At 56.1% G+C, this 57,671-nt stretch carries 45 protein-coding genes and 1 tRNA gene (2 of these 46 running past the window's edge); 29 read left to right on the top strand and 17 right to left on the bottom strand.

Annotation, left to right across the window (positions count from 1 at the left end):
* On the top strand, positions 1-235 hold the 3' end of the coding sequence (locus J2I48_RS00680) for a lycopene cyclase family protein (protein ID WP_207333453.1). It extends 908 nt beyond the left edge of the window; the window shows 235 of its 1,143 coding nt (coding positions 909-1,143); its start codon lies beyond the left edge, outside the window; the stop codon is at positions 233-235.
* Positions 223-1,185 carry a Brp/Blh family beta-carotene 15,15'-dioxygenase gene (locus tag J2I48_RS00685; RefSeq protein WP_207333454.1) on the top strand — a complete coding sequence of 321 codons (963 nt, stop codon included), beginning with the start codon at positions 223-225 and terminating at the stop codon, positions 1,183-1,185. Before J2I48_RS00680 ends, J2I48_RS00685 begins: the two co-directional genes overlap by 13 nt.
* A gap of 24 nt (positions 1,186-1,209) precedes the next feature.
* Here the strand turns inward: J2I48_RS00685 and J2I48_RS00690 are convergent, their stop codons facing one another.
* From J2I48_RS00690 to J2I48_RS00730, 9 genes are all read right to left on the bottom strand, one after another.
* Positions 1,210-1,680 (bottom strand): DUF1772 domain-containing protein, encoded by a 471-nt coding sequence (locus J2I48_RS00690; protein ID WP_207333455.1) that lies wholly within the window; start codon positions 1,678-1,680, stop codon positions 1,210-1,212.
* A gap of 6 nt (positions 1,681-1,686) precedes the next feature.
* On the bottom strand, positions 1,687-2,511 hold the full coding sequence (locus J2I48_RS00695; RefSeq protein WP_229375693.1) for a sterol desaturase family protein: 825 nt from the start codon (positions 2,509-2,511) through the stop codon (positions 1,687-1,689).
* A gap of 159 nt (positions 2,512-2,670) precedes the next feature.
* Positions 2,671-5,751: a WD40/YVTN/BNR-like repeat-containing protein gene (locus tag J2I48_RS00700; RefSeq protein WP_207333456.1), complete on the bottom strand. Its 3,081-nt coding sequence runs from the start codon at positions 5,749-5,751 to the stop codon at positions 2,671-2,673.
* Positions 5,752-5,794: 43 nt separating this feature from the next.
* Positions 5,795-7,315, bottom strand: coding sequence for a reverse transcriptase family protein (locus J2I48_RS00705; RefSeq protein WP_207333457.1), 1,521 nt, complete (start codon positions 7,313-7,315; stop codon positions 5,795-5,797).
* Positions 7,312-7,449, bottom strand: coding sequence for a hypothetical protein (locus J2I48_RS00710; protein WP_207333458.1), 138 nt, complete (start codon positions 7,447-7,449; stop codon positions 7,312-7,314). Before J2I48_RS00710 ends, J2I48_RS00705 begins: the two co-directional genes overlap by 4 nt.
* A gap of 291 nt (positions 7,450-7,740) precedes the next feature.
* Positions 7,741-9,381, bottom strand: coding sequence for an SWIM zinc finger family protein (locus J2I48_RS00715; RefSeq protein WP_207333459.1), 1,641 nt, complete (start codon positions 9,379-9,381; stop codon positions 7,741-7,743).
* A gap of 12 nt (positions 9,382-9,393) precedes the next feature.
* Complete coding sequence (locus J2I48_RS00720) at positions 9,394-12,624, bottom strand: hypothetical protein (RefSeq protein ID WP_207333460.1); 3,231 nt, start codon at positions 12,622-12,624, stop codon at positions 9,394-9,396.
* Positions 12,625-12,945: 321 nt separating this feature from the next.
* Positions 12,946-14,256: a low temperature requirement protein A gene (locus tag J2I48_RS00725; protein WP_207333461.1), complete on the bottom strand. Its 1,311-nt coding sequence runs from the start codon at positions 14,254-14,256 to the stop codon at positions 12,946-12,948.
* Between the two features lie 269 nt (positions 14,257-14,525).
* A tRNA-Glu gene (locus J2I48_RS00730) sits at positions 14,526-14,597 on the bottom strand.
* A gap of 200 nt (positions 14,598-14,797) precedes the next feature.
* On the opposite strand from J2I48_RS00730, the gene J2I48_RS00735 reads away from it, so the two are divergent.
* From J2I48_RS00735 to J2I48_RS00810, 16 genes are all read left to right on the top strand, one after another.
* The gene (locus tag J2I48_RS00735; RefSeq protein WP_207333462.1) at positions 14,798-17,413 is read left to right on the top strand and encodes a M14 family zinc carboxypeptidase; all 2,616 of its coding nucleotides are present in this window, start codon (positions 14,798-14,800) and stop codon (positions 17,411-17,413) included.
* A gap of 209 nt (positions 17,414-17,622) precedes the next feature.
* The gene (locus J2I48_RS00740) at positions 17,623-19,374 is read left to right on the top strand and encodes a GMC oxidoreductase (RefSeq protein ID WP_207333463.1); all 1,752 of its coding nucleotides are present in this window, start codon (positions 17,623-17,625) and stop codon (positions 19,372-19,374) included.
* Complete coding sequence (locus tag J2I48_RS00745; RefSeq protein WP_207333464.1) at positions 19,371-19,994, top strand: gluconate 2-dehydrogenase subunit 3 family protein; 624 nt, start codon at positions 19,371-19,373, stop codon at positions 19,992-19,994. Before J2I48_RS00740 ends, J2I48_RS00745 begins: the two co-directional genes overlap by 4 nt.
* 208 nt (positions 19,995-20,202) lie before the next feature.
* The gene (locus J2I48_RS00750; protein WP_229375694.1) at positions 20,203-22,776 is read left to right on the top strand and encodes a YfhO family protein; all 2,574 of its coding nucleotides are present in this window, start codon (positions 20,203-20,205) and stop codon (positions 22,774-22,776) included.
* An 18-nt stretch (positions 22,777-22,794) separates the two neighbouring features.
* Entirely contained in the window at positions 22,795-23,664 is an 870-nt protein-coding gene (locus J2I48_RS00755) for a glutamate--tRNA ligase family protein (protein ID WP_207333466.1), read from the top strand.
* Between the two features lie 119 nt (positions 23,665-23,783).
* Entirely contained in the window at positions 23,784-25,361 is a 1,578-nt protein-coding gene (gene porX / locus J2I48_RS00760) for a T9SS response regulator signal transducer PorX (RefSeq protein ID WP_207333467.1), read from the top strand.
* Positions 25,362-25,617: 256 nt separating this feature from the next.
* The gene (locus tag J2I48_RS00765) at positions 25,618-26,397 is read left to right on the top strand and encodes a DUF2490 domain-containing protein (protein ID WP_207333468.1); all 780 of its coding nucleotides are present in this window, start codon (positions 25,618-25,620) and stop codon (positions 26,395-26,397) included.
* Positions 26,398-26,641: 244 nt separating this feature from the next.
* Complete coding sequence (locus J2I48_RS00770) at positions 26,642-27,187, top strand: hypothetical protein (protein ID WP_207333469.1); 546 nt, start codon at positions 26,642-26,644, stop codon at positions 27,185-27,187.
* Between the two features lie 235 nt (positions 27,188-27,422).
* Positions 27,423-28,532 (top strand): transporter family protein, encoded by a 1,110-nt coding sequence (locus J2I48_RS00775; protein WP_310587247.1) that lies wholly within the window; start codon positions 27,423-27,425, stop codon positions 28,530-28,532.
* Between the two features lie 50 nt (positions 28,533-28,582).
* Positions 28,583-29,470 carry a hypothetical protein gene (locus J2I48_RS00780; RefSeq protein WP_207333471.1) on the top strand — a complete coding sequence of 296 codons (888 nt, stop codon included), beginning with the start codon at positions 28,583-28,585 and terminating at the stop codon, positions 29,468-29,470.
* A 54-nt stretch (positions 29,471-29,524) separates the two neighbouring features.
* The gene (locus tag J2I48_RS00785; protein ID WP_207333472.1) at positions 29,525-31,060 is read left to right on the top strand and encodes a vanadium-dependent haloperoxidase; all 1,536 of its coding nucleotides are present in this window, start codon (positions 29,525-29,527) and stop codon (positions 31,058-31,060) included.
* Positions 31,061-31,179: 119 nt separating this feature from the next.
* Entirely contained in the window at positions 31,180-31,770 is a 591-nt protein-coding gene (locus J2I48_RS00790) for a carboxymuconolactone decarboxylase family protein (RefSeq protein ID WP_207333473.1), read from the top strand.
* A 209-nt stretch (positions 31,771-31,979) separates the two neighbouring features.
* Complete coding sequence (locus J2I48_RS00795) at positions 31,980-33,209, top strand: MFS transporter (RefSeq protein ID WP_229375696.1); 1,230 nt, start codon at positions 31,980-31,982, stop codon at positions 33,207-33,209.
* 50 nt (positions 33,210-33,259) lie between these two features.
* Positions 33,260-33,808, top strand: a complete 549-nt coding sequence (locus J2I48_RS00800; RefSeq protein ID WP_207333475.1) for a carboxymuconolactone decarboxylase family protein — start codon at positions 33,260-33,262, stop codon at positions 33,806-33,808.
* A gap of 62 nt (positions 33,809-33,870) precedes the next feature.
* Positions 33,871-34,410, top strand: coding sequence for an ester cyclase (locus J2I48_RS00805; RefSeq protein WP_207333476.1), 540 nt, complete (start codon positions 33,871-33,873; stop codon positions 34,408-34,410).
* A 106-nt stretch (positions 34,411-34,516) separates the two neighbouring features.
* A complete protein-coding gene (locus tag J2I48_RS00810; RefSeq protein WP_207333477.1) occupies positions 34,517-35,707 on the top strand; it encodes a DUF3179 domain-containing (seleno)protein in 1,191 nt (396 codons plus the stop codon).
* 99 nt (positions 35,708-35,806) lie between these two features.
* On the opposite strand, the gene J2I48_RS00815 is transcribed toward J2I48_RS00810, so the two are convergent.
* The 3 genes from J2I48_RS00815 to J2I48_RS00825 form a co-directional block, all read right to left on the bottom strand.
* The gene (locus tag J2I48_RS00815; protein WP_207333478.1) at positions 35,807-36,310 is read right to left on the bottom strand and encodes a hypothetical protein; all 504 of its coding nucleotides are present in this window, start codon (positions 36,308-36,310) and stop codon (positions 35,807-35,809) included.
* A 61-nt stretch (positions 36,311-36,371) separates the two neighbouring features.
* Entirely contained in the window at positions 36,372-37,883 is a 1,512-nt protein-coding gene (locus J2I48_RS00820; RefSeq protein ID WP_207333479.1) for a RagB/SusD family nutrient uptake outer membrane protein, read from the bottom strand.
* 24 nt (positions 37,884-37,907) lie between these two features.
* Positions 37,908-41,045, bottom strand: coding sequence for a SusC/RagA family TonB-linked outer membrane protein (locus J2I48_RS00825; RefSeq protein ID WP_207333480.1), 3,138 nt, complete (start codon positions 41,043-41,045; stop codon positions 37,908-37,910).
* Between the two features lie 143 nt (positions 41,046-41,188).
* Here J2I48_RS00825 and J2I48_RS00830 point away from each other — a divergent pair, with 143 nt between their 5' ends.
* Positions 41,189-42,514, top strand: coding sequence for an amidohydrolase (locus J2I48_RS00830; protein ID WP_207333481.1), 1,326 nt, complete (start codon positions 41,189-41,191; stop codon positions 42,512-42,514).
* Between the two features lie 34 nt (positions 42,515-42,548).
* Here the strand turns inward: J2I48_RS00830 and J2I48_RS00835 are convergent, their stop codons facing one another.
* The 3 genes from J2I48_RS00835 to J2I48_RS00845 all read right to left on the bottom strand — a co-directional run bounded on the left by J2I48_RS00835 (position 42,549) and on the right by J2I48_RS00845 (position 45,118).
* Positions 42,549-43,472, bottom strand: coding sequence for a TatD family hydrolase (locus J2I48_RS00835; protein ID WP_229375737.1), 924 nt, complete (start codon positions 43,470-43,472; stop codon positions 42,549-42,551).
* A gap of 121 nt (positions 43,473-43,593) precedes the next feature.
* Complete coding sequence (locus J2I48_RS00840; RefSeq protein ID WP_207333483.1) at positions 43,594-44,319, bottom strand: EboA domain-containing protein; 726 nt, start codon at positions 44,317-44,319, stop codon at positions 43,594-43,596.
* A 25-nt stretch (positions 44,320-44,344) separates the two neighbouring features.
* Positions 44,345-45,118, bottom strand: a complete 774-nt coding sequence (locus J2I48_RS00845; RefSeq protein ID WP_207333484.1) for a DUF4197 domain-containing protein — start codon at positions 45,116-45,118, stop codon at positions 44,345-44,347.
* Between the two features lie 200 nt (positions 45,119-45,318).
* Between J2I48_RS00845 and J2I48_RS00850 the strand changes: the two genes are divergently transcribed.
* The 10 genes from J2I48_RS00850 to argB all read left to right on the top strand — a co-directional run bounded on the left by J2I48_RS00850 (position 45,319) and on the right by argB (position 54,817).
* Positions 45,319-46,566 (top strand): competence/damage-inducible protein A, encoded by a 1,248-nt coding sequence (locus J2I48_RS00850; protein WP_207333485.1) that lies wholly within the window; start codon positions 45,319-45,321, stop codon positions 46,564-46,566.
* Positions 46,567-46,687: 121 nt separating this feature from the next.
* The gene (locus J2I48_RS00855) at positions 46,688-48,112 is read left to right on the top strand and encodes a dihydrolipoamide acetyltransferase family protein (protein ID WP_207333486.1); all 1,425 of its coding nucleotides are present in this window, start codon (positions 46,688-46,690) and stop codon (positions 48,110-48,112) included.
* Between the two features lie 88 nt (positions 48,113-48,200).
* Complete coding sequence (locus J2I48_RS00860; RefSeq protein WP_207333487.1) at positions 48,201-48,731, top strand: 5' nucleotidase, NT5C type; 531 nt, start codon at positions 48,201-48,203, stop codon at positions 48,729-48,731.
* A gap of 103 nt (positions 48,732-48,834) precedes the next feature.
* Entirely contained in the window at positions 48,835-50,070 is a 1,236-nt protein-coding gene (gene clpX / locus J2I48_RS00865; RefSeq protein WP_207333488.1) for an ATP-dependent Clp protease ATP-binding subunit ClpX, read from the top strand.
* A 109-nt stretch (positions 50,071-50,179) separates the two neighbouring features.
* The gene (locus tag J2I48_RS00870; protein ID WP_207333489.1) at positions 50,180-50,776 is read left to right on the top strand and encodes a hypothetical protein; all 597 of its coding nucleotides are present in this window, start codon (positions 50,180-50,182) and stop codon (positions 50,774-50,776) included.
* 103 nt (positions 50,777-50,879) lie between these two features.
* Entirely contained in the window at positions 50,880-51,458 is a 579-nt protein-coding gene (locus tag J2I48_RS00875) for a hypothetical protein (protein WP_207333490.1), read from the top strand.
* Between the two features lie 136 nt (positions 51,459-51,594).
* Positions 51,595-52,728, top strand: coding sequence for an aspartate aminotransferase family protein (locus tag J2I48_RS00880; protein WP_207333491.1), 1,134 nt, complete (start codon positions 51,595-51,597; stop codon positions 52,726-52,728).
* 38 nt (positions 52,729-52,766) lie between these two features.
* Positions 52,767-53,003 (top strand): GxxExxY protein, encoded by a 237-nt coding sequence (locus tag J2I48_RS28600; RefSeq protein WP_207333492.1) that lies wholly within the window; start codon positions 52,767-52,769, stop codon positions 53,001-53,003.
* A gap of 47 nt (positions 53,004-53,050) precedes the next feature.
* Positions 53,051-54,028 (top strand): Rossmann-fold NAD(P)-binding domain-containing protein, encoded by a 978-nt coding sequence (locus J2I48_RS00890; protein ID WP_207333493.1) that lies wholly within the window; start codon positions 53,051-53,053, stop codon positions 54,026-54,028.
* Positions 54,029-54,034: 6 nt separating this feature from the next.
* Positions 54,035-54,817 carry an acetylglutamate kinase gene (gene argB / locus J2I48_RS00895; protein ID WP_207333494.1) on the top strand — a complete coding sequence of 261 codons (783 nt, stop codon included), beginning with the start codon at positions 54,035-54,037 and terminating at the stop codon, positions 54,815-54,817.
* Between the two features lie 19 nt (positions 54,818-54,836).
* Here argB and J2I48_RS00900 read toward each other — a convergent pair whose 3' ends face one another.
* The gene (locus tag J2I48_RS00900) at positions 54,837-57,251 is read right to left on the bottom strand and encodes a glycoside hydrolase family 95 protein (RefSeq protein WP_229375697.1); all 2,415 of its coding nucleotides are present in this window, start codon (positions 57,249-57,251) and stop codon (positions 54,837-54,839) included.
* A 20-nt stretch (positions 57,252-57,271) separates the two neighbouring features.
* Positions 57,272-57,671 carry the 3' portion of a 5-dehydro-4-deoxy-D-glucuronate isomerase gene (gene kduI / locus J2I48_RS00905; protein ID WP_207333495.1) on the bottom strand. 431 nt of this gene lie beyond the right edge of the window, so the window shows 400 of its 831 coding nt (coding positions 432-831); its start codon lies off the right edge, out of view — the gene reads right to left on this strand; it ends in the stop codon at positions 57,272-57,274.

Raw genomic sequence — 57,671 nt, forward strand, 5'->3', positions numbered from 1 at the left:
CTGGCCTACCACCACCGGGCGGTTCCGGTTCTATGACCGCCTTTTGCTGGGTATCCTCACCGAGCAGCCCGAAATGGGAGTGGACATCTTCACCCACTTATATCGGCATACGTCATTCACCAACATTCTGCGTTTTCTGGACGAAGATTCATCCTTATTCGACGAGGCCCGCCTGATATCCCGCCTGCCATATACCCCATTTCTTACGCAGCTAATCCGGCAATGGAAGCATTGAACAGTACTGCCCGCCGTCTGCAAAAAACACCCGCGTTGGTAAGCGTCGGGCTGGGTGTGGTGTTGGTTGGCTGTCAGTGGCAAACAGGCGCGGTGCCGCTGTGGGCGCAGTGGACGGTGGTGGCTCTGTTGCTTTTTGGTATTGGTATTCCCCACGGCGCTATCGACCACCTGATTGACGAAGAAACGGCCCGGCGCACCAATCGGGGATATTCTATCGGGGCCTTTCTAGCCAAATACCTACTTACAATGGCCGTTTATGGCGTGTTTTGGGCCTTTTTTCCTACGGTGAGCCTGCTGGTCTTCCTGCTGATCTCGGCCTGGCACTTTGGCGAAACAGACGTTGAACACGTGCCGTTTACCCTGCCCTGGATCGTCGTTCGGTTTGGGTGGGGCTGTTGGGTGCTGGCGTTTCTACTGCTCACCCACCCGGCGGAGGTTACGCCTATTCTGGACCGCCTCACGCGGGGTAATCCCCTGCCCATGCAGGTCTGGCAGTGGTGCGTGGCGCACCGGGGCCTGCTGTTGGGGGGTGGTTTAGTTGGATTGTTGGGGTTGTTTGGCGTGGCCCACCGCCTGGCGCCGGGACCTATCGACGGTGGCCGATTTACGCTGCTGGGGCTGGTATTGCTACTGACCTGGCCACTGCCGTTGCTGGTGGCTTTTGCGCTGTATTTTGGCGGCTGGCACGCGCTGAGTTCCTTTCAGACAATCTACCACTACCTCCGCAATCGGCCCCAAAACCCGCTTTCGGCGCAACAGGTGTGGTATCGGTCATTACCATTCACGGCGCTGGCGCTGGTAGGCCTGGTCTTGCTGGGTGGACTGTGGTACCGCTACGCGCAAGCCTGGGACCCCCTGCCGCTGTTGTTTTTATTCCTCTCGCTCATCACGCTCCCGCACCTCAACGTCATGCACGGTATGAATCGCCGTGCCAGCCCCCTTTCCTAGGCTGCCCTGTTTTTGCCGCCTGGCTTAGCCGTGTTTGGCAATAGCCGATAGCAATAGGACAGACCCGGTCAGGGTTAGCAGTTGCCGAAAATAATCCCAGTACAATCGCGTTTTTCGAGACCGCTGCATCATGGCAACGGCCTCATCGACAGGGGCTTCGCGCAAGATTTTGTTGCCCGGAAAAAAATAGATAACCGTGATAGCCTGCGTCAGCGCAAAGCAGCCAATGGCACCCAGCACCAGCCACTGCCGCCCGGCGGGGTCCGACCAATACCAGACCGTGGCAGCCAGGGCCGACAGCCCAAAAAGCGGTGAAAGTACTTTGTAGAAATCGCCAGGGTTACGGTATTTCCAGTAGTTGCGTACATGGGTAATACTGTCGGGAAAGCCGCGGACCAGGTTTTCTTCGTTCACGAGCACGTCAAACAACCCCCCACCAAACGAGGCCATTAGCGTGAGGGTAGCGACGAAGAGGGTGAACAGTCCGAAATCCATTGGCCGTTAGTGGACAGGTTGCAGCGTTACCGGTGATTCGGTTGATTCTGGCTGCGAAACCGGCTGAGCCGTAGCGCGGTCAAAAGCGGCATCATAGTCGGGGCGGGTGGTGCCCATCCATTCATCCCACCACCGGAAGTAGAGGCCGTAGTTTCCCCGAAAATACTGGTGGTGCTGGTTGTGGTTCACCGACGTATTTAGCCACCGAGCGGCCCAGTGCGTGTTCCAGCGGGCGGGAAACAGTTCCCAGCCTAGGTGGCCGTAAACATTGTAGACCATCATAAATACCAGAAACGCCATGATCGTGTAGCCGTGGAGGGGGAGAATAAACGACGCAATTGGTACAATAAGCGCTTCTACAATGGCCTCCAGCGGATGAAACGAGTAGGCTGCCCAAGGCGACGGATTAGTCGATTTATGATGCACCAGGTGCACCGTTTTAAACAGCCTGGGGTGGTGCATGGCCCGGTGCGTCCAGTAGAAATAGGCATCGTGCAACACCACCAGCGCCACAAACGAAAACAGCCCGTAGGCCGTGCCGTAGTCGCTCCAGTGGGCATACATCAGGTTATGGTTGCGGATGCCGGACATGAAAATGGCCAGCGACACCAGGGCAAAGATGACCGTTGTGGCAATGGAATAGCCTATTTCGCGCCGCAGGTCGTCGTTTTTTGGGAAACGTGGCTGTATTTTTCGGGACGACAGACGGCTCTGACGCCAGCTATAATAAATGGCGTAGAAGATGCCCGCCACCAGCAGATAGCGCAGCAGGTGGATTATCCAGATAACCAGCACGCCCCAAACGGGGTATGTTTTCAGTAGTGGTTGCATCGGAGGATTTGTGAGTTTATGCTAAGGTTTCTTGACAAAATTATTTTTTGACAGGATTAGCAGGATTTCAAGATTGACAGGATTTTTTCTTTTACTCCAGCTATCTGCTGTATTGCAAAGAAAAAATCCTGTCAATCTTGAAATCCTGCCCAAAACACTTTACTTCCCTTCTTCTTCCTGCTCCTCGCGCCACTGTTCAAACTCATCCGGCGAGGCGAAAGTAACGGGGCGACGGGGACGTTTTTCAGGGGTCTTCACCTCCAGTTCGTGGCTAACCGATTGCCCGTTCTGGGTCAGCGTGAGCTTGTACTTGCCGGGTTGGATATATAGTTTTTTGTCGTCGGCCAGGGCCAGGTTAATGGTTTTATCGTCCTTCTTTTTGGCTTCGTTCAATTGGGTCTGGTAGGCGGCCCGCTGCGTGCTGTCTACGGCGTAGTCGAAGGTGAGGTAGTTCAGTCCCGCTTCGGTGGTGTCGGTCAGGATGCGCAGCAGTAAGCCTTTCTCTGTCTGGATCGTGACGGTTGTTTTTCCGGCCGCTTTCGCTACATAGGGGATTGATGATGAGTACGTTGGTACATCGTCGTAGGGACTATCTTTCTTTCCCCAACGGCTGCTGACGGTGATTGGTTTGGGCGCAAACAGGTGCAGTGGCTTGGCCAAAATAGAGTCAGTCAGCTGTTGCAACTGCTCCACGTTGGCCGTGTAGAGCGACCGTCCGTGGGTGCCAATCAGCAGGTCATTGTCGCGCGGGTGTACCACCACGTCATGCACGGCTACAGCGGGTAAATCGGCACCAAACGGCATGAACGTCAGGCCTTTGTCTACCGACACGTACAGGCCGTGGTCGGTGCCTACGTAGAGCAGGTTCGGGTTTTTGGGGTCTTCGCGCACCACGTTCACCGGCTCGGCGGGTAGGGGAGAGGTGCCTGTATTGCCTAGTCGGTTCCAGGTCTGCCCGTAGTCGGTCGAGATGTAGACGTAGGCATTGAAGTGATCGTTCCGGTAGCCGTTGAGCGAGGCGTAGACCGTGCCCTCCTGATGCGCCGACGCCGACACCCGGCTCACCCACAGGTCGGCGGGGAGGCCGTTGGTGATGCGCGTCCAGGTGTTGCCGCCATCTTTCGAGACGTGAATCAGCCCATCGTCCGACCCCGCATACAGCAGCCCAAACCGCATCGGCGACTCATCGATGGTGGTCAGCGTGCCGTACGTAACGTCGCTTTCGCGGTCGTCTTTACGCCCTGCCGCTGCGGTCAGATCGCCCGACAGCGTTTTAAAGTCGTCGCCTTTGTTCAGGCTGCGGTGAAACCGGTTCGACCCGAAATAGATCACGTCCTGGTTGTGCCGCGAAATCAGGATGGGTGCCTGCCAGTTCCAGCGCAGGCGCGGTTCGCCCACTTCCGTTGGCACCACCAGACGTTTCATATCGCCCGTGTTCTTATTGATCCTGAAGTAGTTACCAAACTGAAAGCCGGTGTAGACCGTGTTGTTGTCGCGCCAGTCTACCTGCACCTGCATCCCGTCGCCACCCATGATCGACTTGTACGGATTCTTGCCCGAGGCCTGCCAGTCATAGTCGTCCTTTTGGCCGATGCGGGTGGTGCTGGGGCCGGTCCAAACGCCATTGTCCTGCAAGCCGCCATACACGTTATACGGCTTGGCCATATCCACGGCCACGGCGTAAAACTGCCCTACAGCGGGTGTACTGGCCTTGAACCAGCTTTTGCCGCTGTCGTAGGTGATGTTAATGCCCCCATCGTTGCCCAGAATCTGATGCTTACTGTTGGCCGGATTAATCCAGAGCGCGTGGTGATCGGAATGCACGTTACCACCGTCCATGCTACGGTAGGTTTTGCCACCATCCGTCGAGCCAATCACGGGCACCCCTGCAATCACGATTTTGTCAGCATTATCTGGTGCTACCCACACATTACCAAAATAATAGCCGTAGGTATTAAACAGGCCATCCAGAAAATCAGCATTGACCTTACGCCACTTGCCCCCGCCATCGTCCGACCGGTACACCTCGGCCCCAATCACTTCGGCGTTGATGAGCCGCGAATTGGCATCGTCGGTATATTCCAGAATGGTTACGGGCTTGATCTTGTCGGCCTGCACCATCTCCTTCAGGGTTTTCGGGGTGTATTTTTCGGGGAAATTTTGCTCTTCCAGATAATCGGCAATAAACGAGTCTTCGGCCTTCAGGAATTCCTCCTTCGAGATCACCCGCAGCCGGTCTTTGGTCAGTTTGCGGGCATCAACTACGTCATCTTTTTTGGTTTTCTTCTCAGGCCGGGCGCTTTGGTTATCCAGAATCACGTACATCGTCTGGGTGTTGCCGGGGAAGATGCTCAGGCCCATCCGCCCCGTTTTGGCGTCCTGCGGCAGACCTGACGTACCCCCCGAAATTAGCTTCCAGGTGTTGCCGCCGTCGGTGCTTTTGTAGAGGCCGGAGGTAGCGCCGCTTTCCACGAAATTCCAGGCTTTGCGCTCTTTATGCCACATGGCTGCGTAGACCACCTGCGGGTTGGCGGAGTCCACGTCTACGTCGATGGCGCCGGTCTGCGTGTCAATGTAAAGCGTTCGCTTCCAGCTAGTTCCGCCGTCGGTGGTTTTGTAGAGGCCGCGTTCGGAGTTGTCGGTGTAGAGGTGCCCCACGGTGGCCACCCAGGCTACGTCGGGGTTGGTGGGGTGCAGCGCAATTTTGCCGATGTGGTGGGTTTCGTCCAGCCCCGGCAGGTGCTGCCAGGTTTTGCCGCCGTTGGTGCTTTTGTAACAGCCCACGCCCGCGTAGCTCGACCGGCTGGCGTTGGCCTCACCCGTACCCAGCCAAATCGTGTGGGCGTCGGTGTTGACCCCTTTCCAGTCTACGGCCAGGGCACCGAGCGTCATGACGGCTTCATGCTGAAACAGGGGCGTAAACGAGATGCCGTTATTGTCGGTCCGCCACAGCCCACCACTGGCATAGGCTACATAAAACTGGTTGACATTCAAGGGGTTAACCGCCAAGTCGACCACGCGTCCGCTCATTACCGTTGGCCCGATAGACGTAACGGGCAGGTTCTGTACCAGCGACGTTTTTGCCTGCTGCATCCGTTGCATGGCCCCCGCCAACCGGTCAGCTGCCGACGTGGCAGCCACTTCAATAGGGATAGTCGGGATGTTTTTTTTTGCCTTCTTTTGGGCGAAAACAGGACTGAGTAGCAGCAAAAAGCCGCAGGATAATAGCAGTCTATTCATGAAGATCGGGGTACTTATCTGATTGCCTCGCTAAAGTACGAAGCTACAGCACGTCCCACCAATCTTTACTGGCCGGAGGAGCCGTTGGAGGTACCAACGGGGTTGTTATGGGCGCAGAAACGGGCGATAGATCGTCGGCAATAGTTGGCATTGATGACGCTGACGAACTGGTTGGTGGCTTGCTGATTAAACCGGCAATGGTGGCGCGGAGCTGACGGCCCAAATCGGGTTTGACCATCATCACGAAATTGGCGTAACCGATAACCACGTTCTGTATGTCGGCGGTGGGGTTGGGGTTGCCCCAGGTTTTGCTCTCCCAGCCCGATTGACCGATCTGGTGCAGCAATGCCCGGAATTGGCGAAGCGTAGCCCGGTCGATAGATGGCTTCTGGTTGACCACAATACCGGTTACGCGCTGCTGATCCCCTTTTCGCATCACCGTCACCTTGTCGGGGTGGACCGTGAAGCCTTCGCTTTGCACGATCTGCTCCACCGCCCACAGCACCTGATTGGCCTTGCCCGCCGCCGCGCCAGTGGCTGAAAACGTGAGGTCGTCGGCGTAGCGGGTGTACGCATAGCCAAAGCGGGCGGCCATACCCTGCAACCGCCGGTCGAGGCGGTAGGCGAGCAGGTTGGTGATAGCCGGGCTGGTGGGTGCTCCCTGTGGCAGGGTTCGTTCGCCGTTGCCCACATGGTACGTTTTTCCGTCCATCTGTACGGCCTCGGTGTCGGGTTCGGTGCAGAGCAGAGCCAGGATCGTGGCAATGGCTTCGCTGTAGCCGAGTTTGGTGAGCAGCCCCTTCACGCGGGGGTAGCCGATGGTGGGGAAGAAGTTTTTCAGGTCCACGTTGATCACCACGTCCTGCCCCACGTGCGGTGTAGCGTTGGTCAAAATGGAGCGGTCCGTGACAAAGCCGTGGGCGAATTCAGTGGGCTGCACTTTGTGCAAAATGTGTTCCAGCACCCATAACTGCGCCTTTTTCAGCCGGGGCATGGGTGCAGAAATAAGCCGCTTTCCGCCCGATTTTTTAGCCAGATAAAACCGCTTATAGTGCGACACCGTAGACACCGCCCGGTTGTAGGCCAAAAACCGCAACTCGCTTAACGGCAACGACATAGCCTGCGCCAACGCCAGCGGGCTATCGAAGTGGGGCAGGCCGAAGTAGGCTAGTCGGGCTGGGTCTGACGTTGTGTTTTTTAGCCCCGCCGATACCTCATCGCCCAGATACGGCACGGTGGTGGCCAGTTTGTTTTTCCAGGTTTCGGCGCGGGCCAGGCGGGCGGCTTCGCGGCGGACTTTGGTCTCTAGCCGACGTTGCTTGGCCGCGGCCATGCGGGCCTGCCGCATCTCCTGCAACATCGCCTGCCGGCTCTGGTAGCGCCGCTGCCGTTCCATCAACTGGTTTAGCTCCGTTTGCAGGGCGGTGGCCTGTTGGGTCAGTTCGGCGGGAATGGTGGGTTCGCCGCCCTGGTTCCAGAAGCCCAGCCGCGTCATTTCGGCGGCGATGTACGACTGCTTGGAGCCAAGCTCCTGTATGCGATTGTAGATTTCCTGGCGCGTCATTCGGCAATAAAACAGGCCGACAAGCAGGGGAGGGGCGTGGGCAACCGGCAGCGAAACCGGGCCAAAAGAATCAGGCGGGCGTGTGGTCGGCGGGCGGGAAGGCCTTCGAACAAACTCAGGACTATGTCAATCAACTCCAGGGGGAGGGGGTACTAGTGCACCTTCAACTCCCCAGGAGCCGCACTGTGAAGGTGCACTAGTACCCCCTCCCCCACAGTAACGATTGACGTAGTGAGGCGTGTGTAGTCTTGGTACCAGAATGACGAAACATCATTCATTTCCCGAAGGAAAGGCAAGGTCTTGCAACCCCAACCCGACGCCCACACGCCCGCTCTTGATACGGCTAAAATACGCCCCAGCGCGTTGCCGGGCAAGGTTTTTGGGTTTAAATAGTCGTGATTAATGGAAATAGTTTGGTTCTAAACTTACCCGCCGCCATGCTTTAAGCGTAGCGCCAGCATGTGTTCGCAGGGGCCGGTCATGAGCTTGTGTTGGGCGTAATAGGCACAGTCGCAGGTGGCGCGGGTGAGGCGTTCGTCGGCGTCGATGAGCAGGTTGGGGTGTTGGTCCTGTCCGCTCAGCGTGCGCACAGTGCCCGTCAGGCGCAGTCCCTCCGGCGTGTTTTGGGCATACACCCGCACCCCGCCATTGGCCAGTAGCTTATTGGCGGCGGCTTCGCGGGGGTTGGCAAACCGCAGTTGGTCCATCGGCAGAGGGTCCTGCGTCAGTTCGCGCACCCGGTACACGCCCAGGTGGAGGTCGTATATGGCGCGGCCCGCCTGAGTATAGGTGCCCAGGGCGGCCAGCACCGTTTTGGTGTCGAGGCCGGTTTTTTTGGCCAGGTCTTCGGGACGGGCAAACCAGGTTTGTTTCAGGGTATCAAACACCTGTTTAGCGGTGGTGGGTAGCACGTCGCCACGAGGAGCCATCAGATCGAAGTTGCCCAACCGCGACCAGTCGTTGGCCGACCAGCCCGACAGCCCCAGCGTAAACGTCATGTCGCCCAGATCAGCCACCCAGAACGAGGGCAAGCCACTGCCTAACAGACTGACCGTGAAACTTTTGGCTACGGGTACGAGTCGTTCCAGCGTGAGTAGTCGCCGCCGTCCCCAGATGCGGATTTCCTGCGCGTCGTGGCCGTCGTAGCGCGACCGGGCGCAGACCAACTCTTTGCCCCAGGGGTCGAAAACAAGTTTCACCGGTTCGCCGGGCGTGAGTTTGAACCGGATGGAGCGCGGACCTACTTTTTCCTTGAACCGCCGCAACATCGAGCAAATGTCATAGACATCCATGGGGTGCAGGTGCAACGTGGTGGCGGGCAGCGTCATGGCCGAAGACACCTGCAAAAAGCCCCTTACCCAACTGTCGGGCAGGTCGATTTTTACTTCCTTGTAGTCTTCCTCGCCCGTGGTCTGCACCGAAAAACCGCTGGGGTCAATACTAAAATCGGTCTCTTTGTAGTCGCGGATTTTCTGGAACTCGTTGTACAAATCGGCCGAATAATCGACGTTGGTGGTACCACAGGCAAACTCGTTGATTTCCTTGAAGACGTTGTAATTGGCCGATAGCTTACCGTAGGACGATTCGTCCTGCGAAAAGCATTCAAAAAACACTTCGTCGGGGTGCACTGTAATGACCGGGTCGAGCACAAACCAGGCATCCATGTCCTTCTCATAGAGGTACTTGAAGTACTTGGTCCGGGCGTCGTAGAACGGGCCGGTATGCTTGCCCATCTCCTTATAAATGTCAGAAAGTTGCCCCTGCACGGCTTTTATCTGCGTCGAAACATCGCCCACGTCCTGCCCGGCCATGTAGTCGGCCAGCCATAGTTCTTCCTGTTGCGCGGCCCAGGCCAGGTACGTCGATTTATCGCGGGGCTGAAACCGCATGTCCGACACTACTACGTCGTGCAGGGCCGAAATGGCTTCGCGGAACGCGAGTTTGCGATTGAGTTTGCCCACAAAAAAGGTGGGTGTTCGATTGGTATCGGGCGCAAACGACATGCCCGTGGCGTTGGCGTTGCTCACCACCGAGGTACTCCCGCCGAATTTATAGTTAAAGAGCATATGCTGGTTGGTTTACACTCGTTCGGGGATGGCTTCGCGGACGAAGGGCACATCGAGGGTGGGGTACTTGAGGTTCAGGTCGCGGAGGGTACGCAGGCAGGTGGCTTTGTCAGTCAGGGCCGAAGTGGCTGACACTTCGGTAAGTAGTCGACTCACAAACAGGGCGTTATCTTCGCTGGCGAGGCCTTCCTGCCGCAGAAAAGCCAATACCCGGTCTTTGGCCACGCGTCCCTGATGCGCCCGCATGAGCACCGTGCGGAAGTAGAACGACAACGAGCGCAGGCGTTCGGGCTGGTTGGCGGCGTAGCGTTGCAGGTAGTTGGTGGTGAACAGCTGCACGGCGGCGGTGGGGTGCTGACTCAGCTTCATGAGGTAATCGGGGCCGTGCTCGTCGGTGAAGAAACGGCTAATCAGCTCACGGCCAAAGGCTTGGATATCTGGACGAACGGAATCGGTAATGCCCACCAGCGTTTCTGCCGACCAGTCATCAGCCGTGAACTGATCGCGAAAAAACTGCATGGCGGCGGCGCGGCTATCGTCCCAGTGGGCATCGAGCAGGCGGATGGCCTCGTCGCGTTCGTAGCGGATGCGGGCGGGGTTCTGCGCAAAATACTGCCACGCAAACTGCCGGAGGGCCAGCGTTTCGTGGTTGCCAAGGGCTACAATCTGCCGTATGGTCAGGGTGTCGGCGGGGAGTTGCTTCAGCGCAAAAGCACCCAGTTCCTGCGCCGGACCAAACGTTGAGTACACTAGGCGGAGTACCGTTTCGCGGGCCAGCTGACCAATTTCGGTTTGCATATGAGCCAATACAAACCCTACCAGCCTATGTTGCTGCCCGTCGGTTTGTTCCTTTTTCAGTAAGGTTGGAATCAGTTCGGCCAGCACTGTCAGGCCATAAGTTTGTTGGTCGTTGCGGGCGGCTGAGGCCACCTGTTGCCATACCTGCTGCCCCACCTGCGCCACCGATTCAACCGGGTCGGCCAGGAGCCGGGCCAGCAAGGCGGGCTGCGGCAGACCGGTACGGCGAAGGAGTAATGTCCCCACTACGCGCCGACAGCCCGCCACCAAACTCTGTTGCAACTGCACCAGCGATGCTTCGGGCAACACCTCGAATTGGGTATTGGACAGTGTGTTCAGAAACAGAGCAACATTGGCCAGAATGGCGTCGGCTACCTCGTCGTTGGCCAGCAGATAGAGCCGGTCCAGCAAGAGGGGTAGAAGCGCTCTTTGCTCATTATCAGCTAGCTGATGGCTGTTTAATTGATCCAGCAGCCAGGTGCGGTTATCAGCGTGGACAGATAACAGGATGTCGACCACAAAGGCGGCGTCGGCCAGGTAGTCGGCGGGGTTAGCCATAATCGACTCCTGCCCCAACTGCCGGACTTCGGCCACGGGGCTGTGCAGGAGCAGGGCCACCAGCGCGGGGTCAGCCTGAGTGGTCATCCGTTTCCGCACAATATCTACGGCCCAGCGAGCTGGAATATCGAAGCTCGAGGTTAGGAGTTGCCGCAGCAGGGGCAGCTCAATTTTGGCTTCAATGGTCCCGTAATCGGGGTGGTTCGTGAGGTTGCGGTAGGCAAAGGCGTGAACTTCATCGACGCGGGCCTGCACCAGCAGCTGCACGTAGGCCTGCGGCAGCTTGTCCCACAGTTCGGGATACGGCTCTTCCCGTCCGGGTGCGGTAGGGGATGCTCCGTCAACCGGTTGTTCATCGGGCCGTTTGCCACTTAGCAAGTCGGCCACCCGGTCGAAGAGGGAGCCGAGTACCCCGCGCGATTCGGCTGGGCGACTTGTGGTTTGCTGCTGCCGGAGCCGGACGGTTTTGCTTCGCCAAAATGACCCACCGTATAGTTCTAGCCGGGTGCCCGCGCCAAACAAAATCTGGTTCAGCAGCACGCTATCGTTATAGGCCGGTATCTCCCGTTCCAGGTAGTCGTACTGGCGGTTGGCAGCGTTCCACTGGTATTCGGTCTGCGTATAGGGCGGTTTATAGTCGGTTTGCTTGTTGTAGCTGAGCAAAATAGCCGTACCCAGCCGCACGTAATGAAGGTCATTAGCAGTGCCCGATGCGCTCAGTCGCATCCGCATCCGCCGACGCAAGTACACCTGCGTGGCGTAGGAATAGGCAATACGGCTGTCGGGTTTTTTTAGCTCGGCTTTTGGTTTAAGCCTGATGTTCAGCGCACTGATAAAAATGGCCGGGTCTTTGGCAGCGCTGTCTTCGTCGTAGCTGTAGTAACTGTGTTTGGGTTTTTTGAAAAAGGCCCGCGTCTTCTCGAAGCGGTAGGCCAGTACACCCAGTGTTTCGGCATCGTCGCGCAGTTCGGCTAGTTTCAACAGGTGCCTGACGTGCTTGAAGTAGCTGGGCTTAAAGGGAATCTCGTGCAGTAACAGCGTGAGCGGCCGTCGCAGAACGGGGTAATCGGGTAGCAGGGCGTAGAGCACCTCCAGCACCTGGTACTCGGGCTGGGTGCTGTTGAGCACATGGGCCGTGAGCCAGGCCGTAATCTGGTTAGCGTCGCCAGTTAGAACGACCGTTCTAAGATCATCGGTCAGGCCGTTAAGCTTCGTGGCAAGGTAAGCCTGACGATCTTCTCCAGTAAAGAGGTATAGCAGTGCTTCATTGGCAATGCGACGTACTTTATCGCTATAGTTAGGGTTGGTGGCGTAGGTCTCTACGGTCTTCACCAGCGCCGCATCGAAGGTGGTGCCAGGCGGCACGGCGGCAGCGCACCGGCCAATGGCCCATAGTGCCGAATAGCGGTGCAGGTCATCCGCTTTTATGCCGCCCGCCCGCTCAATCAGACGCACCAGTAGGGGTAGGGTGTCAGTAAGCCGCCGTTCCCCCGCCTGCCAGATCACCCGCGACGGTTTCCATTCGGTTTTGGCGGTGTCATTACCCGATGCCAGTGCCTGAATTCGCCGCTGAACGGCTTCGTCGGGTGTGGCTGGCTTGTCGGTCGGGGTGGGGGCGGTGGGCAGGGCGGGCACGTCGACCAGACCCACGTCGGTGAGGTAGCCTTTTTTGCGTTTCTCCATTTCCAGACCGTTGAAAAGTCCTTCGGCTTGGGCCAGCGGCACCGGAGCCGTGGTTTTGGAACCTTCTTTCAGGGCCGCCCCCCGCCGCCCGTACCGAAAGTTGACTACATAAAGGTTAGACCCCACATCGGCTAGGTCAACCTCATATACTTTATCTGAATTGCCCTCTCTGAAATAAAGTTTTGTCTGCTTTACAAGCTTCATACCGACCTGCTGTTCTGAAAAGCAATATAACGAAAACAGGACAGTATACGAAGTGAAATGGTCATTAGACTTCGTCGTCATTGGTCATTCGCTGCGCCGTCATTAGTCGTATTCAGCTACTAATGACAGGCACCTTGGCCCGTGGAGACACGGGCCTACTCGTGCGTAAGCAACAGCGCACCTCCGGCAGAGTGGGCCCGTGGAGACACGGGCCAGGATACCGCCGCTGGATACAACGAATGACCAATGACAGTGCAACGAATGACGCCCGCAGGAACAATGACCGGTCCGCCGGTGCGGGCGCAGCGAAATGACCAATGACTAAAATCCATGCGTAGGTTCCTGTGTATCCTCACTCGTTCGCTCGGCGCTATCGGGGGCATCGGGCGAGAACTGATCGCTGATGATTAGGGTCATGACAATACCGGTAACAGCACTGAGCAACAGCAGCAAATCCAGGTGGGTAAGCCAGCCCAGCAAGAGCACCGCCAGCCCGGTACCCAACCGAACAATCACGCCCCGTTTAAAGCTCACATGCGATGGCCCGGCGTGTAGCGTGGTCAAACTAATCACCGCCTCGGCCAGTAAATACATACCGACCGATCCCGTCAGCAGCCAGCGAAGCAGGTCAGGCGGTAACTGATCGATGCTCTTGATGGTGTAAGTCAAGGCCACGCCCAATACGGTCAGGGCCACCGTCAGCGGCAGGTGAATGTAGAGCCAGACCGTGTAGCGACGCACCGTGGGTTTACCCTGCTTATCGCGGTCGGCCTCAGGTTGGGCTGCGTTGGTCCGATTCTGCTTATTGGTCTGTTCGTGTTCCAGGTGTTCCAGTGCCAGTTTACGCACGGCATCATCGTCGAGCCGGTCGAAGTAGGCCCACCATAGTCCAAAAATCAGTACGCCACCCAGGCAAGCCGCTGCTATGTTTTTGGCATGGAATGGACTGGCCACCAGGCCCTGCACAATGCCTGTTACGGCTTGTCCCAATACCAGCAGCGTAAACAGGCCGTAGCGTTCGGGTAGGTGCCGCACGTCGGGCGGAAAATCGCGCAGCTTCCCACCTGAGGTGATTGGCGTGGCTAGTTCAATAATCAGTGCCACCGCCCACAGTATATAGCGGTAGGGGGCCGACAAGCCAATAGAAGTAATCCAGATCAAAACAGAAATAGAAAACCCGATCAGGATCACGTTGATGTAGGGACGGGCTTCGGGTACGTAATGCCAAGCCCGAATGTATTCCAGCAACAATACCCCCCGCACTAGGGCATAGGTAAGGGCATAGATCGTGGCATTTGTTTCAATAGCCGTTGGAATAGCCCCCGCCAGCACCAGTAGCCCTACTAATTGTAAACAGCCCAGTAGCCGATGCACCACGTCCTGCTCACTGTCGAAACGGGTGGCGTAGTGGGTTTGTCCGTTCCAGAGCCACCAAACGGGTACGTAGAGCAGAAAAAACTGTCCCATAGCCAGCCCGTCGAGCTGATGCAGTAGCCGGTTGGCCAGCTGCGCAATGATGGCGGTGTACACCAGGTCGTTGAGCAGTTCGGCCCAGGTGGTACGTCGTTGGCCTTTTAATTCGCCGGAGCGAAGGCGGGGTATGTGCGAATCTTTCCTCGTCTCGTTGGCCATGGTGGCTCATGTAGTGATAACGTATGAACCAAAAAAACGGGGGAAGGGGTACTAATCGATGCCATCACTTGGAGTAATGGCATCGATTTAAGGAACAAAAAAAGCCCCCAACTGGAAAAGTTGGGGGCTACGTTAGTGACCGATACGGGAATCGAATCGCAGCGGCGAACCGCCGTGTTTCCGCCATGAAAGAGCGATGTCCTAACCACTTGTGCAGTTTGAATGCACAAAAAAAGGCCCTCAGTCGAAAAACTGAGGGCCATGTTAGGTGACCGATACGGGAATCGAACCCGTGTTACCGCCGTGAAAGGGCGATGTCCTAACCGCTAGACGAATCGGCCGTCTTGTAAAAGACCTGACGGGTTGTTGATGACTTAACTACCGCGTCAGCGAATCGTGATGCAAAAGTACGGTTAAGCCTGTAAAATGCAATACATACCCCCAAAAAAATCTCTGAGAAAGCAGTTCAGCCCCTTTTACTGCTATTTTTGACGCACAGCAATTTGCTCAACATCAACTTGTTTTACTCCCGTTTGTCGGCATGAAAAAATTTCTAGGCGCCTGCCTGTTTGCCTCATTATTTGTACTGCTCGCCTCATCCGTTTTTGCCCAAATCACCATTTCCAGTCCCGCCCAGTTTCTGGGTTATGCCCTCGGCGAACGCTTCACCCCTCACCACCGCGTGCTCGACTATGCCCGTCAGGTGGCGCAGCAGGCTCCTACCCGCATTCGGTTCATCAACTACGGCACCACCTACGAAGGTCGCCCGCTGGCGGTGGTGGTCATTGCCAGCGAAGCCAACCTGGCCCGCCTGGATGAAATCAGGACCGATAACCTGCGCCGCATCGGTATGCTGGAAGGCAAGCCCTCCGGCAAGGCCATGCCCGCCATTCAGTGGCTGAGCTACAACGTTCACGGCAACGAAGCCGTTAGCTCAGAGGCATTTATGGAGGTGCTTCACGGGCTGCTGGTACCCACGCAGGCCAGAACGCCCTTTCCGGTTTCGGCTAAAATTATGGAAACGAGCGTGGTCATCCTCGACCCTGGCCTGAATCCCGATGGCCACGACCGCTACGTGAACTGGTACAACCAGATGCACGGCCGCGTGGGCGACCCCAACCTGTTTGCCCGTGAACACAACGAACCCTGGCCCGGCGGTCGCTACACCCACTACTACTTCGACCCCAACCGCGACTGGGCCTGGCAAACGCAGGAAACAACCCAGCAGCGCATGGCGCTTTATCAGCAGTGGATGCCCCATCTGCACGGCGATTTTCACGAAATGGGCCTGGAGAGTCCGTATTATTTTGCGCCTTCGGCCAAGCCCTACCACGAAGACATCACGCCCTTTCAACGGAATTTTCAGGGCATCATCGGCCAGTATTGCAGCCGGTATTTCGACAAAAACAACTGGCTCTACTACACCCGCGAACGCTTCGACCTGCTTTACCCAAGCTACGGCGACACCTATCCCACCTACAACGGGGCCATTGGCATGACCTACGAACAGGGCGGCAGTGGCCGGGCGGGGGTGGCCGCCCGCAAAGCCGACGGCGACACGCTCACGCTCCGGCAGCGCATCGACCACCACGTGGCCTCGTCATTCGCCACGCTTGAATCGGTAGCCGACCGGTCGGCGGAGGTGGTGACCGAATTTGGTAATTTCTTCGACCGGGCGCAGCGCACGCCGGTGGGTGCTTACAAGACGTATGTGGTGAAAAGCGGTGGCGACGAAGGCAAGCTGAACGCCCTGCGCCAACTCCTCGACCGCAACAACATTCGCTACGGCATGGCTGGTAAGGCCGTTACCGTGGGCGGCAATACAACCGCACGGGGCAAGGGTTCGGCAGCCGATGGGGTATACAATTACTTCATCCAGCAGCCGGTAAAAAACGTGTCTGTAGCGCCGGAAGATCTGGTAATCAGCGCCTTTCAACCAAAATCGACGTTGGTGAAGATCCTGTTTGAGCCTACTACGGCCCTGGAAGATTCGATTACCTACGACATCACAGCCTGGTCGTTACCCTACGCGTATGGCCTGCAAACCTACGGCCTCACCACCCGCCTCGATCCGGTTGCCATGCCGGCTGGCAGCACCACCACACCTATTCTGAGCGCAGACCGTCCCTATGCTTACCTGGCCCGCTGGCAGTCAATGCCGTCGGTGCAGTTGCTGGCGCAACTGCTGGCCAACAAGCTGAAAGTGAGGGCCGCCGAGAAGCCATTCGATACCAACGGGCAAACCTACGGAGCGGGCACGTTGCTGATCACGCGGGCGGGCAACGAACGCCTCGGCAACCGGTTCGATGAGATTGTGCAGCAGGAAGCGGCCAAACTCAACGTGAAGCTGACACCTATCAAATCGGGCTTTGTAACGAAAGGCTCCGACTTTGGCTCCGACTTTGTACTGGCGCTCAAAGCTCCCCGCGTGGGCGTAGTGTCGGGCGAGGGGCTGACGGCCACGGCCGTGGGTGAGGTGTGGCACTATTTCGACCAGGAACTGAAATACCCCGTCAGCCTGATCAACGGCTCGGACCTGGCCAACGTAGACTGGCGGCAACTCGACGTGCTGGTGATGCCAACGGGTTTCGGCTACAGCCGAATTTTGAACGAACGCGTGCTCACGGCTCTCCGCGAATGGATTCGGGGTGGCGGCAAGCTCATTGCCATGGAACGGGCCATTGGCTCACTGGTGGGCAAAGAAGGCTTCGACATCAAGGAAAAAGACGACAAGAAAGACGAGGTGCGGAAGGGCAACAAAGAAAAAGCCCCGACCGATTCGCTGAAGATCTATGCTAACCGCGAACGCGAAGCCGTTTCCGACGACACGCCCGGCAGCATCTACCGCCTCCACCTCGACGATACCCACCCGCTGGGATTTGGCTTGACCACCAACTATTATTCGCTCGTGCAGGAGGCTCACAGTTATGAGATCCTGAAAGACGGCTGGAACGTGGGCTACCTGAAAGACAGCGACTTAGTGGCAGGCTTTGCCGGTAAAAATGCCAAAGAGAAGCTGAAACAGACCCTGGCCGTGGGCGTTCAGGACCTGGGCAGAGGGCAGGTAATCTACCTCGCCGACAACCCCCTCTTCCGGGGTTTCTGGTACAACGGCAAGCTCCTCTTCGGCAATGCAGTGTTTATGAGTGGAAACTAAAACGGAGTGGTAAGTGGTAAGTGATAAGTGGTGAGTATGCTTCCGCCAGCGTACTTGCTCCTGCGGAAGCATACTCAACACTTACCCGCACCGGCGGACCGGCTCAGCACTTACCACTTAGTTTAATAGTGATATTCCTCCCCCTGATGCCTTTCCTATGTTAGTTGCCCCATTGCTTTCCAGTTGAGGTACATCAAAACGAACGGTTTATGAATCCATTTCAGATTAAAGAAGCCCCTGTGGTCTACGACGTGGCCATTGTCGGTTCTGGTGCGGGCGGGGGTATGGCCGCCTATATGCTGGCCAAAGCCGGTGCCAAAGTGGTGTTGCTGGAGGCGGGAGGTTATTTTGACCCCGCCGACCCGAAATATATCACGCAGCTGAAATGGCCGTACGAATCGCCCCGGCGTGGAGCCAATACCACCCGCCCGTTTGGTGATTTTGATGCGGCCTGGGGTGGCTGGCAGATCGATGGCGAACCGTATACGGCCAAGACCGGCACGGAATTTCACTGGTTCCGGTCCAGGATGCTGGGCGGACGAACCAACCACTGGGGACGTATTTCGCTCCGGTTTGGCCCCGACGATTTCCGGCGTGGGTCGCTCACTGGCGTGGGCGACGACTGGCCCATCACCTACGACGACGTGGCTCCTTACTATGATCGAGTTGATAAATTGATCGGCGTGTTTGGGTCGAAAGAAGGATTACGAAACGAACCGGATGGCCAGTTTCTGCCCCCGCCAAAACCACGGCTGCATGAGCTGATGATTCAGAAAGCGGCAAAGGGCATTGGTATTCCGGTGATCCCATCGCGGCTAGCGATCCTAACAAAAGCGATCAACAATGAACGTGGGCAGTGTTTTTATTGCAATCAGTGTGGTCGGGGTTGTCAAGCCTACGCCGACTTCTCGGCCTCGTCGGTATTGTGTATTCCGGCCATTAAAACGGGTAACGTGACCCTCATCAACGGGGCCATGTGCCGCGAAGTGACCACCGACTCTAAAACAGGCCTGGCCACGGGCGTGAGCTTTGTGCATACCGGCACCATGCAGGAGCATTCCGTACGGGCCAAGACCGTGATGCTGGGCGCAAGCGCCTGCGAGTCGGCTCGGATTCTGCTCAACTCGAAGTCGGCGCTGCACCCCAACGGACTGGCCAACAGTAGCGGCGTGGTGGGAAAATACCTCAACGACTCCACGGGGGCCTCACGCGGCGCCTTTGTGCCTGCACTCATGGACCGCGACCGCTATAACGAAGACGGCGTGGGTGGTATGCACGTGTTTACGCCCTGGTGGCTCGATAACAAAAAACTCGATTTCCCCCGTGGCTACCACATTGAATATGGCGGCGGTATGGGCATGCCGGGCTTTGGCTTTGGCTTCGGCACCGAAAACATGAACGGGAAATATCCCACCGCCAACGGGACCATGAAACCGGCCGGTGGCTACGGGTCGGGCCTGAAAGAAGACGTACGCCGGTTCTACGGGGCCTATGTACACATGGCCGGACGTGGGGAGCCGGTGCCGCTGGAAAGCAACTACTGCGAAATTGACCCCGACAAGGTGGATAAATACGGCATTCCGACCCTGCGATTCAACTACAAATGGTCGGACTATGAGGTGAAGCAGGCCAAGCACATGCAGGATACATTCGAGGAGATCTTCCACGCGATGGGTGCCATTCCGATGGGTAATAAACCCGGTCCCGATACCAACCACGGCTATGGACTGGAGGCACCCGGTAAGATCATCCACGAAGTAGGTACGGTACGGATGGGTAAAGACCCCAACAATTCCGCCCTGAACGCCTACCAGCAGGCCCACGACTGCAAAAACCTGTTTGTCGTTGACGCCGCCCCCTTCGTCTCGCAGGGTGATAAGAACGTAACGTTGACCATCCTGGCCAATTCCATGCGCACGTCGGAGTTTGTGATTGATCAGGTAAAGAAGAAGAATATATGAAACGCAGAGACACACTAAAAGCCCTTGGATTTTCGGGTATCACTTTCGGGTTGGCTGTCGGACCCGCCGAGGCAGGCGTACCATTACCCCCCGATAAAAAGGTGCCCCTGAAAGTGCCGGGTGGGCGGCAGCCGTTCGAGGCGGAGCGCGATGCCAAGCTCCACGCCGACAAATTTTTTACGCCCCAGGAGTTGAAAACCGTCACTATCCTGTCGGACATTATTATTCCGGCTGATGCCAAGTCGGGGAGTGCCACGCAGGCGGGCGTACCGGCGTTCATCGAGTTTATGATGAAAGATATTCCTGCCAATCAGACACCTATGCGCGGCGGTTTGGCCTGGCTCGATAACACCTGCCGCAAGCGCTACGGCAAGCCCTTCGCCGACTGTACTCGTGCGCAGCAGATCGAGATGGTGGACCAGATTGCGTATCCGCAGAAAGCGAAAAAGGACATGTCACAGGGGGTAGCGTTTTTCAATATGATGCGCAACTTCGTGGTCTGCGGTTTTTACACCAGCAAAATCGGCATCGAAGACCTGGGCTATAAGGGTAACACCCCCAACCAATGGGAAGGCGTGCCCGAACCCGTGCTGAAAAAGTTTGGGTTGAGTTATTCGTAGGAAGAGGGAGTAAAGGGAAGAGGGGGACTAAAGGGAGGAAGGGGATTGCTTACGCCAGCGTAGTTGCTTTCGCGTAAGCAATCCCCTTCCTCCCTTTAGTCCCCCTCTTCCCTTTACTCCCTCTTCCTTCTATCTTTGCCCCCGTATGGAACAACGAACCTTATTTCAGCGCCTGAGGCCCCATTTGCTTTTTATTTTTGGGCTTTTCATGCTCACATCCATTTACTTTTTTCCCGCCTGGGAGGGCAAGGAACTCTCGTTGCAGGACGTGCGGACGGGTAATGCCGCCACGATGGAGTTGCGCCACTACAAAGCCGAAACGGGCAAATACCCCAACTGGACCAACGCGCTCTTCGGCGGAATGCCCGGCTACCTGATCGCTTCCGAATACCCCAACACCTTTATCGGCACCGCCGCTGCGGCCGTGCTGCGCATTTTTCCCCGCCCTGTCGATGTAGTTTTTTTGCAGATGGTGGGCATGTATATGTTGCTCGTTGTGCTGCTCGGAAATGGCACAGTTAGTCGAGTGGTTAACAGTGTTAGGGTCGCTGACAGTAAGGTTGTTGATGAATTGGTGCCGCTGTCGGGTACAACGCGGGGATGGCTGGCTGCCATGGGTGCCGTGGCCTATGCGTTTGGCTCCTGGAACATCCTGAGCATCGAGGCGGGCCACATCTCCAAGGCATTGTCGCTGGCCTACGCGCCGGGTATTCTGGCGGGGCTGGTATTGTGCCTGCGGGGCCGGTATTGGTCGGGCGCAGCCGTGACGGGTTTGTTTGCCTGTTTGAACATCAGCGCCAACCACGTGCAGATCACGTTCTACCTGTTCCTCTGCGTGGGGTTATACGTGCTCATCGAAGGTATCCGGCTGCTGCGGGCGGGGCTGGCCAAACAGTTGGTGATGGGCCTCGTTATTTTTGGCGTGACCACCGGCCTGGGTATGGCCACATACAGCAAGCGACTACTGATTCTAAATGAATTTTCGAAAGAAACCATCCGGGGAAAATCGGAGCTGACGGCCAAGACAACGGCTGTGGCAGCCTCGCCGGGGCAGCCTGCCGTGGCCGAAACGTCGGGCCGCGCCAAAGCCACCGATGGGCTGGATGAAGACTACGCCTTTCAGTACAGCTACGGCATCGGCGACGCGCTGACCCTGTTTATTCCCAACCTGTTTGGCGGTGGTTCGGGTGGGCTAACCGAAAAGTCGGAGTTGTACAACGCGCTGACGAGCCGGGGCTACCCTGCCGAGGATGCGCTGGTGGCGGTGTCGCAGCAAATACCCGCTTACTGGGGCGACGAATACGGCATTGGCGGACCGGCCTATGCGGGGGCTATCGTGGTGTTTTTGTTTGTGCTGAGCCTGTTTATCAGCAAGGGGAACCTGCGTTGGTACCTGCTGGCGTCGGCGGCGTTTATGCTGATTCTGGCGCTGGGCAAAAACATGATGGTCATTAACGGCTTGTTGTTCAACTACTTCCCGTTCTTCAACAAGTTCCGGGCCGTCACCATGGCGCTCACGCTCATGCAGCTGTTCCTGGCGGCGGGCGCCGCGCTGGCGGTGTACTCGGTGGTGGCGCGGAAACTGACGGTTGCCGATATCAAACGACCTTTGCTTATTAGCTTCGGTCTCACGGGCGGGCTGGCCCTGTTGCTGGCCCTGGTGGGTGGGAGCCTGCTGAGCTTCCGTGGGCCTAACGACTCGCAACTGTTTGGCCCACAGGGTGGTGACCTGGTGCAGGCGCTGGTCAACGACCGCATTGGCCTGATGCGGGCCGACGCCTTCCGCACGTTTTTCTTTATCACGGTAGCCGCCGCGCTCATCTGGGCCTACGTATCGGGTCGGTTGAAGGCCGCGTTTTTCCTGCCGCTGCTGTTCCTGTTTTTGACCGTCGATATCTATTCGGTGGCCAAGCGGTACATCAACAATCAAAGCTTCCGGTCGAAATCGCTGGTGGATGCGGCGTTTGACGAAACCCCCGCCGATGCGCAGATCTTGCAGGATAAAGCTTTGAGCTACCGGGTGTTCGACAATACAGGTGATTTCATGAGCGACAACCGCCCGTCATATTTTCACAAGTCGATTGGGGGGTATAATGCGGCCAAGCTACGGCGGTATCAGGAGTTGATTCAGTATGGTTTCCGGGCTGGTAATCCAGAGAACATCCTGAACATGTTGAACGTGAAATACATCATTGCAGCCCAGACAGATAGCACCGGCCGGCCCGTGGGTGCCCCGCAGGCGCAGCAAAACCCCAGTGCGCTGGGCAATGCTTGGTTTGTGCAACAGGTGCAGCAGGTACCCAACGCCGACGCCGAAATGGCCGCATTAAAAACCGCCGACCCGCGCACTACGGCCCTCGTTGACCAACGCTATGCCGACCAGCTGAAAGGCCTGCCCGCCACGCTGACCCCCACCGGCACGATTGCCCTGACGGCCTACTCGCCCGACAAGATGACCTACCAAAGCGACAGCCCAACGGAGCAGGTAGCGGTGTTTTCGGAGATATTCTACCGCGGCAACGACGACTGGAAAGCCTACATCGATGGTAAAGAAACGCCCCACTTCCGCACCGATTATGTGCTGCGAGGGCTGCGCATTCCCGCTGGGAAACACATTATCGAGTTCCGCTTCGACCCCAAAACTGCTGCTTTAGGCAACACGCTGGACTTGATTGCCAACGTGGGTTTAGTGTTGCTGCTCATCGCCGGTCTGTATTTCAGCCTTCGGGGAAATACTGGCAACGTTGCTGCCGAAAAGGACAAAGTAGGGGTGAAGGCGTAGGGCGAAGAAGTCTGATCTATGCTGTTTCGGCTGGCACCAACGCCTTCGGGGTTTTTGCACATCGGCAATGCCGTCAATTTTGTGTTGACCTGGCTGGCCGCCCGGCAACTTGGCGGACAACTCCTGCTCCGCATCGATGATCTTGACACCACCCGCAAACGACCCGATTATGTGGCCGATATTTTCCAGACAATCCACTGGCTGGGCCTCGATTGTGACCTCGGCCCCACCGATCCCGATGATTTGGAACAACGCTGGTCGCAGTGGTTGCGGCTGGAGCAATATGCCGCTACGCTGACGCAGCTACGGGAGGCTAACGCCTTGTATACGTGCACGTTATCGCGGCAGGAATGGCTGGCGCTGGAGGCGTCGGGTAACTGGCAACAGCTTGATCGTCAGGCAGCCGCTTTTGCCCAACCCGATCAAGCCTGGCGATTTCGGGCGCTGGGGTCTGGCCATGCTGATTTTGTGGTGCGCCGCCGCGATGGGTTGCCAGCTTATCAGATTGCCTCGCTTACCGACGATCACCTGTATGGTGTCACGCACATCATCCGGGGGCAGGACCTCGACGAATCGACCGACCGGCAGGCGCAACTGGCTGAGGCACTCGGCTGGACTGATTTTCTGGATACGTCCGTCTGGCACCACCCGCTATTGCTGGATCAAGCTGACCAGAAAATAAGCAAATCGGCGGGGCACGGGCATAATGGACCCACGTCGGTGCGGGTCATGCGTGAGGCGGGCGAGCCACCCACCCGCATCTATGAAGCCGTGGCCAGCCTACTGCAGTTACCCGCCGGGGTAGGTGCCACGCTGCCCGACTTATTGGCGTATCCGGTTGGCTGGGAAACCCGATTTCGGCCCGTAGGCTTTGTTAATAAACCTTAACCCACGAACCAGATAAACAGACTGGGTCGTTTGAGGTTAAAAGAGAGTCGATAGTCAAGAGTCGTTAGTCGATAGTCGGCGGGCAATTCTTGACTATTGACTTACGACTATCGACTACTATGCAGAACTACACCATACTTTGGGCCGACGATGAGATCGACCTGTTGAAGCCCCACCTGTTGTTTTTGAAGAATAAAGGCTACGACGTTACCCCAGTCAACTCTGGTGCCGATGCGCTGGAAAAAGTAGACCAGGAAAAATATGATCTGGTCCTGCTCGACGAGATGATGCCCGGTATGACTGGCCTCGAAACGCTGGCCCAGATCAAGCAGATGCGGCCCAACCTGCCCGTGGTGATGGTGACCAAGAGTGAGGAGGAACACATCATGGAAGAGGCCATCGGCGGTAAAATTGCCGATTACCTCATCAAGCCCATCAACCCGAACCAACTGCTGCTGTCGCTGAAAAAGAACCTCGACAATAAGCGGCTGGTGACCGAACGTACCAACATCGGCTATCAGCAGGACTTCCGAAACCTGGCCATGCAGTTTAACGACCGGATGGATTTCAACGAGTGGGCCGACGTCTATAAAAAGCTCATTTACTGGGAGTTAGAGCTGGACAGTGCGCAGGACAATAGCATGTCGGAGGTGCTGAACATGCAGAAAAGTGAGGCCAACGCCAACTTCTGCAAGTTCATTATGGAGAACTACGAAGACTGGCTCAACGACCCCAAGGGCGATAAACCCCTGATGTCGAACCAGTTGATGCGCAAAAAAGTGTTTCCGCTACTGAACACCACCGAGACCGGAACGCCCTCGGCACCGTTGTTTTTTATCCTGGTCGACAACCTGCGTTATGATCAGTGGAAAGTGATCGAGCCACTCATTACCGACTTCTATACGCTGGAAGAAGAGTCGTCGTACTACTCGATTCTGCCCACCACCACGAGCTTTGCCCGTAACTCGATTTTTTCGGGACTGATGCCCAGCGAGATGGAGAAGCAACACCCCGACATTTGGGTGAATGACGACAACGAAGAGGCAGGTCTGAACAACCACGAAGACGAATTCCTGAAACGGCAGCTCGACCGGGCGCGACTGAATATCAAGTCGTCGTACCACAAAATCCTGAACGTAAACCAGGGAAAGGCGCTGGTCGATAACGTTAACAACTTGATGCAGAATCAGTTGAACGTGGTAGTGTACAACTTTGTGGACATGCTGAGTCACGCCCGCACCGACATGGCGATGATTAAGGAACTGGCCCCCGACGAGTCGGGCTACCGGAGCCTGACGCGCTCTTGGTTCCTGCACTCGCCCCTGTTCGAGCTGATCAAAAAGATTGCCGACAAGGGTGGCCGCCTCATTATCACCACCGACCACGGCATGATTCGGGTGCAGAAACCCGCCAAGATTGTGGGCTACCGTGAGACCAATACGAACCTCCGCTACAAGCAGGGTAAGAATCTTGGTTTCGACGAAGCGCACCTGTTTGTGGCCCGCAAGCCGGAGCGGTTCTTCCTGCCCAAGCCCAACGTTTCGACGGCCTACGTGTTCACGACGGAATACTATTTCTTCGCATACCCCAACAATTACAACTACTACGTCAACTACTACCGCGACACCTTCCAGCACGGCGGCGTATCACTGGAAGAAATCATCATCCCCTTCGCGTATTTGACACCGAAGAAATAAGGAAGGGAAGTCTGGGAAGTCGTTCTAGTGTGGCTTCGCGCTCTAGGCCCCTCGACTGCGCTCGGGGTGACAACGATGTTGAAGCAAGCTAGGATGCTCTCTTATTGGCCTGTCACCCCGAGCGCAGTCGAGGGGCCTAAAGCGCGAAGCCACACTAGAACGACTTCCCAGACTTACGACTATCGACTTACGACTCTTCTTCGGCACCATTCTTGTTTTGGGTCAATTCGTTGGTATCCCATCGCCAGCGAAACCCATGCACAAACGGCTACTTATCCTCTTGCTTTGCCTGCCACTGCTGAGCAGCGCACAAACACTCAACTTCTTCGGGCTTTACCCGCAATACAGCCAAACCGGACCGATCACCAAGCGGCTCAACTACCAGGTTTTCCTATCATCAACGATAGATGCGCTGCCGCAAAAGGTTGATAATCAGTATTACCCGGCCACTAATTTGCAGATCTACGCACAGCCGAGTCTGTTGTATAATCTATCGTCGAGCGTACAGTTTGGGTTGGGTTACGCCTACGTCTCGCACAATTTGTTTGGTATCCGCGTCAACGAAAACCGGGTTTGGGCGCAGACGGTGCTGACGCATGGCATCACCGACACGAAGCTGAAACTTAACCACCGGCTGCGTTACGAAGAGCGGTATCCCTTCCGCGAGTCGATGCAAAAATGGTCGCTGGCACAGTTGGCCCGCTACTACGTGGGTATAACCCTGCCGCTGTTCGACCCGAAAAAAACGAAGACCGGGTTCTACGCGGCTGTTTCCAATGAGGCTTTTCTCTGTTTCTCGGGTGCCAAAAATGGCCCTATCAGCGCCAAAAATGCGTTTTATGGCGAAGACTGGGTCTATGGCGGCATTGGCTATAACACCGGCAAGTGGGGGAAGGTAGAAATCGGCTATCAGTTTCAGGACCTAGTGCGTAACCCCGCACAGGATCACCGGCATTTACACCTGGTGCAGGTGCAGTGGGCTACCAATTTCAGTCTCACCGGCATTGCCGATTGGTTGCTGACACCACCTTTCTGAGTAATTGCACCGCTTTTGGCCTGTTATTTGTCCTGTATTTAATGTCGAGCAGTTAACTGGATTATGCTATATTTGTTCTATCCATTCTGCAAAAAAGTAAGAAGTAGCTGAAGTGACGTGCGTAAGCAAAGCTGTTGGCCTTATTTTTGACTACTGTTTTCGTACTAAAGCGTACCACTCCTATATACTGGTCTCCTGGTTCTTGTTTCTTACCCCTCGTCTCTTCCTTCTTGTTTCTCCTAAAATGAAACGCCTGCTAAGTCTCACCTTCCTGACCCTCCTGGTCTACCACACGCTGGCAACGGTGTGGGTGTCGGTAGGGGTATGGTGGCAGGAGCGGCACGACCTCACCGAAAGCCTGACGGTTTATTCGTCGGTCGACAGTATGGTTGAGTTTCAGGTGGTGCTGGGTAATCAGCAGGCGCAGGAACTCGCGCAGCAAACCAGTGAAGAAGGCTTTGCCTATCATGGCAAATTCTACGACGTAGTGAGCGTGGAACTCCGTGGCGACACCCTGCACATTGCCGGGTTGCAGGACAAAAGTGCCAGCTTCTGGCAGCAGGACCTGCTCTCATTCGTGAAGCAGACCATTGGTACACATTCCCAAAATGACACGCAGAAGAAAGCCGGTGCTTTCCTGAAACTGCTGTTGAAAGAATATCAGCTTACTGACCGTATTACGCTTACCCCTTATCTGCTCACCTGGCTTGCCGACGTTCGAATTGCCGACGCGCCTGCCCATGTACTCACCCGCGCCCTTGCGGTGATGTCGCCCCCTCCACGGGGCTGAACGCCTGTTTTCTTATTCGTTATCGGAATGCTACCACGCTGAGCGTCAATGCTATACGTATTGATTCGTGTATATCTATACGCGCAACCGAACGTAGCTAATGCCCAGCGTCGGCCTGATCTGGTAACATACTGCCAAGCGCCTACACGCGCACCCCTATCTGGGTTGGTGTGGCTGGCTATGGCAAGAAAATTAAGTCGTTCATTTCTGAATCAACATCAACGTGAATACATCTATATATCGCGTAGGGCTGCTGGCCTTATGCCTGTCTCTGCCTACCCAACTGGTAAAGGCCCAGGGTTGCGTGGCCGTTCGTCACATGAGTTGCGCCGCGCCCACAGGTTCGTCGGCCGATTTTTTCAAGCAGCGCACCGGCCACTGGCAGGTGTCGGCGGGCTATCGCTTCTTCAATTCGTATAAGCACTTTGTGGGCGATGTAGAGCAAAAGCAGCGTGTAGAACAGGGTACGCAGGTGATCAATAACTCCCACGCACTCGACCTGGGCATCACCTACATGCCGTCGCTGCGGTGGTCGGTATCGGTCAATTTGCCCATTCAGTACAACGACCGGTCGTCGCTGTATGAACACTACGGCAATGCGGTGGCTACCAACCCCGACCAGTTGCGGTTCCATACCAATTCGCAGGGCATTGGCGATCTGCGGATTTCGGGCAACTACTGGCTCGTGAACCCCTACAAGCTGCCCAAAGCCAACGTGGCCCTGGGTCTGGGCGTGAAATTGCCCACCGGCAACTACGCCGCCACCGACAATTTTCACCGCCGCACCAAAGAAGGCATCGACTACACTATCAACAAGCCTGTAGATCAGTCGATTCAGCTGGGCGACGGGCGGGTTGGTTTCAGCCTCGAAGCGCAGGGCTACTGGCAGTTGACCAAGGGCCTGACGGCCTACGCCAATGGCTTTTACCTGTTCAACCCCGCCGCCACCAACGGCGTAGTGCGCAGCCCCGAAGCTACTTCGATCGACCTCGTTACGGGTACCTTTTCCGTAGCCGACCAATTTGCGGCCCGCCTGGGCGTGAGTCAATCCATCCGGTTCATTCCCGGTTTGGCCGTCATGCTGGGCGGGCGGGTTGAGGGTGTGCCGGCTATTGACGCCATTGGCAGCAGCACCGGTTTCCGTCGCCCCGGCTATATCGTGTCGGTGGAGCCGGGTCTGGCCTACATGAAGGGCAAATACTCAGCTGCCCTCACCGTGCCGGTGGCCGTCTATCGCAATCGGATCAAAAGCTACGCCGACCGCCTCGACCCACTGGGCGTGAAGCAGGGCGATGCCGCTTTTGCCGATTACCTGATCTCGTTTAACGTTTCCCGCTGGTTTTAACTTGTCGGCAGCCGGGTATCTGTAAATATCCGGCTGCAACACCACCTATTATGAAAAAACACGCTTTATTGGCCGCATTTGCCCTTTTAGTGGCTGGTCCGGCCCTGGCACAGATGCCACAAGATGCCATTTACATGCCCAAAAAGACCATTTGCGCTGCCCTCATGCTGGGCAAAAGCGACTGGAACTGGTACTGGGAAAACACGCTCAAGCGCGAGAATTATAACCTTGGCAGGCACACCACGCAGAGCGCGTCGCTGATGGCCGCCGTTGGGCTGACCGACCGGGTGAACTTGATTGTGAACCTGCCTTACGTGAGCACGAGCACCAGCGCGGGCAACCTGATGGGGCAAAAAGGCTTCCAGGATTTGTCGGGCTGGCTGAAAATCAACGCTGTACGCTACAAAGGATTGTCGCTGCACACCATCGTGGGTGCCTCTATCCCAGTGTCTGACTACGTGCCCAGCTTCCTGCCGATGTCGATTGGCATGGGTGCCAAAACGGTATCGGGCCGGTTGCTGGCCAACTACAAGCACTCGCCCACGGGTCTCTACGTCACCGCCCACGGCACCTACACCTGGCGTGGCAAAGTGAAACTCGACCAGGACGCGTATCAGTTCGATGGCAAGATTTACAACACCAACCAGGTGGCCGTACCCAACGCTACAGATGCTGCCGTGCGGCTGGGTATTCTGAAGCGCACGTTCCAGACAGAAGTGTTTGCCGAGCGGTTTTCGTGTGTGTCGGGCGATAACATCCGGCGGAACGACATGCCATTTCTGACCAACAACATGCAGGCAACCACCGTGGGTTGGTATGGCAAATACCAGCCGCACAACGTCGGTTTCAACGCCCGCGCCAGCTACGTCACCGACGGCCTGAACATGGGCCAAAGCACGTCGTTCATGCTCGGCTTCCTGTACCAGTTCAATTTGTAACAATTACCCCATTCCCGCCTTGCCTATGTGGGCGTGGATTACTGTTCAGAACAGATGAAAAATCTACATAAATTACTCATTGCCAGTACGTTGTCGTTAACCTTCTTAGCCTGCGACAAAACTATCGACGAACCGCAGCGCGTGGGCTACACCCCCGCCAGCGTCGACGAGAAAGCGGGTGCTTGGAAAACGTACGTGCTCACGGCCCCTACCGACGCCACCCTGGCCGCACCATCGTCGACGAGTTCGGCAGAATACACCGCTGAACTGACCGACCTGAAATCACGGTCGGCCAACCTGAGCCTTGATCAGCAGGAAGCCGTCGTTTTCTGGGGTGCCGGAGCGGTGTATCGCTGGAACGAAATTGCCCGCGAACTGGCCGCCCGCTACAACGTGCCACCCGCCTCGAACGCCGATGGCAAGTACCCCGTGCCCGACGCCGCCAACCCCACCGCCGACCCGAAATTTCCGTTTGCCAACCCGCCCTACACGGCCCGGGCACTGGCTTACCTGAGCGTGGCGCAGTACGACGCCCTGGTGTCGGCCTGGAGCTACAAGTACAAATACAAGCGCGTGGCCCCCTCAAAGGTCGATGCTACCGTGCGCGTAGCCCTGCCGGTGTCGGCGTTGCCCGCATACCCCTCGGAAGATGCAGTGGTGGCAGCAGCTTCGGCCACGATTTTGAAGGCGATGTTTCCTGGTGAAGTGGCCTTTATTGATGCCAAAGTAGCCGAGCACCGCAACAGCCGCCTCTGGGCCGGTATGAACGTCGAGAGCGATCTGGCCGCTGGTGTAGCCCTGGGTTCACAGGTGGGGGCCAAAGTGATGGGCCGCGCCAAAACCGACGGCATGAGCGCTGCCAACAACCAAACCGTGACGGCGGGCATGATTGAAGCCGCCAAAGCACGTGGCCAAACCGAGGTGTGGACAAGTCAGGAAATACCGGTTCGTCCGCCAATGCTGCCTAACTATGGCGCAGCCCTGAACTGGAACTTCGACGCGGCCACGAAAGTGAAACTGCGTCCCGGCGTGGCACCGCTGCCCGGTTCAGATCAGTTTAATAAAGAACTGGCCGAATTGCAGTCGATGCAGAAAAACCAGACCCGCGAACAGGCCCGCATTGCCAACTACTGGTCCGACGGTCCCGGTAGCTACACGCCCCCCGGCCACTGGCACCGCGCCGCCGCCAACACTGCCCACGAAGCTAAATTTAGCGAGGTACGTATGGCCCGGACCCTGGCCCTGCTGGGTACGGCCGTGCACGACGCGGGTATCTGCTGCTGGGAGACCAAGTTTTTCTATTACACCCCCCGCCCGCAGCAGTATGGCATAAAAACGTCCATTGGCCTGCCCAACTTCCCCAGCTACACCTCAGGCCACTCCACATTCTCGGCAGCCGCAGCCACGGTGTTGGGCTACGTCTTCCCCGACAAGGCCGATGCGTTTATGGCGCAGGCTAAAGAAGCTTCAGAGTCAAGGGTTTACGGTATGATTCACTTCCGTTCCGACTGCGAAACAGGCCTTGTATGCGGCAAAAATATTGCCTCCTACGCCGTTGCCCGCGGACAAGCCGACGGATCGGGACTTTGACATTTACGATGTACGACTTACGAATTACGATTTTTGCTGACGCTAGCGTACAGACCGCACTAGCGTACTGGCGTCAGTAAAAATCGTAATTCGTAAGTCGTACATCGTAAATCAGCAACATGCCTTACATACCGCTGCCTGAGCACTTGCCGGGTATTACCGGCCTGCTTGAATACCGGCTCGATACGGCCATGCCGATTCGTGAACTGACCCAGATTTTGCTGCGGGGCGATGCGCCAGCAGGAGAATCGTCGCTGACGCAGGGGGAGCGTGAATTGATTGCGGCCCTGGTGTCGTCGCGCAATTGCACCAACTTCTGCGAGGCGGCCCATACCAAAGCTGCTGACCTGCTGCTGGGTGAAACCGAAACGGCCCGTGCTGTGAAAGCCGACATCGAGACCGCCCCCGTGAGCGAGAAGATGAAGGCTCTGCTCCAGGTTGCTGCGCTTACGCAACAGGGGGGGCGGGACGTTACGCCTGCCGCCGTGGCCCGCGCCAGACAAGCCGGTGCCACCGACCGCGAGATCCACGACACGGTGCTGATTGCTGCCCTGTTTTGCCTTTACAACAAGTACGTAGATGGCATGGCAACCGTAGCACCAACTGACCCGGCTTATTACGACATCCTGGGCGACCGCATTGTCAACCGGGGGTATAACCGCCCGCCGGGAGGGCATCCCGCCCCGCCGCCAGCGGCTACAAACGTGTAGCATATCTTTTACTTTATCTGCGCTTCCGGCTCTTGGGCGAAAACCTTGTTTTCGGCCAGGCTGGGAGGGTACTGCGTCCACTTTTCACGAAAACGTTTATGATCTTTTTACTTAAATGCCTGCGAAAAACAGGCCTCCCGCTACTGCTTTGCCTGTTTGGTAGGCTGTAATGGCTCATGCTAGTTCGTGACCCTGGATTAATAGAATCAATGGAAGCACTAAAAACAAAACCTGATGTGCTGACGGCTAATTGGTTCGCTTTTGGCCTCTGTGCGCTGGCGTATGCACTGGGTGGTACGGCCTCTACGCTGATGGCAACGTTTTTGCCCGTGGTGGTGCCTGAACTGCTGGGTAAGTCGGTGGCTGCCGCACAACTTGGCGATGTTGGGGCCTACATCAGCGCGGCCTTTCTGTACGGCTGGATGGCGGGCGGGCTGGCGTTCGGTTTTGTCAGCGACCGCATTGGTCGGGTGCGGGCACTGGCCGTGGCTACGGCCCTTTATGGCGGGGCCATGGTGCTCACGGTCTTCGTGCCCAACTGGCCCTTACTGCTGCTGTACCGGTTTATGACAGGGGCTGGCGTGGGCGGGGTCTTGCTGCTTACTACGGTCTACCTCTCCGAAATATGGCCCGTCCGAAATCGTGCTGTAGTGCTGGGCATTCTGGCCGTGATGTTTCCGGTGGGTATTGTGGCCACGGGTGGCCTGAACGTGGGGCTGGTAGCGTGGCGGCAGGCGTTCTGGCTGGGTGTGCTGCCCCTGGCGGCAAGTATGCTAATGCTGGCGAAACTGCCCGAATCGACGAGCTGGCAACACGAGCGCCGCGATCATCACATCGACCGTCGGGTGGTTTGGGGTCCGGGCGACCGTGCCAATTTGCTCACGGGCGTGCTGGTATTTGGGGCGGTCTTGATTGGGCTGTGGGGCACGTTCTCCTGGATTCCCACTTGGGTACAGTCGCTGTTGCCGCCCACGCAAACGGGCGGGCGCGAGCGGGGCCTGACCATGATGCTGCTCGGTATGGGCGGCATTGGTGGTGGGCTGGTATCGGGCCTGCTGGTGAATCGGCTTGGGTCGCGACAAACGCTGCTGCTCACCTTTGCGGGTTGTGCGGGTGGCTGTGCGCTGCTGTTCCTGACCAACCGGCAGTTTTCGCCCATCATTTATGCCGAAACCGCCCTTGTAGCCCTGTTTTTCGGCATCAGTCAGGGGGCATTGTCAAGCATTATTCCGGCGCTTTTTCCGGTGCGCATCCGGGCTACGGCGGCGGGTATCAGCTTCAACATCGGGCGTTTTTTCACCGCCACGGCCGTCTTCTTCGTCGGCACGATGGTGGCCAACCTGGGCGGATTCGGCAACGCCCTGCTGGTGTTCTCTGTAGCGTTTCTGGTTGCTTTCCTGGCCGTACTCTTTCGTATTCGTTCAGGTGTAAACAGCTAATAATGAATAAGTCCACTCTTTCGCTCAGTCACTCTTTCACCCATAATCCCATGCCTCACATTCAACTCAACAACGACGCGCCCGGCATACGCAGCCTGGCCATCTACCGGCCCGACACGGGCAAGCCGCTGTATGAACTGGCGCAGGCACTACTCCGCGCCGGATCGCCCGATAGCACGCTGACCGATGCCGAACGCGAACTGATTGCCGCCTACGTGTCGAGCCTGAACTGCACAAATTTCTGCCAAAACAGCCACGCCGCCGCCGCCCGCTACCTCTACGGCGAACAAGGCGATGTGGTTGACCAAACGCTTTCCGATGTGGGCCACGCTCCCCTGTCTACCAAACTAAAAGCCCTGCTGCTGATTGCCGAGCACGTAACCCACGATGCCCGAACCGTGAGCAGCGGGATCGTGGCGGCGGCCCGCGCTGAAGGAGCCACCGACGGTGACATTCACGACACGGTGCTGCTATCGGCAACCTTCTGTATGTATAACCGCTACGTAGACGGGCTGGCCACGTTAACTCCCACTGATCCCGCCGCCTATGCCGCTATGGGCGAACGCATGGGTACACTGGGCTATGTGCAGCCTACCTAGTGGATAACGGGTATAATGTCTCTAACTCTCAATAAACTGATTATCAGTTGTTTACATAAAAAATGATTACGCACAAACAACTTCTACTGGCGGCTGGCTTATTGCTGGCACCCGGTTTTGCTTCGGCGCAGTACCTGGCCATGAACACGGGCGCGGCCCAAAAAAATGAATTGCTGATTCAGAAAAACAATGGCTTGATTGTGAAATCGGCTAACGGCAAAACGGCGGTGGCTTTTTTCAATGCCCTGCTGAATGCCCGCGACGTGGCGTTTCTGAAAACCATCGTGTCGCCCGACGTGGCATTCCGCAATTCACTGGGCGTAACCGTCAACGGCATCGAGGGGCTGACAGCCATGATGGGTAAGCTGGATAATACGTTCGCGGGTTTCCGAATCGAGGTGACGGAAGTGGTGGCCGAGGGTGATGTTGTATTTTTGAAAGGTAATTTTTCGGGCACGCACAGCAGCGCCTTTCTGGCTCCGGTGGCTACCAACAAACCCTTCACCGTGCCCGGCTTCGCCCGGTTCACGGTGCGTGATGGTAAAGTGACAGAAGGCTTTTCGGTGGTCGATTTCAACCAGATTACCAAGCAGATTCAGTAAAGGGGCTAGATATTGGACGTTGGATATTAGACATCGAACATTGGATGCTACTAATCAATCTGTTCCCTTGTCCAGTGTCCAACATCTAGCGTCCAATATCCACTATATGAATCGTAAACTGCTATTATGGGCCTGCGTTGGGCTGGTTGCGCTCATCCTGTTTGAGGCGGCGCGGGTGTATTTTATTATGCCGTTTCCCGGCAGTCAGCTTGACAACGCGGCCAATACTGACCGGGTGGCGGTGGCGTATTGGCTGCATGGGCACACCACGCTGCTGCGTGTGCTGGCCGTGTTGGCGGTGGCGTATCCGGTGTTTTTGGTGATGGTGAAGCCCGCCCGGCTGGGGCACCGCTGGCTGGTGGTGGCCCTGTTGTTGGCCTATGCCGGAGTGGTCTACTTGGTCAACACCGAGATGATGGCCGACCAGATGTTTCAGCAGCCCGTAACCAAACGGCTGGTGCCACTGGATCAGAACACCATTCCGGCCAACAAGCTGGTGCTGGGCGTGGTGGAAGGCACCGAAGCGCGGGCCTATCCGCTGCAACTGGTTGGGTATCACCATCAGGTGCGCGACACGGTGGGCGGGAAGCCCATCCTGATTACCTACTGCACCGTTTGCCGCACGGGCCGCGTATTTGACCCGGTGGTGGGTGGTAAACCTGAAACCTTCCGGCTGGTGGGCATGGACCATTTCAACGCCATGTTTGAAGACCAAAGCACGGGCAGCTGGTGGCGGCAGGCCACGGGCGAGGCTATTCTGGGGCCGCGCAAAGGCCAAAAGATGAACGAATTAGCCGCCCGGCAAATGACCCTGGCCGAATGGTCTGCCGAACACCCCACCACGCTGGTGATGCAGCCCGACCCGGCGTTTAAAAAAGAGACCGACAGCCTGGCCACCTACGACCTGGGCGTGAAGCGGGGCAAACTTACCGGTCGCGATTCGGCATCGTGGAAGCCTAAATCGTGGGTGGTTGGGGTAGTGGCAGGCAACGCCACGAAAGCGTTCGACTGGAACGAACTGGTGAGAAAGCGGGTCATCAACGGGCAAGTAGGCACCGAACCTGTACTGCTCACCCTGGCCCCCGACAACCTCAGCTTCGGCACCTGGAGCCGGACGGTTCAGCAGAAAACGCTCACCTTCTCACCCACCGCAGCTGGTCAATTTACCGACCGCGAAACGGGCACTGTCTGGAACCGGCAGGGTATCGCGGTGAGCGGATCGTTAATGGGTCAACAACTGACCCCGGTACGTGGCTACCAGGAATTCTGGCATTCGTGGCAGTCGTTTCACAAGTGAAAGATTGAAATAGTGAAAGAGCGAAGGGCTTACGCAGGAGAACATTTCTCTCGCGTAAGCCCTTCGCTCTTTCACTATTTCAATCTTTCACTCTTTCACTTACTGCCGGAACGAATAGCCTACCCGTTTGTAGTTCTGGCTGGCTTTATAATCCGTGCTGGTGCTGTCGATAACGAGTACGATGTTGGCTACTGGTGCTGTTGTACTGGTGGCTTTACCTACCGAGATGGTCATGGCAGCGGTGCTGGAGTTGGGGGCAAACACCACCGTTCCTCCGTTCGAGAGGGTATAGCTCGATGACTGAGCCGTAGTGCCTGTACCCGCGGGGTTGCCGGTTTGGTCTACCAACACCCGCACCGTCAGCTCACTACTACGTTGACGGCCTACCAGGTTGAGTTGCGCCGTTTGTGTAGAACCCGCCGTTACACTATTACCGGTAGAGATGAGCGGATAAAACCGACCTACGCTGTTGGCTGTTAGTACGGCTGGCTGGAATTCAACAAACGGCGTTGCGGGATCGAACGTTTTGTTAAGGGAGTTGTCGCAGGCGTACAAACCCAACAGGGAAAGTACAGAAACAGCGATGACTAATACTTTTTTCATCTAATAAGTGTGTTAAGCTGCCACCGTTGGAAGGCGAGACCAAGCAACGGTGGCAAGTCGATTAATAACCGAAGTTCTGTTTGACGTTCTTGTTTGTCGACAGTTCGTTGACCGGAATGTTAGCCAGGATGCGGAAATCGGTGTACACTAGTCCACCGCCTTGTGCAGTGGCCTTCACCACGTTTTGTCCGGTCCGCTTCAGATCAAACCACCGGTGACCTTCAAAACCAAATTCAAGACGTTTCTGCCGCATGATTTCGTTGAGCAGCGCCACACCAGCTAATTCAGTTGCCGTGCGTGCGGGCAGGCCCGAGCGTACCCGAATAATGTTCAGATCGGCGAGGGCGTCGGCAGCGTTGCCGAGGTAATAATTAGCCTCTGCCCGGTTCAGGAACAGCTCCGACACCCGAATTACGGGTACGTTGTCTAAGTTAATTGTACCGTTTTTGCCCAAGAATTTGGTGCATTCAATAAAGGCAGGTCCCCGGCCTGCTGTTCCTAGTTCGTACAATTGCCGACGAATGTCCAGCACTGCGCCTGTAGCACTTTTTTCCGCTTCCAGATCATTGATGAACGCCGTAGTAGGCACCAGATCGCCAAATCCACCGGTCGCATTTCTGTCGCCCACCCGAACTAGCGTAGTGTAGGTCGTTTGCAATGACGTATTTACACCAATGTTCTCCGATACGGTAGCAAACTGAACCTCAAACAGCGATTCGGGCTGCCTCGGTGCGCGCCAGCCGCCCACGTAAGAAGCATTGTCTGACAATTTGATGGAACCACCAATGGCGGCTGTGGCATACTTCACCACGTTGGCGTAATCCTTCCTGTAGAGGGCAACACGTGAAAACAAGGCGTTGGTAGCTTGCAGGTTGCCGTATGCAGGCGCAGACGGGTTTGAGGCCGTTGACCGGCTAAACACGCCAATGGCGCTCTGGAGATCAGCATAGATCTGCTTATAGACATCGGCTACTGCCGGACGTGACGGAAGCGTGATCTTGCTTTGGTCAGCTACCCCCACCAGCAACAGTGGTACGCCACCTCTATCCTGTAAGGCTATTTCCATACCGGGTTCGTAGGAGTAGATACGGCTCAGATCATGGTAAAGCAGCGCTCTGAGAAAATAAGCCTGGCCCAAAAACGTATTGCGTCGAGCCGTATCGGCAACAGCAAATGGGACGCTGCCGATATTGTCCAGAATCAGGTTGGCCTGATTAATGGCAAAATAGGCCGTCTGCCATGAACCCCCAGCCGAGGTGGCTGTGCCAAATGTGTTGTTGGCGATGTTTCTATTCTCGTTTGCTAAACGCCCCGATTTGTTAGTAAACTGGGCATTGTCGCCGAGGGCTTCGGAAACGGCCAGCATATCACGGCCATAAAGCACAACCGACTGTAGGCGATCATATATACCGTTAATGGCGGCATCAATGCCGTCGGGTGTGGTTAAAGCAGTCTGAGAGTCAGCTGCGGTGCGGGGCTTTACATCGAGCAGGGCACTGTCTGTACAGGCCGAAGTCACCAGTAAACCCATAGTCAGCAGACTTGCCGACAGGATGATTTTGTATGTACGCATTGCGTCTAAGATCAGAGTTCTGAATTAAAACGTGATGTTGATACCAGCCTGATAGGTCTTCGAGTTGGGCACCAGACCGCTGTTGCCGCTACCGAAGTTCAGGAACTCAGGGTCGTAGCTTGTCCAGTTAGTGTAGGTAATCAGGTTAGCTCCCTGCACGTAGATACGCGCTTTCGATGCCTTGATCTTGCTGACAAAAACTGCCGGAACATCATAGCTTAGCGTTACCTGCTTCAGGCGCAGGTAAGAGGCGTCTTCGAGTGTACGGGTACCACCCATGTTGCTAACGCTTTGAGGTTCTACGTTGGCGTTATATGCCCTGGGAACGTCGGTGATGTCGCCGGGTTTCTGCCACCGGCGGTCGAACGTTTCCTGAAGGGCGTTGAAGTTACGACCAGCATTTTCGGCCAGGAATGACGTTTGTGAGTTGAACGACCGCCGACCGTAATCAAACTGGAAGAGGAAATCGAGCGAGAGGCCACCGTAGATGAAGGTGTTGTTGAAGCCACCATAGAACTTCGGCAATTCAGTGCCAAAGTATTTCTGGTCGCGGGGTACTAGCGGGCGGTAGGTAATGTTACCCGCATAGTCGTAGAACATTGCCCGGCCCGTAGCTGGGTTTACACCGGCATAATCGGTGGTGTATTGCGGCTGCAAGGGGCGACCCAGGATGGCGTTCCGGCCTACACCATAGAAATCGGTATAGCTCAGCAGTAGGGTACTATCGGGGTTGTTGAGTGGCACAATACCCGGGTATAGCTTCGTGACCTTGTTAACAATCGAAGTAATGTTGAATGCTGACTTCCACTGAAACTGGCCCATTCGTACATTGACCGTGTTGATTTCCAGTTCAATGCCTCTGTTTTGCACTTCGCCAGCATTACGGGCAATGGTGCTGTAACCGCTTGTAAACGGCAAATTGAATGGTAACAGCAGGTCTTTACTTGTCCGCTGAAACACATCAACCGAGCCGGTAACGCGGTTGCTGAAGAAACCGAAGTCCAAACCCAGGTTGATCGTCTCGTTGGTTTCCCACTTCAGGTCAGGGTTAGCCAACTGTGAAGGAGCAAAACCAGCTGCTCCGTTATAATCGAAGCCAGGGCTAACCAGGCCAAGACCCGGAAAATTGGACGCATTGAAAAGTGAACCCAACTGATCGTTACCCGTGGTACCAAACGAAGCACGCAGTTTCAAGTCGCTCACGTACCGGTTGCCCTTCAGGAAGTTCTCTTCCGAAACCAGCCAGGCACCTGATACTGATGGGAAAAAACCAAAGCGATTGTTGGCCCCGAACCGGCTCGAACCGTCCAGACGGCCAATGAAGCTCAAATCATACTTACGGCTGAAATTGTACTTGAGGTTACCAAAGACAGACCCTTTCCGATAACCTGTCCAGCCACCGACAATACTTTCTGGCAAGGCAGCGGCATTGGCGTATTTGAAATCAGCAGTAGGTATATTGATTGCCCTGGTAGCCAAGTTTTCGTTGATGTCTGACCGGTATTCTGCTCCAAGAAGGGCCGTAATCTCGTGCTTTCCACCAAAGAGTTTGTTATAATTGGCCGTGATATTGGTCAGGAAATTTTTGTTCTCATTCAACTGATCCTGAATCCGACCCCGGACGTTAATGCCGTCGGCCGTGCGCGGGTCGCTGAAGTTACGACCTCTCGTAGACCGGTAGTCTAAGCTCGCAAAGGGGCGGATAGTCAGGTTGTCTGTTACCTTATAATTTAAGGAAATGCTACCTACAAACTGATTGATGTTGGCCCGAATGTCGTTGAGTTCACTCACCTGCACAATGTTCTGGTTCAGGATACCCGGAATACCACCCGATGCGGGAGTGCCGTAATAAGAACCGTCGGCGTTGAAGATCGGAATACTAGGCAGGATGAGAGGCGATGAGAAGGCCGCCGCACCCAAAAACGAGCCACCGTTTGGTGAACCAAACTGCCCACGTGAGGTGATCGTGCTCAGTTTTAGGGTCTGCTCAACAGAGAGTTTGCTGTTAATCTGATGGGTGAGCGTGGAATTTAATGTACCCCGCACAAAATCGACATTCAGGATGTTGGCGCTCTGTGTATAGTAGGAGCCAGATACAAAAAAGCGCGTTTTCTCGTTACCACCGTTTAGGCTCAGCTCATAATTATCCGTCTTACCCTGCTTATAAACAGCATCCTGCCAATCATAGGTTGGCAAATTGGCTACGTCAGCATCGCTAACGGTAGCAGGCAGATTGAATGGGTTGGCAGCGTTAGGAACACTAATAACCCGTAGCGTTTGCAGAATTGAGTTGCGGGCTGCTTCAGCCGATGTACCAGCATTGATCAGGTTCTCCGTTCTGAGCTTAATCCAATCCTGTGTGTTTAACACGTTCAGCTTCTTGATCGGGTCGGCAATGCCTTTGTAGTAATTTAAGGTAATCTGCGTTTTACCAGCTTTACCCCGTTTCGTGGTTACCAGTACCACACCGTTGGCCGCCTGAGAACCATAAATCGATGCCGCAGCGGCATCTTTCAGGATTTCGATGTTTTCAATGTCGTTGGGGTTCAAAAAAGCCAGTGGGTTACTGCTCGTGAAGTTCGAGTTGTTGGTGGTGTTCAACTGCACCCCGTCGACCACATACAGCGGATCACTACCGGCCGAGATAGAGCCCACCCCCCGGATACGAATCTGGATGGCACCGCCTGGTACACCGTTGGCCGACGTTACCTGCACACCCGCCGCCCGGCCAGCCAGCGCTTTATCGAAACTACCCACAGGGATGTTTTGAATGGTGGCTCCTGATACTTTTGAACTAGCCCCGGTGAATTCACGGCGGTTGATGGTGCCGCCATAACCCGTCACGACTACCTCGCTCAGGTCATTGGTATTGCGCTGCAATACCAGATTAATGGTGCTCCTGTTGCCTACGGCAATTTCCTGCCGGTCGTAGCCGATGAAGCTGAAAACCAACCGCCCGTTTGCGGGCACGTTGATGCGGTAATTCCCCGTCGCATCGGTGGTAGTGCCACGGGTAGTTCCCTTGATCTGTACGCTCACACCCGGTAGGGGGGAACTGTCGTCTGATGAAGTGACGCTGCCCGTGATTGCTACGTCCTGTGCCAAAACCGGCACTGAGAAGAGTAACAGCAACAGCCAGCTTCCAAGAAATAATCTGCTCATAGAAGTTTGACGATAGAGTTTGTTCAGTTTGTCTGATTAAACGGTTGCAAAACTATTTAACGAAACCGTAACACAAGCAGTTTGTTTGGCAAAAAGACTAAATTCGCCAACAATTGTTTCGTACCTCTAAATTGACTAATTACATGAGTATTTATTCCAAGATCAGTTTATTTGCTGTTTCTATAGGATTTTTCTTTGAATCGACCGTGACGGTTCAGGCGCAGAATTTACCTATTAAAACTCGCATAGACCAGCTGGCAACGGCTATTGAGCCTAAAGTAGTTGCCTGGCGGCGCGATTTTCATCAAAACCCTGAACTCGGCAACCGCGAATTACGCACGGCCGGCAAGATTGCCGCTCACCTGCATGCCCTGGGTATCGAGGTGCAAACGGGCGTGGGCAAAACGGGCGTGGTGGGCCTGCTACGCGGCGGTAAACCTGGTCCGGTGGTAGCCCTCCGCGCCGATATGGACGGCCTGCCCGTTACCGAACGGGTGAACCTCGCCTTTAAATCGACGGTTACGACCGAATACAATAACCAGCAAACGGGCGTGATGCACGCCTGTGGGCATGACAGTCACGTGGCCATGCTGATGGGTGCCGCCGAAGTGCTGGCCTCCATGAAAGCCGACCTGCCCGGCACGGTGAAGTTTATTTTTCAGCCCGCCGAAGAGGGTGCCCCCGTTGGCGAAGAAGGAGGTGCGCAACTGATGGTGAAAGAAGGTGTACTGGAAAACCCCAAAGTAGACGCCATTTTTGGCCTGCACATTAATTCGCAAACGGAAGTAGGTACGATCAAATATCGCCCTGGTGCTACTATGGCCGCCGTAGATTCCTACGCTATCAAAATTCGTGGTAAGCAAACCCACGGGGCCGCGCCCTGGTCGGGCGTTGACCCGATTGTGACGGCTGCCCAGGTGGTGATGGGCCTGCAAACCATTGTAAGCCGCAACCTGGTGCTGACCGACAACGCCGCCGTTGTGACGGTGGGGGCCATGCACGGGGGTATTCGCGAAAACATTATTCCCGAAGAAGCCAACATGATCGGCACTATCCGCACGTTCAGCCCGGAGGCGCAACAGACGGTGCATCGCCGCATCAACGAGATTGCCACCAACATTGCCGCCTCAGCCGGTGCCAAGGCCGACGTGAACATCAAGATCATGTATCCCGTGACCTACAACGATCCCGCCCTGACCGATAAGATGATTGGTACCCTGGAGGCCGTAGCCGGGAAAGACAATGTGAAGATCACGCCCGCCCAAACCGGTGCTGAAGATTTTTCATTCTATCAGCAAAAAGTGCCGGGTTTCTTTTATTTCCTGGGCGGCATGACCAAAGGCAAAAAAGTAGAAGAAGCCGCCCCACACCACACGCCCGATTTCCAGATCGACGAGAGCGGATTTACCCTGGGTGTGCGCACCCTCTGCCACCTCACAGTAGACTACATGGCGAAAAATAAAAAATAGGTACTGCTCACTGCCAGAAACGCATTACGACTTATTACTTGATCAGGAGCGACGAGGCATCGCGGCGGGGTTGCTGCCCGCCGCGCAGGATGGTGTTGCCGTTAAACTTTTCGCTTTGGTCGATAAGCATGGGCGTGGCGAAATCGGCTTCGTTGATCTGCCCACTTTGGGCGAAGGCGTCGATGGCGTTTTGGTAGGTCACGAGCCGGATGGCGTCGGGCGAAATGCCCCGCATCACCATCAGGGCAGCGGTTTTGGGCACGGCCAGCGGGTCGCTGATGCCCCAGTCGGCGGCAGAGTTGACCATGATGCGCCCCGGGCCGTACTGTCGTACCACCTCGACCATGCGCTCATTGCCCATTTTGGTAAACGGATAAATAGTAAACGCGGCCCAGAACCCCCTGTCCAGTACCGACTTCACTGTTTCTTCGTTGTTGTGGTCCACGATCACCATGCCGGGGTCGAGGCCATGTTCCAGCGCAATGGCCATGCTGCGTTCGGTGCCTTCTTTTTTGTTGCGGTGGGGGGTATGTATCTGCACAGGGAGGTTGGCTTCTTTAGCCAGTTCAAGCTGCGCCCGGTAGAATTTCTCTTCGGCGGCGGTCTGGTCGTCGAACCCGATTTCGCCAATGCCGACCACGCCTTCTTTGTAGGCAAACAGAGGCAGCAACTCCATCACCTCTTCGGCAAGGGCCTCGTTATTCGCCTCGCGTGAGTTCAGCCCAATGGTGCAGTAGTGTTTGATACCAAACTGCGACGACCGGAACCGTTCCCAACCCACCAGACTGGCGTAATAATCTTTGAACGTGGCCAGTCCCGTGCGGGGCTGCCCCAGCCAGAAGGCGGGTTCAATGAGAGCCACAATGCCCGCGTCGGCCATGGCCTGATAATCATCGGTGGTGCGCGAGGTCATGTGAATATGCGGGTCGAAAAACCGCATACCCTTAATATGAGCCATATAATCGACCGGCGTTTCAGCAACGGGTTGGGCCGGCACCTCGTGCTCGTCCTGGGCGTGGGAGGGGTTCATGGGGAGGGAAGAGAATGTACAATGCATAATGTACATTGTACATTGTACATTATGCATTGTACATTAATTGTTTAGCAGCATTATAATCAGTCGCCTCACACACCTGCCTGGCGGCTTCGCGGTCGGCTTTAGAGGGCGATTGTAATAGTTTTTTTACATCGGCCAGCAGTGTTTCGTTCATGAAGCGCGGCACTAATTGCCATACCTCGGCGGGAACGGTGCGGCCTGCGGCCCAGCGTTCATGGGCGAATTCAGAAATGTCGTGGGCCAGCGTGGCGTTGGCCCGGTCGAGCAGGCCGTGGATGCGGGTGATGGGCTTGTCGTTGAAAATGCACTTGAGCACCAGCTGATTCCAGGCCGCTTCGGTGAAGTACTGCGCCGGGTAGGGATTACCAAATGCGATGGCATCAAACACGGGACCCATGTTGGACCTAACAGCCTCTGTGGCCCTGAAATGCCATTTTTGGGGAAAAGCCAGGTAGGGCAGGGCCGTATATAACGCCGCCAGTTCCTGCATTTCGGCGGTGTCGAACAGCGTCTCTATGGCCTTCACATACGCCGCTTCATCGTCTGCGGGGATGGCCGTTAGCAGCAACACCCGCGCCAGCCGGTCCATAGTCCAGTCGGGCTGTTGGGGTACGGGGCGGCGCGAGACGAAACGCGGCACGGCCACAAATGCAGCCAGTTTCGCCGGCATCGGTGCCGCCTGTTTCTGCGCCAGCCACGCTTTTTCCGATTCAATGGCTGTTTCGTTGAATAAATCGGGGAGTGTCATAGGTTCACTGCAAAGATGCAAGTATCTACCGGCTGCCGAATACCCGTTTCAGGATGTCGGTGACGCGGGCTACGGGGTTTTCGCGGATGCGTTTTTCTTCCTGGGCTACGAGCAAAAATAAGCCATCGACGGCTTTGCCCGTGGCGTATTCGGTCAGGTTGGCATTGACGGGCTTCTGACCGAAAGCAAACTTATTGTAGGTGGTGGCCAGCGTGTTATAGTAGCGCGTGGCGTTGTTTTTCTGCAACGTGCTGTCAATAATCGGCGTGAATTCGGCCACCAGTTGCTGCCCCGTGGTGCGGCGGAGGTATTCGGTGGCGGCATTGTCGGAGCCGCGCAAAATACCCACCGCATCCTGGATGGTCATCTGGGTGATAGCCTTGAAAAATACCGGCTTGGCCTTCTTGGCGGCGTCTTCCGCTGAGCGGTTCAGGGCCACCACAAACTGGTCTACCTGCTTGCCAAAACCCAACTGCCGCAGCCGCGATTCAATGCGCTGGGCTTCGGGTGGGAACAGAATCTTGATCAGGTCGTTTTTATAGTAGCCGTCCAGCGCCGAGGCCTGCGTAGACCCCTTGTCGATGCCCACGCGCAGGGCTTCTTTCAGGCCCGTGGCAATGTCGGTAGGCGTAAGGGCCGCGCCGGCACCGGTAGTGGCCGACGTAGCCTGGAGCACCTTGTCGAGCACACCGCCCAGCTTGCCAAACGGCGACTGCCGACGGACGGTAGAGTCCTGAGCCTGAGCCGATAGGGCCAAAAACAGGGGAAGGGCCACGGCCCACAAACGAATCGTTTTCATCTCTGAAGGTTGTTTTACGTACTTTTGACAAAAGGAAATGTAAAATGTAAAATGAGTCTTATTAAAAAATGTACAATGAATAATGTACAATGCACAATGTGGTCCGCCGTTGCGATTTCTAATAGAGAGTAGGTTAATGCGAAGCCACACCAGCAAACCTCATTGTACCTTATACATTGTTCATTGTACATTAATCCCACATGCCACAAACAGTCCGGGCCGAAGTAATCACCATTGGTGACGAAATTTTATTCGGCCAGATTATCGATACCAATACCCAGTGGATCAGTACCGAACTCACCACGCTGGGTATCCGCACCATCCGCAAAACGTCGGTTGGTGATACCACCGACGTGATCCTGGATGCCTTGCGTGAAGCCGCCGCCCGCGCCGACGTGATCATCATTACGGGTGGCCTCGGTCCCACAAAAGACGACATTACCAAGAAAACCCTCTGCCAGTATTTTGGCGTGGGCATGGTGCGCAACCAACAGGCGCTGGACCTGGTCACGAGTTTTTTCGAGAAGCGCGGCCGCGAAATGACCGACCTTAACCGGGAGCAGGCCGACCTGCCCGAAAACGCCGAATACATTCAGAACGACTGGGGCACCGCCCCCGGTATGTGGTTCGACGAGGCCGACACGGTCTATATTTCGCTGCCAGGCGTACCCTTCGAGATGAAGAGCCTGATGACCAACCGGATGTTGCCCAAGCTGAAAAACCGGTTTGACCTGCCCGTGATTCGGCACAAAATGATCCGCACCATCGGTGTGGGCGAGTCGTTTTTGGCCGAAAAGATCGAAGCCTGGGAAGATGCCTTGCCCCCCCACATTCGGCTGGCCTACCTGCCTAGCTTTGGCCAAGTGAAGCTGCGTCTAACGGCCTCCGGCGCCGACAATGAGCAGCTTGGCCGTGAGCTTGACGCCGAAGTGGCCAAGATAATGCCCCTCATTGAAGCCAACGTATACGGTTTCGACGGCGACGAAATCGAGAACGTAGTCATCAAGCTACTGAAAGAGAAGAACCTGGTGCTGGGCGTGGCCGAGAGCTGCACCGGCGGGCAGGTAGCTGCCACGCTGACTAAGGTGCCGGGTGTATCTGCTGTGTTTGCGGGGGGCGTGGTGGCCTACAGCAATGAGGTAAAGCACATTGCCCTGGGCGTAAATCCCGACACGCTGGCCGAGTTTGGGGCCGTGAGTGAACCCACCGTTTGCGAAATGGCCGAGGGTGTGCGCGTGATGCTCGGCACCGACGTGGGTATTGCCACCAGCGGCGTGGCTGGCCCCGACGGCGGCACCCCCGACAAGCCCGTAGGCACTGTCTGGATCGCCTGCGCCACCGACTACGGCACCGTGGCCAAACTCCTGAAACTTGGTCAGTACCGCGAGCAAAACATCACGCTCACAACCAACTACGTATTAGAATTACTTCGTCAACAACTGAAATGATTTACGATGTACGAATTACGAATTACGATTTATTGCTGACGCAGGAGTACGCTTCCGTTAGCCTTACTGGCGTCAGCAATAAATCGTAATTCGTAATTCGTACATCGTAAATCCTACCTACATGGCCCTAATCGATATGGTGATGCCCAAAATGGGCGAGAGTATAATGGAATGTACCGTCATCACTTGGCTTAAGCAGGTGGATGAACGGTTTGACGTCGACGAGTCGGTGCTGGAGGTAGCTACAGACAAGGTAGACACCGAAGTGCCCGCTCCCTATGCCGGTGTGCTGAAAGAAAAACTGGTGCACGACGGCGACGTGGTGCCTATTGGCCAACCTATTGCCCGGATTGAAACGGAAGAATCGGTTGACAGTCAAGGGGTTGATATGCCCACGTCTGGTTCAGGAAACCCTAATCTGGAACCTGTCGCGGTAGACGTGGCGGGTGTAAATGACCAGGTGGAGGCCGAACTGGAACCCGTAGCCCTGCATTCGGCGGTGGAATTGGAAGCCAGTATTGGCGCCATGAGTAGCCGCGCCCGCACCGACGCAGCCGCAACGGGTCCGGTCTTCGAGGGGCGCTTTTATTCGCCGCTGGTGCTCAATATTGCCAAAGCAGAAGGCATCGGCCGCGACGAACTGGACCGTGTTCCCGGCAGCGGTGCCGAAAATCGGGTCACGAAAAAAGACATCATGGCGTATGTGGGGAGCAGAGAGCGTAGCGCAGAGAGCGTAGCGCAGAGAGACGAAAGCGGCTCTGCGCCACGCCCTTCGCCCTCTGCTCCAGGCTCTATGCCTTCCGCCCTCCGCCCCACGCCCCCTGCCCCCAGCCTCAACGGGTCGGCTGATATTATTCAGATGGACCGGATGCGGAAACTGATTGCGCAGCGGATGGTGGAATCGAAGCAGACGTCGCCGCACGTGACCTCGTTTGTGGAGGCCGATTTGACCAATATGGTGCAATGGCGTACGGCCAACAAAGACGCCTTTAAAGCCAAAACGGGCGAAAACCTGACCTACACGCCTATGCTGATCGATGCCATTGTGCGCGCCATCCGCGACTTTCCGATGATCAACGTATCGGTGGAGGGCGACACGATATTGGTGAAAAAAGCAATCAACGTGGGTATGGCTGTAGCCCTGCCGTCGGGCAATCTGATTGTGCCGGTCATTCACGATGCAGCACAGTATAACCTCACAGGCCTGACCAAAAGAGTAAACGACCTCACCCGTCGGGCCCGCGAAAACAAACTCACCGCCGACGACCTGGCCGGGGGCACCTACACCGTCTCGAACATCGGTACGTTTGGCAACCTGATGGGTACGCCCATCATCATGCAGCCACAGGTGGCGATCATGGCCTTTGGTGCCATCGTGAAAAAGCCCGCCGTGGTCGAAACCCCGCAGGGTGATTTCATCGGCATCCGGCAGATGATGTTCCTCAGTCACTCCTACGACCACCGCGTAGTAGACGGCGCACTAGGCGGCATGTTTGTCCGCCGCGTAGCCGATTACCTGGAAGGGTGGAAGGAGGCGAATGTATAAACGACGCTAGATATTGGACGTTGGACACTGGATTATCTCGAGAAAGAGTATCCAGCGTCCAACGTCCGATGTCCAATATCCTCATCTTATGAAGCAAACTATCTGCATCGACCAGGACGACGTGCTGGCCGACACCCACACCAAACTGGTGCAACTGTACCTGAAATCGGAAGCGCCGCGTTACGAACTGGCTGACCTTCAGGAAAAATCGTTTCAGGAGCTTTTCCATGAAGAAGAACGCAACGCTGTGTACCGCCAAATCCACGAGCCTGGTTTCTTTGCCGATATTCCCGTGATGCCCGGTGCGCAGGAGGCCATTGTACAGTTGCAGGACCGGTATACCGTTTTCGTGGCCACGGCGGCCATGGAATTCCCTAATTCGTTTCGCGAAAAATATAATTGGCTGGCCGAACATCTTCCCAGCATTCATTGGCGTAACTACATTTTTATGGGCGACAAAAGCATCCTCGGTGCCGACTACCTCATCGATGATATGCCTTATAACCTGCAAACGTTTACGGGTAAGGGCCTGCTCTTCGATGCCCTGCACAACCGTGACGAAACCGCCTTCACGCGGGTGCGAAACTGGACTGAAGTGCTTGATCTATTGCTGGATTAAAAACTGTTGCATTTCGTGTAAACGGTCTAACAACAAACGCAAATGGTACGTTAAGTAAACGATTCAATCCAACTTAGTTCACGTTTTCCCACACACTGTCTGTATGTCACAAATTAGCTGCTCGTTTTGTGGCCGCCGTAAAAACGAGGTTCAACTGCTGCTTTCGGGCATTGACGCCCACATCTGTAATCACTGCATCGAACAGGGATTTGAGGTGGTCATTGAAGAAACCCGCCCCCGTCGTAGTCAAGCCTCTGAGCCACCCAAGCTGAACCTGATAAAGCCGGTGGAGATGAAATCGTTTCTGGACCAGTATATCATTGGGCAAAACGAAGCCAAAAAAGTACTGTCGGTGGCGGTCTATAATCATTACAAACGCCTGATGCAGCCGCATACCAACGATGAGATTTCGATTGAGAAATCGAACATTCTGATGGTGGGTGAAACCGGCACGGGCAAAACCTACCTGGCCCGCACCATTGCCAAAATGCTGGAAGTACCCTTTTGCATTGCAGATGCCACCGTAATTACCGAAGCAGGCTACGTGGGTGAAGACGTGGAAACGGTACTAACCCGACTATTGCAAGCAGCTGATTACAAGATAGATAAAGCCGAAATGGGTATTGTCTACATCGATGAAATTGACAAGATTGCCCGCAAGTCAGACAACCCCTCTATCACCCGCGACGTGAGTGGCGAGGGTGTGCAACAGGGGCTGCTGAAACTGCTGGAAGGATCAACGGTGAACGTGCCACCGCAGGGAGGCCGCAAACACCCCGATCAGCGCCTGATCTCGATCAATACCGAAAACATTCTCTTTATTTGCGGCGGGGCCTTCGACGGTATCGAACGGCACATTGCCAAGCGCATCACCTCGCGACCCATTGGCTTCACCGACGAACGCCGCCTGCACTCGGTGAGCGACCGGAGCCACCTGATGCGGTTTGTGTCGGCGCAGGACCTGAAATCGTTCGGCCTCATCCCCGAATTGCTGGGCCGGTTGCCCGTGCTCACTCACCTCGACGCGCTGGATCGTGAGTCGCTCTACCGCATCCTGACCGAGCCTAAGAACGCCATCACCAAGCAGTATGAAAAGCTGTTTGCTATGGACGACGTGGCCATCACCTGGGACGATTCGGCCCTGGATTACATTGTCGATCAGGCACTTGCTTATAATTTGGGTGCCCGTGGCCTGCGTTCTATCTGCGAGTCGATCATTACCGATGCCATGTTTGAGATGCCCTCGCAGCCGGGTAAAAAAGAACTGACGATCACCCACGAGTACGCCTCCGAGAAGTTTGGCCGTACCACCATGCATCAACTCCGGCAGGCGGCATAAGAAGGCAGTTTTCCCGTTGGCTCTTTTTAACCAGATGTTATTCAACAAATGAAGGAATGTGCGGTTAGTGGGGGTGATAGCTTATCGTTTCACTCAAACCATGCACGTTATGAAAACGTCGACTAAACACGTTCTTCTTGCCCTCAGCTTCACAGCACTACTTGGCTCATGCAGCCGCCCCACAGCCACATTCCAGCCTTCGCACGCTCAGCGCTATTATTCGCCGCAACCCGCCGTTACGGCGCAGGCACCCGCTACTGAGGCCATTGCCGCAACTGCGCCCGTTGCCGAGGCTGCTCCAGTGACTACTACCACGCCCGCGGCTACCAAAGCCGATATTGAAAATGTGCTGGTGAAAGCAGAAGCGATGGCGTCGACCAAAGCCACGGCCAGCGAGTCGCGCAAGTTGAACCGCCGCATTGCCAAAATTCGTGAAGTACTGGCCAAGGCGCCGCTTGCCGCCCCTACTACAACGACCACTACCAAAAAGGCGTCGCTGGTACAACGCATGATGCTTAAGCGAATGGACTCGAAAATGAAGCAGCAACTGGCACCGGAGCAACCCATGCGTACAAGTACCCTCACAGCCGGTCTGGTAATTGGCCTGATTGGTTTGCTGTTGCTGGTGCTTAGCGTGGCCAATCCGCTGGGCTTGATTCTCTTGGTGGTGGGTATCGTTCTGGTTATTTTAGGTCTACTTCAATAACATACGGATTTCGGTCTTCGCTTCGTTGACCAAAACGATGGGCATGGTTTCTCGGAGCCATGCCCATTTGTTTATTTTGCCCTGTCAACTTTTCGCTATAAGCATGATTCGTTTCGCCAAATCCATTACGCTGTCGGTGGCTGCTGCTGCCCTGTTAAGTGCCTGTAGCCGCCCTATGGCCACCTTTCAGGCCTCGAAACCGATGCATTACTACTCGCCATCGGGGCCGATGGTATCAACAGAGACGGGTAATGCTACCCCAGAAGTAACGGCTGGAGCCCACCCCGAACAGCCCAACACCACACTGCCCACCCCCACCGAACAGGTTGCCCCCGCCCTGGCTAGTTTAAAAGCCACCTACGCCACCGATAAGCGCATGACCCGTCGGCTGGCGCGGATCGAGCAGCAGTTGACCGAAAATCGGGCGGCACCCGTGAACATTATAGCGCAAAAAACCAGCCTCGTTCAGCGACTTGTGTTGAAAAAGATGGCTAAACAGATGCAGCGGAAACTGGCCCCCAACCAGGCTACCGATATTGCGGGGCCGGCCCGTTTGGGCCTCATCATTGCGGGTGTCGGGCTGCTCCTGCTGATCATCGGCAACGCTTTTTTCAGCATCCTGGGCCTCATTGCCCTCCTGGCCGGCGGCGCCCTGTTCGTTTACTCGCTGTTGCAAGAATGAACGGATTTTGGATTGGGGATTTCAGATTTTGGATTTGTTGCTGACGCAGGCGCAGCCCGGACGCGGGACCGCCTGCGTCAGCAACAAATCCAAAATCCGTTTACTTTTGCGCCTTCAACCTGACAGGCGTACGACTATGGCACAGCTTTTTAATGTATATCCGCTTTACGACATCGAGCCGGTGCGAGCGCAGGGTAGTTATCTCTGGGATTCCAACGGCACCCGCTACCTCGACCTTTACGGGGGGCACGCCGTGATCTCGGTGGGTCATACGCACCCGCGCTATGTGCAGGCGCTGACGGATCAGCTGCATAAGATTTCGTTCTATTCCAACTCGGTGCGGATCCCACAGCAACAGGAACTCGCCGACAAGCTGGGTGCGCTGTCGGGCCACGAAGAATACGCCTTATTTCTCTGTAATTCAGGAGCCGAAGCCAACGAGAATGCCCTTAAACTGGCTTCGTTTCATACCGGCCGGAAGGAGGTAGTAGCGTTTACCGGGTCATTTCACGGGCGCACCGCCGGGGCCGTGGCCGCCACCAATAACCCCGCCATTGTGGCACCCGTCAACGCTACGGACCACGTTACATTTCTGCCCTTCAACGACATCGACGCCCCAAAAACGGGCATCACCACCGATACCTGCGCTGTCATTGTAGAGGGTATTCAGGGTGTGGGGGGCATTCAGGTGGCCTCAGACGAGTTTCTGAAATCCCTCCGCCAACGATGCGACGAAACCGGTGCCGTACTTATCCTCGACGGTGTACAATGCGGCTATGGCCGGTCTGGTCAGTTTTTTTCGCATCAGCATAGTGGCATCCGCGCCGACATTATTTCCATGGCCAAAGGCATGGGCAACGGCTTTCCAATTGGCGGTATCCTGATCGCCCCCGAATTCCAAGCCTCCTACGGCCTGCTGGGCACCACGTTTGGCGGCAACCACCTGGCTTGCACGGCGGGTATTGCCGTACTCGACATCATGCGCGACGAAGCCCTGATGGCCAACGCTACCCGCGTGGGTAACTACCTCATGGACGGCATCCGGCAGATTGGCGGACACAACGACCTGCGTGGCCGCGGCCTGATGATTGGTATTGAATATGATTTTCCTGTCGATAAGCTCCGTCATCAGCTGTTGTTTGAACATAAACAGTTCACGGGCGTGGCTGGAAAACATACCATCCGCCTGCTGCCCTCCCTGGCCTTGGGCATCGATGAAGCCGATATGTTCCTGGAAGCACTGGCAACGTGTGTGAGTGTCATGAATTAAACACAGAGACATAGAGGATTCACGGAGAACATAGAGGAATGACTACTACATCAGATGTCTATGACCATATCTATCTCGACGTCGGCTACAGAATTGATCTGTTTGTAAATCATGATCTGGTCGTTGAACTCAAATCGGTCGTCTCGCTCCAACCTGTACATCTAGCTCAGACGTTGACTTATTTGAGGTTAGCCGATTGTCGGCATGGACTGATTCTGAATTTTAATGTAGCTCTCCTGCGCGATGGAATAAAAAGTGTGGTGAATGGTTATTAACGCCATGCCCTCCGTGTGTTCTTTATGTCTCCGTGTTTAACTTTATCATGCATAATTTCCTTTCCCTAGCCGACGTTACCGACCTCGACGCGCTGATTCAGTCGGGCCTGAATGCCAAAGCCAACCCCTTTGCCGATGAGGCGCTGGGGCACCACAAAACCATTGGCCTGCTGTTTTTCAACTCCAGCCTCCGCACCCGCCTCAGCACCGAAAAGGCCGCCAGGAACCTGGGTCTCAACGTGATGACCCTCAACGTGGGGTCCGACAGCTGGGGGCTGGAAATGGAAGACGGCGTGCTCATGAACGGCGACAAAGCCGAGCACGTTCGCGAAGCCGCCGCCGTTATGGGTCGCTATTGCAACATTCTTGCTATCCGCGCTTTTGCTGGGCTGACAGATCGCGAGCTGGACTATAAAGAACTGGTAATGAATCAGTTCGCTAAATACGCGGGCGTATCCATCGTGAACCTGGAATCGGCTACGCGGCACCCGCTGCAATCCCTGGCCGACTGCATCACGATAGAAGAAGCACGGGTGAAATCGACGATTATGCCCGCCCGGCCAAAGGTGGTGCTGACCTGGTTGCCGCATTTCAAGCCCCTGCCGCAGGCCGTGGCCAACTCTTTTGCCGAGTGGATGAACGCCCGCGCCGCCGCTGGCCACATCGAGTTTGTGGTCACTCACCCCGAAGGCTATGAACTAGCCCCCCAGTTTGTGGGCAATGCCCGCGTGTATCACAATCAGGACGAAGCCTTTGCCGGTGCCGATTTTATTTACGGCAAAAACTGGTCGTCGTACACCCATTACGGACAAGTGCTCACGCAGGACCCCGCTTGGGCTGTGACGATGGACAAGATGCGGCTGACCAACGAAGGCAAGATGATGCACTGCCTGCCCGTGCGCCGCAACCTGAAAATAGCCGACGAAGTCCTCGACAGCCCGCAGTCGCTTGTCATTGAGCAGGCCGCCAACCGCGAATGGTCTGCGCAAGCCGTGCTTAGGGAAATATTGCTCAGTTTAAAGTAGTCTTCCGTGAATCCACTCACCGTACTCAAAATTGGGGGTAACGTCATTGACAACCCTACTGCGCTGACGCGCTTTCTGACCCTATTCTCAACCCTGGCTGGCGACAGGCTGCTGGTGCATGGCGGGGGCAAAGTTGCCACCGAAGTGGCCCGGAAGCTGGGTGTGGAAACCACCATGGTCGATGGTCGGCGGATTACCGACAAGGCCATGCTCGACGTGGTCACGATGGTGTATGGGGGGCTTGTTAACAAGCAGATTGTGAGTCAGTTACAGGTACTCGATTGCAATGCCATTGGCCTGACTGGTGCTGATGCAGGCGTTATAAAAGCCCAGAAAAGGCCCGTCACGACCATCGACTACGGCTTTGTGGGCGACATTATCGAGATCGATTCGGGCCGGATTCAGTCGTTCACGCGGGAGAATATGGTGCCGGTTTTTGCCCCGCTTACCTTTGCCGAAACGGGCGATCTGCTCAATACCAACGCCGATACCCTGGCCTCGGCCATTGCCGTCGATATGATTTTTCACAACGACGTCACGCTGGTGTACTGCTTTGAAAAGAAAGGCGTACTGGCCAACCCCGACGACGAATCCAGCGTGATTGGCCAGCTTACCCCCGCCCAATATGCCGACCACAAAACGGCCGGGACCGTCAATAAAGGCATGATCCCCAAGCTCGACAACGCCTTTGCCGCTCTCAGCGCCGGGGTAAAACGCGTTATTATCTGCCACGCCGACGAGGTACCAGCCGCCTTGTCTGGCACGGCGGGCACCACGCTTACGTTGTAGGGATTCGTTCGTCAGATTGTTACCAGTTCACCCTCAGCGACTGCCCTGCTTTCATCGAAACGGCTTTGGTTTTACCACCGCTGATGAGGGTCGTTTGCCCACCTGTTGTGGAGAATACCGTCACCGTTTTCAGCTTACCGCCTGCCCATTCCAGGGCCAGTTCGTAGCCACCCCGCGCCCGCAGGCCCCGCACTGACCCCACCGCCCAGGCATCGGGTAGGGCAGGTAGTAGCCTGATTTCGCCTTCGTCAGACTGCACCAGCATTTCGGCTACCGCCGCCGTGCCACCAAAATTACCGTCGATCTGGAACGGAGGGTGGGCATCGAACAGGTTGGGGTAGGTGCCTCCACCCCGTGCATAGTCGGTTTTCACGCCGTCGGGCACGACATAGTGCAGCAGTTCGCGGTACATTTTGTAGGCGTGGTTGCCATCCCAGAGCCGTGCCCAGAGGTTAATGCGCCACCCCTTCGACCAGCCCGTGGTTTCGTCGCCTTTGATTTCCAGTGTCTTACGACAAGCCTGAGCCAGGTCGGGCGTGCGGTCGGGGCGGATGTGGTGGCCGGGATACAGCCCAAACAAATGCGACTGATGGCGGTGCTTGGGGTCAACGTCGCGCCAGTCGTAGTACCATTCCTGGAGGTTGCCCGCCTTGCCCACTTTGTAGGGGTACAACTGCATCAGTGCCCGGTCCAGGCTGTCGCGGAAGGCGGGGTCGGTGCCCAGTAGCTTCGCCGCGGCGCTCGTTTGCAGAAAGCATTCGCGGATTATGGCCAGGTCGGCGGTGCCGCCGTAGAGGGTACTACCCCGGTAGCCGGTGGGGGTCAGAAACTGGTTTTCGGGCGAAGTCGACGGCGAGGTGATGAGCCTGCCCGTTGAGTCGGGCACAAGCCAGGCGAGGCAAAAACGGGCTGCCCCCCTCATGAGCGGGTAGGCCTGTTGGCGTAGGTATGTTTTGTCCTGCGTGAAGGTGAAATGTTCCCAGAGGTGGGTGCTTAGCCAGGCCCCGCCCATGTTCCAGTTGGCCCACATGGGGTCGCCCTGGCCAAAATCACCCACAGGGTTGGTCATGGCCCAGATGTCGGAGTTGTGCGCCACCGACCAGCCGCCCACGCCGTAGAACGTACGGGCAGTGACGGCCCCGGTCTTGGCCAGTTGGCCAATAAACGTGAGCAGCGGCCCGTGCATCTCCGACAGGTTGGTGTTTTCGGCGGGCCAATAGTTTTCCTGTGCGTTGATGTTGGTGGTGTAGTTGCTGCTCCAGGGCGGGCGCATGTAGGGGTTCCAGATGCCCTGCAAGTTGGCGGGCACACTAGGCGTGCGTGAACTGCTGATGAGCAGATACCGCCCGAAGTTGAAGTAAAGTGCTTCCAGGTCGGTGTCTTTTGTGCCCACGGCATAGCGTTGCAGGCGCTCGTCGGTGGGTAGGGCGGGGGCGGTGCCCGGTCCCAGTTGCAGGCTGACACGGTTGAAAAAGCGCTGATAATCAGTTGTATGCGCCTGCCTGAGCTGGGTATATGATTTGGCAAAAGCGTTGTTCAGCCGGTTGGTGGCGAGTGACTCGTCGGGCAGGCCGTTGGTGGCGGGGTTCTTGTCGAAACCGTTGAAGCTGGTTGCGATGGCTACGAAGATCAGGGCTTCGGTGCCGCCCCTGATGCCCACGGTGCTGTCGGTGGTGGTTAGTGTGCCGTCGCCTGCTTTAAGTTTGGCCAGGGTGGTGAACCGGGTGCCCCGCGCCGGGTCGAATACCACCGAGTTGGGAATGTTGCCCCGGTAGCTGGGTTCGGCATGGATGGGGGCGTAACCCTTGATCTTCAGTGTGTTGCTGGCTGCGGATACGTTGTTGTTGAGCAAGCTGTTTAGCCGTACCGAAAACGAGAGCGCCCCTTTTTTGCTGCTCGTCAGCCGGATAACCATCACCTGATCGGGCTGCGACACAAAGTAGTCGCGGGTGTAGGTGACGCCATCTACCTCATACCGCACCGACGACACGGCATCGGCCAGATTCAGTTGCCGGTAGTAATTCTGGGCGGTCGGGCTGTGGGCGAGGTCGATAAACAGGGTGCCAAGAGGCGCGTATGACTCCGAAAATTTGCCTTGCAGCTTTTTGTGTAACTCGTCGGCACCCTTATAGTCTCCCCGTTTCAACGCATCGCGGATGGCCGGCACGTTTTTATACGCTTCGGGATTCATGTCGGCCCGCACGGGTTCACCCGACCAGAGCGTGGCATCGTTGAGGTAGATTTTGTCTAACTGCACACCGCCAAAGACAGTAGCTCCCTGTGTGCCGTTGCCCAGTACCAGGCTCTCTTCAAAGTAGGTCGCTGGTTGCCGATACCAGAGCGTTTTGTCGGCCTGAACAGTGCCTGTTCGCTGGCCAATTACGTGCGTAGCAAGCCCGGTTAGCAGACTGAAAAGCAGAAATTGTTTCATCATGAAAACGTTGTTTTACCTCATTATTTCAGATCGGCAATGGCCGTCATATCCATGTCGGCGTAGTCTTTGTTTTCGCCCGCCATGCCCCAGATAAACGCGTAGTTGGCTGTACCGCAACCCGAATGCACTGACCAGGGTGGCGAGATAATGGCCTGTTCATTGGCGACCACCAGGTGTCGGGTTTCCTGGGGTTGCCCCATCAGGTGCAGCACCCGGTGCGCCGGGTCGAGGTCGAAATACAGGTAGGCTTCCATGCGTCGGTCGTGAGTGTGAGCGGGCATGGTGTTCCAGACGCTACCCGGCTTCAGGATCGTGAGGCCCATGACCAGCTGGCAACTTTGCAGGCCGTCTTGATGAATGTAGCGGTAGATAACCCGTTCGTTGGCCGTGGCCGAAGCCCCCATCGGGGCCGAAAATACC

The sequence above is a fragment of the Fibrella aquatilis genome (assembly GCF_017353255.1).
GTDB lineage: Bacteria > Bacteroidota > Bacteroidia > Cytophagales > Spirosomataceae > Fibrella > Fibrella aquatilis.

What these genes read in the sequence shown, in the direction of transcription:
- J2I48_RS00690 (WP_207333455.1), bottom strand. Translation starts at nt 1,680, where the DNA reads ATGGATTTCGGACTGTTCACCCTCTTCGTCGCTACCCTCACGCTAATG.
- J2I48_RS00770 (WP_207333469.1), top strand. Translation starts at nt 26,642, where the DNA reads ATGAAACGCCTGCTAAGTCTCACCTTCCTGACCCTCCTGGTCTACCAC.
- J2I48_RS00755 (WP_207333466.1), top strand. Translation starts at nt 22,795, where the DNA reads ATGCTGTTTCGGCTGGCACCAACGCCTTCGGGGTTTTTGCACATCGGC.
- J2I48_RS00840 (WP_207333483.1), bottom strand. Translation starts at nt 44,319, where the DNA reads ATGACACTCCCCGATTTATTCAACGAAACAGCCATTGAATCGGAAAAA.
- J2I48_RS00820 (WP_207333479.1), bottom strand. Translation starts at nt 37,883, where the DNA reads ATGCGTACATACAAAATCATCCTGTCGGCAAGTCTGCTGACTATGGGT.
- J2I48_RS00890 (WP_207333493.1), top strand. Translation starts at nt 53,051, where the DNA reads ATGCATAATTTCCTTTCCCTAGCCGACGTTACCGACCTCGACGCGCTG.
- clpX (WP_207333488.1), top strand. Translation starts at nt 48,835, where the DNA reads ATGTCACAAATTAGCTGCTCGTTTTGTGGCCGCCGTAAAAACGAGGTT.
- J2I48_RS00685 (WP_207333454.1), top strand. Translation starts at nt 223, where the DNA reads ATGGAAGCATTGAACAGTACTGCCCGCCGTCTGCAAAAAACACCCGCG.
- J2I48_RS00695 (WP_229375693.1), bottom strand. Translation starts at nt 2,511, where the DNA reads ATGCAACCACTACTGAAAACATACCCCGTTTGGGGCGTGCTGGTTATC.
- J2I48_RS00780 (WP_207333471.1), top strand. Translation starts at nt 28,583, where the DNA reads ATGAAAAAACACGCTTTATTGGCCGCATTTGCCCTTTTAGTGGCTGGT.
- J2I48_RS00900 (WP_229375697.1), bottom strand. Translation starts at nt 57,251, where the DNA reads ATGATGAAACAATTTCTGCTTTTCAGTCTGCTAACCGGGCTTGCTACG.
- J2I48_RS00805 (WP_207333476.1), top strand. Translation starts at nt 33,871, where the DNA reads ATGATTACGCACAAACAACTTCTACTGGCGGCTGGCTTATTGCTGGCA.
- J2I48_RS28600 (WP_207333492.1), top strand. Translation starts at nt 52,767, where the DNA reads ATGACTACTACATCAGATGTCTATGACCATATCTATCTCGACGTCGGC.
- J2I48_RS00870 (WP_207333489.1), top strand. Translation starts at nt 50,180, where the DNA reads ATGAAAACGTCGACTAAACACGTTCTTCTTGCCCTCAGCTTCACAGCA.
- J2I48_RS00750 (WP_229375694.1), top strand. Translation starts at nt 20,203, where the DNA reads ATGCTCACATCCATTTACTTTTTTCCCGCCTGGGAGGGCAAGGAACTC.
- porX (WP_207333467.1), top strand. Translation starts at nt 23,784, where the DNA reads ATGCAGAACTACACCATACTTTGGGCCGACGATGAGATCGACCTGTTG.
- J2I48_RS00810 (WP_207333477.1), top strand. Translation starts at nt 34,517, where the DNA reads ATGAATCGTAAACTGCTATTATGGGCCTGCGTTGGGCTGGTTGCGCTC.
- J2I48_RS00800 (WP_207333475.1), top strand. Translation starts at nt 33,260, where the DNA reads ATGCCTCACATTCAACTCAACAACGACGCGCCCGGCATACGCAGCCTG.
- J2I48_RS00795 (WP_229375696.1), top strand. Translation starts at nt 31,980, where the DNA reads ATGGAAGCACTAAAAACAAAACCTGATGTGCTGACGGCTAATTGGTTC.
- J2I48_RS00855 (WP_207333486.1), top strand. Translation starts at nt 46,688, where the DNA reads ATGGCCCTAATCGATATGGTGATGCCCAAAATGGGCGAGAGTATAATG.
- J2I48_RS00835 (WP_229375737.1), bottom strand. Translation starts at nt 43,472, where the DNA reads ATGGCTCATATTAAGGGTATGCGGTTTTTCGACCCGCATATTCACATG.
- J2I48_RS00880 (WP_207333491.1), top strand. Translation starts at nt 51,595, where the DNA reads ATGGCACAGCTTTTTAATGTATATCCGCTTTACGACATCGAGCCGGTG.
- J2I48_RS00720 (WP_207333460.1), bottom strand. Translation starts at nt 12,624, where the DNA reads ATGAAGCTTGTAAAGCAGACAAAACTTTATTTCAGAGAGGGCAATTCA.
- J2I48_RS00715 (WP_207333459.1), bottom strand. Translation starts at nt 9,381, where the DNA reads ATGCTCTTTAACTATAAATTCGGCGGGAGTACCTCGGTGGTGAGCAAC.
- J2I48_RS00705 (WP_207333457.1), bottom strand. Translation starts at nt 7,315, where the DNA reads ATGACGCGCCAGGAAATCTACAATCGCATACAGGAGCTTGGCTCCAAG.
- J2I48_RS00785 (WP_207333472.1), top strand. Translation starts at nt 29,525, where the DNA reads ATGAAAAATCTACATAAATTACTCATTGCCAGTACGTTGTCGTTAACC.
- J2I48_RS00860 (WP_207333487.1), top strand. Translation starts at nt 48,201, where the DNA reads ATGAAGCAAACTATCTGCATCGACCAGGACGACGTGCTGGCCGACACC.
- J2I48_RS00790 (WP_207333473.1), top strand. Translation starts at nt 31,180, where the DNA reads ATGCCTTACATACCGCTGCCTGAGCACTTGCCGGGTATTACCGGCCTG.
- J2I48_RS00735 (WP_207333462.1), top strand. Translation starts at nt 14,798, where the DNA reads ATGAAAAAATTTCTAGGCGCCTGCCTGTTTGCCTCATTATTTGTACTG.
- J2I48_RS00830 (WP_207333481.1), top strand. Translation starts at nt 41,189, where the DNA reads ATGAGTATTTATTCCAAGATCAGTTTATTTGCTGTTTCTATAGGATTT.
- J2I48_RS00745 (WP_207333464.1), top strand. Translation starts at nt 19,371, where the DNA reads ATGAAACGCAGAGACACACTAAAAGCCCTTGGATTTTCGGGTATCACT.
- J2I48_RS00845 (WP_207333484.1), bottom strand. Translation starts at nt 45,118, where the DNA reads ATGAAAACGATTCGTTTGTGGGCCGTGGCCCTTCCCCTGTTTTTGGCC.
- J2I48_RS00825 (WP_207333480.1), bottom strand. Translation starts at nt 41,045, where the DNA reads ATGAGCAGATTATTTCTTGGAAGCTGGCTGTTGCTGTTACTCTTCTCA.
- J2I48_RS00740 (WP_207333463.1), top strand. Translation starts at nt 17,623, where the DNA reads ATGAATCCATTTCAGATTAAAGAAGCCCCTGTGGTCTACGACGTGGCC.
- J2I48_RS00765 (WP_207333468.1), top strand. Translation starts at nt 25,618, where the DNA reads ATGCACAAACGGCTACTTATCCTCTTGCTTTGCCTGCCACTGCTGAGC.
- J2I48_RS00700 (WP_207333456.1), bottom strand. Translation starts at nt 5,751, where the DNA reads ATGAATAGACTGCTATTATCCTGCGGCTTTTTGCTGCTACTCAGTCCT.
- J2I48_RS00875 (WP_207333490.1), top strand. Translation starts at nt 50,880, where the DNA reads ATGATTCGTTTCGCCAAATCCATTACGCTGTCGGTGGCTGCTGCTGCC.
- J2I48_RS00815 (WP_207333478.1), bottom strand. Translation starts at nt 36,310, where the DNA reads ATGAAAAAAGTATTAGTCATCGCTGTTTCTGTACTTTCCCTGTTGGGT.
- J2I48_RS00850 (WP_207333485.1), top strand. Translation starts at nt 45,319, where the DNA reads ATGCCACAAACAGTCCGGGCCGAAGTAATCACCATTGGTGACGAAATT.
- J2I48_RS00725 (WP_207333461.1), bottom strand. Translation starts at nt 14,256, where the DNA reads ATGGCCAACGAGACGAGGAAAGATTCGCACATACCCCGCCTTCGCTCC.